43 protein-coding genes and 1 pseudogene (1 of these 44 cut by a window edge) are annotated in these 45,273 nt (G+C 61.1%); 20 read left to right on the top strand and 24 right to left on the bottom strand.

The window, feature by feature from the left end; all coding sequences use genetic code 11:
* From AWB64_RS32395 to AWB64_RS25205, 5 genes and pseudogenes are all read left to right on the top strand, one after another.
* Nucleotides 1-159, top strand: a pseudogene (locus AWB64_RS32395) (sugar ABC transporter substrate-binding protein); the annotation flags it as partial.
* A 116-nt stretch (nt 160-275) separates the two neighbouring features.
* Nucleotides 276-1,901: a sugar ABC transporter ATP-binding protein gene (locus tag AWB64_RS25220; protein ID WP_060858176.1), complete on the top strand. Its 1,626-nt coding sequence runs from the start codon at nt 276-278 to the stop codon at nt 1,899-1,901.
* A 1-nt stretch (nt 1,902) separates the two neighbouring features.
* Nucleotides 1,903-2,904, top strand: coding sequence for an ABC transporter permease (locus tag AWB64_RS25215; RefSeq protein ID WP_060858163.1), 1,002 nt, complete (start codon nt 1,903-1,905; stop codon nt 2,902-2,904).
* 21 nt (nt 2,905-2,925) lie between these two features.
* Entirely contained in the window at nt 2,926-3,858 is a 933-nt protein-coding gene (gene rbsK / locus AWB64_RS25210; protein ID WP_060858162.1) for a ribokinase, read from the top strand.
* A 169-nt stretch (nt 3,859-4,027) separates the two neighbouring features.
* Nucleotides 4,028-5,134, top strand: coding sequence for a nucleoside hydrolase (locus AWB64_RS25205; RefSeq protein WP_208603315.1), 1,107 nt, complete (start codon nt 4,028-4,030; stop codon nt 5,132-5,134).
* A gap of 40 nt (nt 5,135-5,174) precedes the next feature.
* On the opposite strand, the gene AWB64_RS25200 is transcribed toward AWB64_RS25205, so the two are convergent.
* Both AWB64_RS25200 and AWB64_RS25195 read right to left on the bottom strand, forming a co-directional pair.
* Nucleotides 5,175-6,311 carry an acyltransferase family protein gene (locus AWB64_RS25200; protein ID WP_060858160.1) on the bottom strand — a complete coding sequence of 379 codons (1,137 nt, stop codon included), beginning with the start codon at nt 6,309-6,311 and terminating at the stop codon, nt 5,175-5,177.
* 125 nt (nt 6,312-6,436) lie between these two features.
* Nucleotides 6,437-6,862 carry a VOC family protein gene (locus tag AWB64_RS25195; protein ID WP_060858159.1) on the bottom strand — a complete coding sequence of 142 codons (426 nt, stop codon included), beginning with the start codon at nt 6,860-6,862 and terminating at the stop codon, nt 6,437-6,439.
* A gap of 124 nt (nt 6,863-6,986) precedes the next feature.
* Here AWB64_RS25195 and AWB64_RS25190 point away from each other — a divergent pair, with 124 nt between their 5' ends.
* Nucleotides 6,987-7,967: a LysR family transcriptional regulator gene (locus AWB64_RS25190; RefSeq protein WP_063493283.1), complete on the top strand. Its 981-nt coding sequence runs from the start codon at nt 6,987-6,989 to the stop codon at nt 7,965-7,967.
* A 57-nt stretch (nt 7,968-8,024) separates the two neighbouring features.
* On the top strand, nt 8,025-9,224 hold the full coding sequence (locus AWB64_RS25185) for a cytochrome P450 (RefSeq protein WP_060858158.1): 1,200 nt from the start codon (nt 8,025-8,027) through the stop codon (nt 9,222-9,224).
* A gap of 80 nt (nt 9,225-9,304) precedes the next feature.
* Here AWB64_RS25185 and AWB64_RS25180 read toward each other — a convergent pair whose 3' ends face one another.
* The 4 genes from AWB64_RS25180 to AWB64_RS25165 all read right to left on the bottom strand — a co-directional run bounded on the left by AWB64_RS25180 (nt 9,305) and on the right by AWB64_RS25165 (nt 13,872).
* A complete protein-coding gene (locus tag AWB64_RS25180; protein WP_082850627.1) occupies nt 9,305-9,772 on the bottom strand; it encodes a hypothetical protein in 468 nt (155 codons plus the stop codon).
* A gap of 198 nt (nt 9,773-9,970) precedes the next feature.
* Nucleotides 9,971-11,323: a class-II fumarase/aspartase family protein gene (locus AWB64_RS25175; protein WP_060858156.1), complete on the bottom strand. Its 1,353-nt coding sequence runs from the start codon at nt 11,321-11,323 to the stop codon at nt 9,971-9,973.
* Nucleotides 11,324-11,335: 12 nt separating this feature from the next.
* Nucleotides 11,336-12,511, bottom strand: coding sequence for an enolase C-terminal domain-like protein (locus AWB64_RS25170; protein ID WP_060858155.1), 1,176 nt, complete (start codon nt 12,509-12,511; stop codon nt 11,336-11,338).
* Between the two features lie 20 nt (nt 12,512-12,531).
* Nucleotides 12,532-13,872, bottom strand: a complete 1,341-nt coding sequence (locus tag AWB64_RS25165; RefSeq protein WP_244164203.1) for a cation:dicarboxylate symporter family transporter — start codon at nt 13,870-13,872, stop codon at nt 12,532-12,534.
* A gap of 256 nt (nt 13,873-14,128) precedes the next feature.
* On the opposite strand from AWB64_RS25165, the gene AWB64_RS25160 reads away from it, so the two are divergent.
* Nucleotides 14,129-14,854, top strand: a complete 726-nt coding sequence (locus tag AWB64_RS25160) for a GntR family transcriptional regulator (RefSeq protein ID WP_060858154.1) — start codon at nt 14,129-14,131, stop codon at nt 14,852-14,854.
* A gap of 42 nt (nt 14,855-14,896) precedes the next feature.
* Here the strand turns inward: AWB64_RS25160 and AWB64_RS25155 are convergent, their stop codons facing one another.
* Complete coding sequence (locus AWB64_RS25155; RefSeq protein ID WP_060858153.1) at nt 14,897-15,298, bottom strand: GFA family protein; 402 nt, start codon at nt 15,296-15,298, stop codon at nt 14,897-14,899.
* A gap of 173 nt (nt 15,299-15,471) precedes the next feature.
* On the opposite strand from AWB64_RS25155, the gene AWB64_RS25150 reads away from it, so the two are divergent.
* Both AWB64_RS25150 and glpK read left to right on the top strand, forming a co-directional pair.
* Nucleotides 15,472-15,948 (top strand): VOC family protein, encoded by a 477-nt coding sequence (locus AWB64_RS25150; protein ID WP_060858152.1) that lies wholly within the window; start codon nt 15,472-15,474, stop codon nt 15,946-15,948.
* A gap of 368 nt (nt 15,949-16,316) precedes the next feature.
* Nucleotides 16,317-17,816 (top strand): glycerol kinase GlpK, encoded by a 1,500-nt coding sequence (gene glpK / locus AWB64_RS25145; RefSeq protein ID WP_060858151.1) that lies wholly within the window; start codon nt 16,317-16,319, stop codon nt 17,814-17,816.
* Nucleotides 17,817-17,866: 50 nt separating this feature from the next.
* Here glpK and AWB64_RS25140 read toward each other — a convergent pair whose 3' ends face one another.
* The 8 genes from AWB64_RS25140 to AWB64_RS25105 form a co-directional block, all read right to left on the bottom strand.
* A complete protein-coding gene (locus AWB64_RS25140) occupies nt 17,867-18,157 on the bottom strand; it encodes a DUF4148 domain-containing protein (protein ID WP_060858150.1) in 291 nt (96 codons plus the stop codon).
* A gap of 463 nt (nt 18,158-18,620) precedes the next feature.
* A complete protein-coding gene (locus AWB64_RS25135; protein ID WP_082850626.1) occupies nt 18,621-20,072 on the bottom strand; it encodes an MFS transporter in 1,452 nt (483 codons plus the stop codon).
* 242 nt (nt 20,073-20,314) lie between these two features.
* Nucleotides 20,315-21,718 (bottom strand): citrate synthase, encoded by a 1,404-nt coding sequence (locus AWB64_RS25130; RefSeq protein WP_060858149.1) that lies wholly within the window; start codon nt 21,716-21,718, stop codon nt 20,315-20,317.
* An 82-nt stretch (nt 21,719-21,800) separates the two neighbouring features.
* Entirely contained in the window at nt 21,801-22,721 is a 921-nt protein-coding gene (locus AWB64_RS25125) for a hydroxymethylglutaryl-CoA lyase (RefSeq protein WP_060858148.1), read from the bottom strand.
* Between the two features lie 40 nt (nt 22,722-22,761).
* Nucleotides 22,762-23,931, bottom strand: coding sequence for a CaiB/BaiF CoA transferase family protein (locus AWB64_RS25120; protein WP_060858147.1), 1,170 nt, complete (start codon nt 23,929-23,931; stop codon nt 22,762-22,764).
* Nucleotides 23,931-25,223: a CaiB/BaiF CoA transferase family protein gene (locus AWB64_RS25115; RefSeq protein ID WP_075643347.1), complete on the bottom strand. Its 1,293-nt coding sequence runs from the start codon at nt 25,221-25,223 to the stop codon at nt 23,931-23,933. The genes AWB64_RS25120 and AWB64_RS25115 overlap by 1 nt, the downstream gene beginning before the upstream one ends.
* Nucleotides 25,220-25,708, bottom strand: a complete 489-nt coding sequence (locus AWB64_RS25110; protein ID WP_244164202.1) for a hotdog family protein — start codon at nt 25,706-25,708, stop codon at nt 25,220-25,222. Before AWB64_RS25110 ends, AWB64_RS25115 begins: the two co-directional genes overlap by 4 nt.
* A gap of 10 nt (nt 25,709-25,718) precedes the next feature.
* Entirely contained in the window at nt 25,719-26,243 is a 525-nt protein-coding gene (locus tag AWB64_RS25105) for an FAS1-like dehydratase domain-containing protein (protein WP_060858145.1), read from the bottom strand.
* A gap of 241 nt (nt 26,244-26,484) precedes the next feature.
* Between AWB64_RS25105 and AWB64_RS25100 the strand changes: the two genes are divergently transcribed.
* Nucleotides 26,485-27,546, top strand: coding sequence for an Ldh family oxidoreductase (locus AWB64_RS25100; RefSeq protein ID WP_060858144.1), 1,062 nt, complete (start codon nt 26,485-26,487; stop codon nt 27,544-27,546).
* A gap of 14 nt (nt 27,547-27,560) precedes the next feature.
* Here AWB64_RS25100 and AWB64_RS25095 read toward each other — a convergent pair whose 3' ends face one another.
* From AWB64_RS25095 to AWB64_RS25085, 3 genes are all read right to left on the bottom strand, one after another.
* Nucleotides 27,561-28,454: an SMP-30/gluconolactonase/LRE family protein gene (locus AWB64_RS25095; protein ID WP_060858143.1), complete on the bottom strand. Its 894-nt coding sequence runs from the start codon at nt 28,452-28,454 to the stop codon at nt 27,561-27,563.
* Nucleotides 28,451-29,845 (bottom strand): MFS transporter, encoded by a 1,395-nt coding sequence (locus AWB64_RS25090; protein WP_060858142.1) that lies wholly within the window; start codon nt 29,843-29,845, stop codon nt 28,451-28,453. The genes AWB64_RS25095 and AWB64_RS25090 overlap by 4 nt, the downstream gene beginning before the upstream one ends.
* Nucleotides 29,846-30,103: 258 nt before the next feature.
* Nucleotides 30,104-31,018, bottom strand: coding sequence for a GntR family transcriptional regulator (locus tag AWB64_RS25085; RefSeq protein ID WP_060858141.1), 915 nt, complete (start codon nt 31,016-31,018; stop codon nt 30,104-30,106).
* Between the two features lie 182 nt (nt 31,019-31,200).
* On the opposite strand from AWB64_RS25085, the gene AWB64_RS25080 reads away from it, so the two are divergent.
* The 7 genes from AWB64_RS25080 (at nt 31,201) to AWB64_RS25050 (ending at nt 38,721) form a co-directional block, all read left to right on the top strand.
* Nucleotides 31,201-31,923: an amino acid ABC transporter permease gene (locus tag AWB64_RS25080; protein WP_060858140.1), complete on the top strand. Its 723-nt coding sequence runs from the start codon at nt 31,201-31,203 to the stop codon at nt 31,921-31,923.
* A 9-nt stretch (nt 31,924-31,932) separates the two neighbouring features.
* Complete coding sequence (locus AWB64_RS25075; protein WP_060858139.1) at nt 31,933-32,691, top strand: amino acid ABC transporter ATP-binding protein; 759 nt, start codon at nt 31,933-31,935, stop codon at nt 32,689-32,691.
* A gap of 17 nt (nt 32,692-32,708) precedes the next feature.
* Nucleotides 32,709-33,872: a M20 family metallopeptidase gene (locus AWB64_RS25070; RefSeq protein WP_060858138.1), complete on the top strand. Its 1,164-nt coding sequence runs from the start codon at nt 32,709-32,711 to the stop codon at nt 33,870-33,872.
* Nucleotides 33,873-33,879: 7 nt separating this feature from the next.
* Nucleotides 33,880-34,968, top strand: coding sequence for a mandelate racemase/muconate lactonizing enzyme family protein (locus AWB64_RS25065; protein WP_060858137.1), 1,089 nt, complete (start codon nt 33,880-33,882; stop codon nt 34,966-34,968).
* 27 nt (nt 34,969-34,995) lie between these two features.
* On the top strand, nt 34,996-36,171 hold the full coding sequence (locus AWB64_RS25060; protein ID WP_060858136.1) for a M24 family metallopeptidase: 1,176 nt from the start codon (nt 34,996-34,998) through the stop codon (nt 36,169-36,171).
* A gap of 83 nt (nt 36,172-36,254) precedes the next feature.
* Nucleotides 36,255-37,487 carry a pyridoxal phosphate-dependent aminotransferase gene (locus AWB64_RS25055; RefSeq protein ID WP_060858135.1) on the top strand — a complete coding sequence of 411 codons (1,233 nt, stop codon included), beginning with the start codon at nt 36,255-36,257 and terminating at the stop codon, nt 37,485-37,487.
* Nucleotides 37,488-37,530: 43 nt separating this feature from the next.
* Entirely contained in the window at nt 37,531-38,721 is a 1,191-nt protein-coding gene (locus AWB64_RS25050; protein ID WP_060858134.1) for a glutamine amidotransferase-related protein, read from the top strand.
* Here AWB64_RS25050 and AWB64_RS25045 read toward each other — a convergent pair whose 3' ends face one another.
* From AWB64_RS25045 to AWB64_RS25030, 4 genes are all read right to left on the bottom strand, one after another.
* Nucleotides 38,722-39,717, bottom strand: a complete 996-nt coding sequence (locus AWB64_RS25045; RefSeq protein WP_060858133.1) for a threonine ammonia-lyase — start codon at nt 39,715-39,717, stop codon at nt 38,722-38,724.
* 33 nt (nt 39,718-39,750) lie between these two features.
* Nucleotides 39,751-40,905: a porin gene (locus AWB64_RS25040; protein WP_060858132.1), complete on the bottom strand. Its 1,155-nt coding sequence runs from the start codon at nt 40,903-40,905 to the stop codon at nt 39,751-39,753.
* Nucleotides 40,906-41,052: 147 nt separating this feature from the next.
* A complete protein-coding gene (locus tag AWB64_RS25035; protein WP_060858131.1) occupies nt 41,053-41,874 on the bottom strand; it encodes an ABC transporter substrate-binding protein in 822 nt (273 codons plus the stop codon).
* Between the two features lie 210 nt (nt 41,875-42,084).
* Entirely contained in the window at nt 42,085-42,954 is an 870-nt protein-coding gene (locus AWB64_RS25030) for a LysR family transcriptional regulator (protein ID WP_060858130.1), read from the bottom strand.
* Between the two features lie 99 nt (nt 42,955-43,053).
* Here AWB64_RS25030 and AWB64_RS25025 point away from each other — a divergent pair, with 99 nt between their 5' ends.
* Nucleotides 43,054-43,467, top strand: coding sequence for a VOC family protein (locus AWB64_RS25025; protein ID WP_060858129.1), 414 nt, complete (start codon nt 43,054-43,056; stop codon nt 43,465-43,467).
* Nucleotides 43,464-44,408 (top strand): 2-hydroxyacid dehydrogenase, encoded by a 945-nt coding sequence (locus tag AWB64_RS25020; RefSeq protein ID WP_060858128.1) that lies wholly within the window; start codon nt 43,464-43,466, stop codon nt 44,406-44,408. The genes AWB64_RS25025 and AWB64_RS25020 overlap by 4 nt, the downstream gene beginning before the upstream one ends.
* Nucleotides 44,409-44,425: 17 nt before the next feature.
* Here the strand turns inward: AWB64_RS25020 and AWB64_RS25015 are convergent, their stop codons facing one another.
* Nucleotides 44,426-44,899 carry an MEKHLA domain-containing protein gene (locus AWB64_RS25015; protein WP_060858127.1) on the bottom strand — a complete coding sequence of 158 codons (474 nt, stop codon included), beginning with the start codon at nt 44,897-44,899 and terminating at the stop codon, nt 44,426-44,428.
* A gap of 39 nt (nt 44,900-44,938) precedes the next feature.
* Nucleotides 44,939-45,273, bottom strand: the final stretch of a protein-coding gene (locus AWB64_RS25010) for a TlpA family protein disulfide reductase (protein ID WP_060858126.1). The gene runs 481 nt beyond the window's last position; 335 of the gene's 816 nt are visible here — the last part of the coding sequence; its start codon lies beyond the right edge, outside the window; it ends in the stop codon at nt 44,939-44,941.

Below are 45,273 nucleotides of genomic sequence, written 5' to 3'. Positions count from 1 at the left end.
GCCGACGGCCGCGTGCTCGCCACCGCCGACCAGTACGCTGCAAAGCAGGCGGTTTTCGGTATCGATACCGCGTTGAAGGCATTGTCGGCGCATCAGAAGCAGTCGGCGTTGTCGAGCGTTGTTGAGACGCCTGTGGATCTCGTGACGGGCAAGAAGTAAGCGCCACGCAAAAGTATCACCGCCAGCACGGCGGGCCGCAGGACGATCCGACGTCCTGCGGCATGACCGCACGCTTCAACGTTCACCCTCAAGCACCTTCCAGTCTTTCCAAAGCGATGCCAAGTTCAACCGCCCCTAATGCCAATGCTGCCAATGGCGCCGATGCATCTCCGGTGCTGACCATCCATGGCATAGGCAAGACTTATGTCGAACCGGTACTCATGGATGTGTCGCTGCATCTGCGTCCCGGCGAAGCGCTCGCGCTGACCGGCGAGAATGGCGCTGGCAAAAGCACCCTGTCGAAGATCATCAGCGGCCTTGTCACGCCCACTACCGGCTCCATGCAACTTGCAGGCGCCGCCTATGCACCCGCGACCCGCAGCGACGCCGAAGCGCTCGGCGTACGCATGGTGATGCAGGAGCTGAACCTCTTGCCCACGTTATCGGTGGCGGAAAACCTCTTTCTCAACCGCTTGCCTCAACGCGGTCTTGGCTGGATCGATCGCGCGAAGCTGCGTGAAGACGCGCGTCATGCCATGGCGCAAGTCGGCCTCGATGCAATCGACCCGGATACGCTCGTTGGCGAGCTTGGCATAGGTCATCAGCAGATGGTCGAAATCGCGCGCAACCTGATTGGCGATTGCCGCGTGCTGATCCTCGACGAACCCACGGCCATGCTGACCGCGCGCGAAGTCGATCTGCTGTTCGAGCAGGTCGAGCGTTTGAAGTCGCGTGGCGTCGCGCTGATTTATATCTCGCACAGGCTCGAAGAACTGGCGCGCATTGCCGAACGTGCAGCGGTGCTGCGCGACGGCCGCCTCGTGCATGTTGACGCAATGCACAATCTGACGAGCGATAAACTCGTCACACTGATGGTTGGGCGCGACATTGGCGAACGCATCGATCTGGGCGAGCGCCGGATTGGCGCGACGGCGTTCAAGGTCCGGGGCATGACGCGCGGTCACGTGGTGCGAGACGTATCGTTCGAAGTGAAGGCCGGGGAAATTTTCGGCATAAGCGGGTTGATCGGCGCCGGGCGCACCGAACTCATGCGGCTGATTTATGGCGCAGACCGCGCGGATAGCGGCGAGGTGTTCGTTGCGCGCCACGGCGGCGCGCTCGTGAAGGTCAATGTGAAATCGCCTTCGGATGCGGTCGGCCAGGGCATTGCGTTGATTACCGAAGACCGCAAGGGCGAAGGTTTGTTACTGCCGCAGCCTATTGCCGCGAACATTTCGCTTGGCAATGTCGGCGCGGTATCGAAGCATGGCGTGGTCGACGCGCGGCGCGAAAACGCACTGGCGCAAAAGCAGATCACGGCAATGCGCATACGCACGTCGAGCGCGGCGCAACCTGTGTCCGAACTGTCGGGCGGCAATCAACAGAAGGTTGTGATCGGGCGCTGGCTCGCGCGCGACTGCACTGTGCTGCTCTTCGACGAACCCACGCGCGGTATCGACGTTGGCGCGAAGTTCGACATCTATGCATTGATGGGCGCGCAGGCGCGCGAGGGCCGCGCACTGGTCGTGGTATCGAGCGATCTGCGCGAATTAATGCTCATTTGCGACCGCATAGGAGTAATGTCGGCGGGACGCATGACGGGCATCTTCGAGCGCGATGACTGGTCGCAGGATGCACTGCTCGCCGCGGCATTCGCGGGGTATGCAGGCCGCGATAAAATCCTCGCCGAACCTGCCGAGCCAGACACAAGAACGCCAGAAGCACATATTACGGAGCACTAGCATGACCACTCAGACCACCACACCGAAGACGCAAACGGAGCCGCCCAAAAGCGCAAAGCCGATCGGCACGCGCCTCGGGTTTTCGAATTACCTTGGCCTGCTCGGCGCCCTGATTGCGATGATCGCGCTCTTCTCGGTGCTGAGTTCGCACTTCCTCACTTACGACACCTTCAGCACTATCGCGAACCAGATTCCCGATCTGGTGGTGATGTCAGTGGGCATGACCTTCGTGCTGATCATTGCGGGCATCGACTTGTCAGTGGGCTCGGTGCTGGCGCTCGGCGCGGCCCTGACCAGCGTCGCCGCGCTGCAATGGCACTGGCCAGCGTTACCCGCAGCCTTGCTCGGCATGGCGGGCGCCACGCTGACCGGTTGCGTGACCGGCGCGGTCACCGTGGGCTGGCGCATTCCTTCGTTCATTGTTTCGCTCGGCGTGCTCGAGGCCGCACGCGGCCTTGCGTATCAAATGACGAATTCGCGCACCGCATACATTGGCGACGCCTTCGACTTCCTGTCAAACCCGATCGCCTTCGGCATTTCGCCTTCGTTCCTGATTGCCATAGTCGTGATGGTCGTGGCGCAACTGGTGCTGACGCGTACCGTGTTCGGCCGCTATCTGGTCGGCATTGGCACGAACGAAGAAGCGGTGCGGCTCGCGGGCGTCAATCCGCGCCCTTACAAGATCATCGTGTTCGCGCTCATGGGGCTACTCTCCGGCCTCGCGGCATTGTTCCAGATTTCCCGCCTCGAAGCCGCCGATCCCAACGCTGGCTCGGGTATCGAACTGCAGGTGATCGCGGCGGTCGTGATTGGCGGAACGAGCCTGATGGGTGGGCGCGGTTCGGTCATCAGCACCTTCTTTGGCGTCCTGATCATTTCCGTGCTTGCCGCGGGTCTTGCGCAGATCGGCGCAAACGAGCCGACCAAGCGGATCATCACGGGCGCGGTGATCGTCGTCGCCGTCGTGCTGGATACGTATCGCAGCAAACGCCGCGTCTTGTGACGCGGGCAGGAGAACAAGTCGATGTCGAAAGAAACAAAGCAAGGGCTGGTCCTTATTGTCGGCAGTATCAATACCGATCTCGTGGCGCGCTCCCCTCATCTGCCGCGACCGGGCGAAACCATTGGCGGCCATGAGTTCTCCGAACATTCCGGCGGCAAGGGCGGTAATCAGGCGGTCGCGGCCGCTCGCATTGGCGGGCGCGTGGCCATGGCGGGCTGTGTCGGCGCCGATGCAAACGGAAAGGTGCGGCTTGCGGGACTTGAAACGGAAGGCATCGACTGCGGCGCGATCGAGATCGATCCGTCGCTGCCCACCGGCGTTGCGATGGTGACCGTTGCGGACGATGGCCAGAACACCATTGTGGTGGTCGCGGGCAGCAACGGACAAGTCACGCCTGAAATGGTCAAGCGGCACGAAGCGGTCATCAAGTCAGCCGATGTCGTGGTGTGCCAGCTCGAGATCCCTTGGGATTCGGTGTATGCAACGCTGGTGAGCGCCAAGCGCTTCGGCAAGCTGACCGTGCTGAACCCGGCGCCCGCGACCGGCCCGCTGCCGGCCGAGTGGCTGCCGCTCGTCGACTATCTGGTTCCGAACGAAGTCGAGGCGGCGATCCTCGCGGGATTGCCAGTCGAATCGCAAAGCGGCGCACGGCGCGCGGCAAAGGAACTGCAACGCGCCGGCGCGCGCAACGTGATCGTCACGCTGGGTTCGCAGGGCGCGTATTTGTTGCCGGAAGGCGGCGAAGGCACGCATTTCCCCGCGCCCAAGGTCGACGCAGTGGACACGACCGCCGCAGGCGATACGTTCATCGGGGTATTCGCCGCACAACTGGCAGCGCGCCAGCCGGTGGAAGCCGCAATTGATCTGGCGCAGCGCGCCGCTGCTATTTCGGTGACGCGCGCGGGCGCTCAGCCGTCCATTCCCACTCGCCATGAAGTAGACAACGCATCCTGACGCAACCCGATTCTTGTCAGCAAGCGCTTTTGGTATAGATGTAGATGTAGATCAAACGCCGGACGTGTGCCGCCTGCCTGAGCAGGCGGCACACGTGAAATGCGAAGCTGCCGCATGGCGCCATGTTGCAGTCGTTGTTCGTTATCCACCAACTCGAATGGGAACAGCAATGCACTCAAAGTCTATAGCAATCCTCATGACATCCATGGCGCTCGCCGCATGCGGCGGCAACGACAGCAATTCGAATTCCTCACCTTTATCGAACGCGCCCAAGGTGATCATGGATTCGGATTTCAACACCATGGGCGACGATGGCCAGCTTTTCGCCATGACCACGCAATTGATGGCGCAAGGCAAGGTCAACTTGCTGGGGCTCACGGTCGTGACCGGAAATGACTGGTTGCTGCAGGAACAGGCGGATGCACTCAAGGCTGTCGAGCGCATGGGCGTGCAGAACACGGTGGGCGTTTACGCTGGTGCGAACTACCCGTTGCAATACGATGTTGCCAGTATCCGGGTGCAGCAAGCGGCGAATCCTAACGGTTATTTCGGCGCGTGGATGCGGCCAGAACCAACTCAGGCGTCGCAGTTGACCGCACCGCCGGATGGCTTCGCAACCAGCACGAAGCTGCAAGCGGAGAATGCGTCCGACTACATAATCGACACGGTCAAGAAGTATCCCAATCAGGTCACCATTCTCGAAGTGGGCCCGCCGACCAATCTCGCGCTCGCCTTGCAGAAAGCGCCGGAAATCGCGTCCTTGATCAAGCAGATCGTCTACATGGGCGGCGCGATGGCTGTACCGGGCAACGCCAACGCCGTAGGCGAGCTGAACTGGTGGTTCGATCCGCTTGCGGTGCGCACCGTGTTGCAGACGTCGATTCCCCAATCCGTGATTCCGCTCGATGTCACCGACACCGTGCCGCTCACTGAAAGCGTCTACGACCAGATCGCAAACAATCCGAACAAGCAGACCGCGGTCACCCGAGCATATGCAATAGCCAACGCAAACGCATTCAGTACCAACACCGATATCTTCGATACGCTGACGATCGCCTACTTTACCGATCCGACTTACGCAACGCAGACAAAGAGCGCATACCTCGACATCGATACCAGCAGCGGCGAAACCCAGGGTCAGGTGAAGGTTTATCAAAACCCTGTCGCGGGGGCGTCTCCGCAAAAGATCACTTACGTGACGCAGTTCGACAACAACCGCTTCTTCAATCTATATATCGACCTGCTGACGCGGCCCGTGCCAGTGACGCTGCCTTGAAGCGCAACTGAGTAAACGAGATGCCTAAGGCCGCCTGAGCTCAGTGCGCATGTTCAGGCTGGCCTCTCGCACTTGGCGAACGCGACGTCCTGTAGGCTTTGCGCAGGTAGGCGCAAAGCGGCTTTTCTATCGACAGGAAACAGATGATCGATATGGCGGTGAGCCCAATAAGAAATGCCGCGAATTGCAAAGGCGACGTGGCTACATCAGGGAACACCATCCTCGCGTATCTGAATAGCGGTACGTGCAATATGTAGAACGCGAAGCTCGCCTCGCCTAGTAACACCATCGGCTTGCTGCCCAGCAGAGCGCTAAGCGGCCCTTTGGCGCAAGCGAGGCAGTAGAGCAGCAGCATGAACGCGGGAAACAGCAACACCTTCGCATGCAGATGATTCGATACAACGATCACGGCTGCCGAAACCGCCAAAGCGCCAAGCGCACCCAGATCGAAAACCAACGTTTTCTCTTTAGCGTTTCTCAGGAACAATCGCGCCAGACAGATTCCGGCGATAAATTCTCCGATGCGAAGCGCCGGGATGAAATTGACGAGTTCCTTGGGCCAATGCTCGTTTTGCAACGCCGGCGGCAAGAATGAAAGCGTCAAGGTCGGAACGACGGAAATCACCCAGCACCCGGCGATCAAGCCGGAAAGCACGGCGACGCGCCGGTTCCTCAAATAAGTGAACAGGAATGGAAAGGCCGCATAAAACACGGCCTCCGCCGACAGCGACCATCCTGGCGTATTCCACGCATTGGCGGTGGTCGTGGTCCATGCTTGCAAAAGCGTCAGCGAAACCAGTCCATAAAACGCGAGCCGCGCGTAAGTGCCGGCGCCGTGTCCATGCAAGGCCATGAGATTGGAATAGATCAGCGGCGCAAACACAATCCAGCCAAGCAGATAAATGGGATAGATCTTGGCGAATCGGGAAAAATAAAACTGCCGGATTGCGGGGCATTGCGCGCCGTTCACTTCCGGATGGGTATAGGTCAGGATAAACCCAGAGAGAATGAAGAACAATTCCACGGGATCGCCGGCGTTTTCATAAAAATGCTTGGGCGAGATCGCAAGCGTCGCGGCAACGTTTTCCGACAGGTGATATAGCGCAACGCTCAAGGCCGCCAGAAAGCGAACGCCGGTCAATGCGGGGATCAGTGGCTTTCTTGCGGTTGTTGTCATTGTTCCATAGGATGCGCCGCGTGCCCTAGCCCGCTTGGCAACCCTATGGTGCCCGCTAAATAAATCGAAAATTAATGGAGAAACACGGGTTTTCGCTAAATAAAATGGGCTTGTCGTACCAGCGCTTATTTTGCAAAAACCTGGCCCATGTCTTCGAACGCCTTGAACTCGAGCGCATTTCCACCACAAGAATCGAGGAAAAACATGGTTGCCTGTTCGCCTGGCAATCCCTGGAAACGGATCTGCGGCTCAATGATGAACTTGACGTCCTGCGCACGAAGCCGCTCGGCCAGCACTTTCCATTCGGGCATGGGCAGGATCGCGCCAAAATGACGGACGGGCACGTCATGACCATCGACTTCGCTCGTCGATTTGTGACCGGTCTCTTCCGGCGAAAGATGGGCCACGATCTGGTGCCCGTAGAAATCGAAGTCTACCCAGCTCTCTGAACTCCGCCCTTCGGGACAGCCGAGGAGTTCGCCGTAGAACTGCCGTGCGCCGGCAATACTGTTGACGGGAAATGCCAGGTGAAACAACACGGGTGCAGTCATTTGGGAGCCTTGCAGGTAGGTGTATTGGGTCGTATGGAAATTCAGGCAATGACCATGATGCTAAGATAAAAAATAACGAATGAGAAACGCATATTTTTTAGCCTAGGCATCAATTAATTTCATTATGCTCCGCTACCTCGCCACTTTCCTCACCGCAGCTGAAACGGGCTCGTTTTCCAGCGCGGGAGAGCGGCTCGGCCTGACGCAGTCGGCGGTCAGCATGCAGATCAAGCGGCTGGAATCGGATCTCGGATGCATGTTGTTCGAGCGCAGCGGCAAAGCCGTGCAACTCAGCGAGCGTGGAAGGGCGCTGGTCAGTCATGCCCACGAGCTCGTCGCGCGCTACGACGACATGAAAGCCGGCGCGGTGCCACAGGCGTCGACCCTCACTCTCGGCGCGATTTCCACCGTTCAATCCGGCTTGTTGCCCAAGGCTCTACGCGGTTTCGCCGAAAGTTGCCCGGCCACGAATATCCAGGTCACGCCGGGCACCTCTATTCAATTGCTCGCGCAAGTCGATGCCGGTGAGCTCGATATTGCCGCCATGATCAAGCCGAATTTCGGTATTCCCGCCAATCTCGTCTGGATTCCGCTACTGGACGATGTGTACGTCGCGATTGCGCCGAAAGCGGCAACAGGTTCGCTAAGGGAATGGGCACTCGACTTGCCCTTCATTCGCTATGATCGGCGCTCTTATGGCGGTGGACTCGTCAATACGTTCTTGCGCCGGCAGAAACTGGTGGTGCGCGAAGGCATCGAACTCGACGAACCTGCCGTGATTGTGCAGATGGTCGCTGAGGAACTCGGTTGGTCGGTCGTACCGGGAGACCTTTTGATGCTGCAACACGTGCCATTGGTTCAACGCATGGCGCTGCCGGGTCAGCCGGTGAATCGCAAGCTCGGCCTGCTCGTCAGGAAGGCCGTACTTGATCGCGCGACCACGCGTGCGCTGGTCGAGAGCCTTCGGGAAGAGGCACGTATGCGCCGATCGGAAGCCGCAAAAATGGACGATACACCTGCTGTTTATCGTCAGGGCGTGGCTGCGCGCAGGCCCAGGATGAAACGGCCCCGACACGCGGCACCAAATGATCTTGGAACGGAATAAATCCGCGTTACGGGTGTTGTCAAGGCGTACGCCTTCCCCACACTCATCACATTCCACATGAAATTCAGCGACCTTTCTTCCCCCGCCTTCTTCGAAAACCCTTACCCGTTCTACGAACAACTTCGCGCCGAGGGCGCGCTGGTTCCGCTGGCGCCCAACGTTGTGTTAACGGGGCGCTACGCGATCATCGAAGCGTTGCTGCACGACCGGCGCATGGGCAAGACCTACATGCAGAGCGTGGTCGCCCGGTACGGCGAAAGCGGCCGCGAACAGCCTGTATTCCAGGCGCTAAGCCGTATGTTCCTGATGATGAACCCGCCCATGCACACGCGCTTGCGGGGTTTGTTGATGAAGGTGTTCAACGCACGGCAGATCGGTTTGCTCCGCGACATTGCGCAAGGCACCGCGAATACGCTGGTCGACTCGCTCAATCCCGGCGTGGAGTTCGATCTCGTCAGCGACTATCTGTTGCCTTTACCGGTGAACATCATCTGCCGCTTGCTCGACGTACCCGTGGAAGACGGTGTGAGGTTAGGCTCTGCGGCAAGCCTTCTAGGTAATGCACTTGACAGCGCACCCATGGACGCCGAACGTCTCGCGGCGGCAAACGAAGCCACGCTCACATTGCAGCACTATTTCGCGGGCGTGGTCGAGCAACGGCGCACGAAACCCGGCGATGATCTGGTCTCCGCTCTGGTTCGTGCAGAGGAAGCCGGCGAGTCGCTTTCCAACGATGAAATCATTTCGAACGTGCTGCTGCTGTTTGTGGCCGGCCACGAAACGACATCGAACATGCTCGGCAACGCGCTGATTGCATTGCATCGGCAACCAGAGCAACTTGCGCTGCTTCAACGTGATCCGTTGTTGGTGCCCAACGCTGTGAGCGAATGCCTGCGGTTCGACAGTTCCGTGCAGATGATCGTGCGCACGGCACTCGAAGACGTGGAGGCGGCAGGCGTGACGCTTGCGCGCGGCACGATTGTGTTCATGATGGTGGGTTCGGCCAATCGCGATCCCGGGCAGTTCAGCAAGCCGGATCAACTGGATATAGAACGTCCGGCGCAGGGCAAGCTATTGTCCTTTGCAGCGGGCATTCACCATTGCCTCGGCGCGCGGCTTGCAACACTCGAACTGGAAACCGGCCTTGGCACACTCGTTTCACGGCTGCCGGCATTGCGCATCACCAATCTGGATTCATTGCAGTGGCGTCAACGCAATACTTTGCGCGGGGTGGAATCGTTAATGGCTTTGTACTGAGGTTTGAGCGTTTGCGTGGATCATCGTGCGCTATTTTCTGGCCAAAGAAAAATAGCGCACGAAAACTGCGATACATTCGCTCAACGATGCCCCATTCCACCGTATCCATGCATATGGCCGCCGCCGTGAAAGCCACCATGAAAGCCGCCGGCATACGAACCGCCAACGTGATAGTGGCCCATTTGATTGAAATGGTTGTATCGATGGAAATGGTGAAAACGGTCGACAAAAATAAAGCTCACGCCCGCGCCAATAAAGAGTGGCGGACCCACGTACCAAGGGTCGATATACGGATATTGCGCAACCGGATAGGTCAGCACGCTGCCGTCGTCCGCTTGCACGATGTGCCAGTTGCCGTCGCTCTGGAGACACGCCCGGCCCACGATCTGCTGCATCGTGCCATCTATTTCCGCTTGTCCGGCGATTGCGCGGCAATTGGATTGCGCGTCGGACGATATTGAATCGTCGAAACTTTGTGCAAGTACCGGCGCCGACGCGGCTAAACTCGCGCACGCCAGCACCATTCCAAGGCAAAACGCTTTACGCATGATCGTTGTCTCCAGCAAGGAACCCGACGGGTAACGAACGGTTACAAGCGCCTCGATGGCGCTTCAGCATATGCCGCTCGTGCCGGGCTTACATGGATTAAACGGGCGAACGCGCTTTATTATTCCGCATTACCTCGCCGCATACGACTCGCCGCATATGCCTTGCAAGAAAGGTCCGGATCACAAAATCCCCGTGCCTTACACATTCGTGGCATTCGCAACCGAGCGCGCCATTATCGCGGCAGCACCCAGATAGTTTGCCGGATCGGTAAGCTCGCGCAGCCGCGCTTCGCCAAATGCATCGCGAATCTTCGCGTTCTCCATCAGCACGTCGAACAACGTACGGTTGTTCTCGATTGCGATGCGGCACGCGTCGTAGACCACATCGTGCGCGTGCTGCCGCCCGATGCTCGGAGCCAAGCCCATCATCACGGCTTCGGCCACGATCAGGCCGCCCGTGAGGTCCAGGTTCTTGCGCATCTTCGCGGCGTCGACCACGAGGCCGCGCAGCATGAAGTTCGCCTGATGCAACGCGCTGGCGCACAGCAAAAAGCTCTCGGGCACCGCGCTCCATTCAAGATGCCATGGACCCGTCGCGCGTTCGAAATCGTGCATCATGCCGTCAAGCATCAACGCCGCGCGCTCGCGCAGCATTTTCGCGGCGGCGAACATCAGTTCGCTCGAAATCGGATTGCGCTTTTGCGGCATGGTCGAACTTGCGCCGCGTCCCGGCACGAAGGGCTCGGCTACTTCGCCGAATTCCGATGCCGCCATCATCATCACGTCGAGCGCGATTTTCCCCAGCGAGCCGCCGATGCTCGCCAACAGCGCGACCAGTTCACTGAGCCCATCGCGCGCGACGTGCCAGGTGATTTCCGGATCGCGAAGACCCAGTTCTTCGGCGAACAGGCGACGCGTTTCGAGCGCACGCTCAGGGTCGTTGAGCGACGCAAGCGTTCCCGCCGCGCCGCCAAACTGCACCATCAGCGCCCGCGGTTTCGCCTGAGCCAGACGCTCGGCATGGCGGTTCAACGCAGAGAGCCAGACTGCTGCACGAAAGCCGAAAGTGACCGGCAACGCGTGTTGCAAATGCGTACGGCCGGCCGTCACCGTATCGGCGTGTTTGCTGGCGAGATCGCGTAGTGCGCCGCGTACTTCGTCGAGCTGACGTTCGATGATCGCCACGCCCTTCGCGCATTGCAGCACGGTCGCGGTATCCATGATGTCCTGCGTGGTCGCGCCCCAGTGCAGATAGCCGCCGGCATCACCGCACATGGCGCTGACCTGCTTGACCAGCGGCAAGATAGGATAACCAACGATCTCCGTTTCGTGACGCAGCGCCTCCAGATCGAGCCGCGAAGAATCGGCGCGGGCAGTAATCTCGCGCGCGGCTTCCGCGGGAATCAAACCCGCTTTGGCCTGCGCGCGCGCGAGCGCCGTTTCAGTATCGATACAGCGTGCAAGATACGCGGTGTCCGAAAACACCTCGCGCATTTCCGGCGTGCCGAACATGTCGCGAAAAAGAGCGGAGTCGAATACGGTGGTAGACATCAAGGGTTCCTTTTAATGATCCAGGCGCGCGAGCCACGGCCGCAACGCTTCTTTTTCTTCGAGTCCAAAGCCTGCTGCGTCGGTCGGGCGGACGAGGCCGCCGCCCACGCCGCAGCCGGCCGGATAACCGCCGAACGGCTGGAATACGCCCGGGTATGCTTCGCATCCGCCGAGTTCGAGGCCGACCGCTATGTGCAGATTGATCAGATGGCCGCCGTGAGGAAACGCTTGAGCGCGATCGAAGCCCTGGCTTTCCATTGCGTCGATCATCCGTGCGTATTCGGTCAGGCCGTAAGCGAGACCGGCGTCCATCTGGAAGATGTCCTTGCCCTTTCGCATGCCGCCAAAGCGGATCAGATTGTTTACATCCTGTACGGAGAACAGGTTTTCTCCGGTTGCGATACGTCCTTCATAGGCCTGCGCTACTTGCCGATTCAGGTCGTAGTCGAGCGGGTCGCCAATCTCTTCGTACCAGCGCAAATCGTATGGCGCGATAGCCTCGGCGTAAGCGAGTGCCGTGCTCAGGTCAAAACGTCCGTTGGCATCGACCGCGAGACGCTGACCCTCGCCCGCAACCTTCAACGCGGCCTCGATGCGCGCCGTGTCCTGCGCAAGTGTCGCACCGCCTATCTTCATCTTGAAGGCGTCAAAACCGAGTTCGCGATAAGCGCGGAATTCATCGGCCAGACGCTCCGTGCTTTCGTCCGGGTAGTAATAGCCTCCGGCCGCGTACACGTTTACGCCTTCATGCTTGCCTTGCCGCGCGAAGTGCCTCGAAATGGTGACATGCGCGGGTTCATCGGCGAGCTTGGCATTGAGGTCCCATACCGCGAGCTCGATCGCGCCTGCCGCTGCCGCGCGGTCGCCATGGCCGCCGGGCTTCTCGTTGCGCAGAATCGTTCGCAAGACTTTGGCGGCATCGAAGCGATCGCCCGACGCGTCGAGCAGCGACTCGGGCGCCGTGGCCGACTCAGCCTTGAGGCGCGGAATCATCCGCTCGCGCAGGATGCCGCCTTGCGCATACCGGCCGATGGAATCGAACGCATAGCCGGTAACAGGCCGGCCATTCCTGATCACATCCGTTTCGAGCGCGACAAGCGACACATCGTGCTCGGCGAAGCTGACCAGCGCGTTCGCTACGTTTCCTTCCAGCGGAACGGAGATTTCCCTGATGGCGGTAATACGCATGACTATTCCTTAGGATGACTTTAGATGACCTTGCCGTCGCTCGATCCAAACACGCGCCGATACTCGCTGCGTGCGGCGCTCTCATCGAACTCGCCGGTCGACCTTGCGATAACAAGCGTCGCCACGCTGTTGCCCATGGAGTTGCAGATCGACACCGCCTGCGAAGTGAAGCGGTTGATGCCGAACAGGATCGGCAACCCTTCTATGGGCAAGAGGCCCGACGCCGTGACCGTCGCGGCAAACACAATGAACGTGCCGCCAGAAACGGTCGCCGCGCCCTTCGATGTCAACAGCATCAGCAACAGCAAGCCAAACTGCTGGTGCAAGTCGAGCGGCACACCATAGGCGTTTGCGAGAAACATCACGCACAGCGACATGTACACGGCGGTGCCGTCGAGATTGAACGCATAGCCTGTAGGCAGGATCAATCCGACTGACTGACGCGAGCAGCCAAGCCGTTCGAGTTTCTCGAAGAGTCGCGGCAATGCGCTTTCCGACGACGCCGTGGCGAACAACAGGAAGATTTCTTCCTTGAAATAACGCAGGAAGCGGAACACGTTGAAGCCATAAAGACGCAGCACGAGGCCAAGCACCACGACCACGAAGAACGCCAGCGACAGATACATCACGATCAGCAGATAGCCCAAAGAAATCACCGCGCTCATGCCGCTGCTGCCAATTGCAAACGCGATCGAACCGAATGCGCCGAGCGGGGCGAACTTCATGATCACGTCGACGAACTTGAAGAAGCAGTCGGACATTCGCGACAGCGCATGTTCCACGCTCGCGCGCTGCTCCGTGTTGAGCATGAGCACGGCGGCGCCAAAACCGATCGAGATCACAAGCACCTGCAAGAGCGACCCGTTGGCAAACGCGCCAATGAAGTTGTCGGGGAACAGCGTGAGCAGGAAGTGTTCGAACGATACCGACGCAGCCTTGCCATACGTCTCGTGCGCCGCCGCCGCAGCTTCCGGGCTCTGCACCAGATGCATGCCCGCGCCGACGCCCGAGAGGTTGGCGATCACCATGCTGATAATGAGCGCGATAGTCGAGACAATCTCGAAGTAGATCAGCGCGCGCAGGCCGATGCGCCCGACATTCTTCAGGTCGCCGGCCGCGGCGATGCCCAGCACGACGTTCAGGAACACGAGCGGCGCGACGATCATCTTGATGAGCCGCAGGAAGATATCGCCGAGAATCTTCATTTGCACCGCGAGATGCGGCGCAATGAACCCCAGCGCGAGACCAAGCACGATCCCCACGACAATCTGGAAACCCAGCCGCGCATAGAACGGCTGACGGGGCCTGGCCTCCGACGTTCCGTCGTCTGCGGGATGCGACATATTCGTTTGAACCGCCATTTCGGTCTCCGTTTTGTACGGATCGGACGCATTTCAACACGCGCGTTCAATCCGCCTATTAAGTCCGTACATTTTCAATATGTACGGACTATATTAAAGGTAACGCAAACGCGTCAACTTCGGGTTTACGCGATGCTTCCGTCGCGTTTCCGGCGTTCCGGCCGAGATGCCTTGGCAACCCGGCACGAGCCAAGATACGATGTCGCGCTCAGCTTCGCAGCCATACGTCGAACAATAGGAAAAACAGGAAAGGTTTATGAAACCGCGGTACGTGGAACTGGCAGATCAATTGATCGAAGCGATTGGCAACGGGACGTTTGCCATCGGCGCCGCCCTGCCGAGCGAAATGGATCTCTCCACACAATACGGCGTCAGTCGCGCGACCGTGCGCTCAGCGTTGCAGAAGGTGCAGGACTTGGGGCTGATCTCCCGGCGCAAACGCGCGGGCATTCGCGTGGAGGCGTCGAAGCCGCGCCTCGCTTTCGAGCAGTCCATGTCGAATGTCGAGGACCTGATGCAGTTCGCCGTGCTCACCGAGCGGCACGTCCAGTCCATCGGCGAGATTTCGGCGAGTCCCGCGCTTGCGGCGCGAATTGGCGTGGAAACCGGCTCGCGATGGTTGCGCATTGAAATGCTGCGGGTCGATCCCGCCAAGGCCGACCGGCCGATCTGCTGGACCGACGTGTATCTGGATCCGGTTGCCGGCGCAGCCATCCGGCGCGAACTGCGCAAGAACACTGGTCTGATCTGCGAGATGGTGGAAGAGCGTTGTGGGCGAGCGGTCCAGGAAGTCCGCCAGGAAATTCGCGCGGTTGGCGTACCGGAACGTGTTGCCGGGACGCTTGCCGCCGCACCCGATTCTCACGCGCTCGAGATCGTGCGTCATTACGTCGATCAGCGCGGCCTCGTGTTCGAGGCGACCATCAGCGTATTTCCCGCCGAGCGGTTCACGTATGCGCTGCGGTTGGCGCGCCAGGACTGAACACCGCCGGGTTCGTCGCGCGTGGAAAGAGCGATTCGACCGTCAGCGCTGCCGTGATTCCGGCAGCGCTTCTATATTGCGCGCCCATGCAAGCGCCGAGCTGCACCAGCCCTGCCTGAGCGCGGGGATCTCGGCGCGCTGCGCGATCGCGCCGAGGCGAAGATTGAACTGAGCCGGGTTGTCGGCGGCTGCGGCGTAGATTGGCGTGCCGCAATCGGCGCAGAATGCCTGAGCGCGTCGAGCGCCGGATTCCGCTGTCTTGATGTACACCTTCGGATGGCCGCGCAGAATGCGGAAGTCGTCCGCCAAGGCCGGAACGCTTGCGCGAAAAGGCGCACCGGAGAGTGTCTGGCAATCGGTGCAATGGCACAAGGCCGCCTTTTGCGGATCGACGGTGGCTTCATATGCGATTGCACCGCAGTGACAATGGCCTTCGATTTTCATCTTTCCACCTGTAAGCTGAGAGGTCGTGATGTGATGCGGGTCGATCACCCACTTCGAGACAAAACGAATCCTTTTCTTTCGGGCGTGTCGATTTCGATGGCTGTCCTTCGTCGTCCCCATAGTGCGACGCGGTTCGCTCCCCGCATTGTTCGAACATTGACAGGAGATTCGCCATGACAATCCAGAAGATCACGCCCTTTCTCTGGTATTCCACGCAAGCCGAAGAAGCCGCCGCGTTTTATACCGATATTTTTCCCGACTCGCGCATCACGCGGGTCACCGCGGTGCTAAGCGACGGTTCCACCACCATTGTCGAATTCGTTCTCTTTGGGCAGTCGTTCATTGCCATGAGTTCCGGAAAGCCCGAGCCGTTCAACCCCGCGGTGTCCCTCATGGTGAGCTGTGGTGATCAGGAAGAACTCGACCGCTATTGGAACGCGCTTCTCGCGGGCGGCGGTTCGCCGGTGGCGTGCGGCTGGCTTAAAGACCGCTTCGGCGTCTCATGGCAAATCGTTCCAGACGATCTCATCAACATGATGACGGCCCCCGACAAGGCAAAAGCAAACCGCGTTGCTGACGCCATGATAAAGATGGTTAAGTTCGACATCGCCGCATTGCGGGCCGCCTATTCAGACGCGGCTTCCGGGTAATCAGCTTTGGCCTGTTCTTCAATTGGTCATCCATCATGCATCAGGTAAAACAATAGATGAATTGACGCCCGGTTGCTGAACCGGTTCACCCTCTTCCTGGCTAACGTCGGCCCGCATGCCCAGCATGCGGCCGGCGTTTTTGCTTCGTCGCCGGGTTCACTCAAGGGTAATTGGAAGCGGCTTTACATTTTCGAATATGTTCATTAGCATTCGAATGCGAACATTATTGGCTTTACAAGTTTTCTTTTGCCGACACGCGCCGTGGAATTCAGCGCCTCGACAGGCAGGAGCGAATCGATAGGCAAAACAACAAGGCGTTAAGATCGCGGCACAAGACCCGGCGATGGTCCAAGACAGTGGAGAAGACAATGCAGGAGCAATACATCCTCGCGCTCGATCAAGGTACGACCAGTTCGCGCGCCATGGTGTTCGACCGGCAGGGCAACGTGGTATCGGTGGCGCAGAAGGAATTCGCGCAGATCTATCCGCAGCCGGGCTGGGTCGAACACGACCCGCAGGAAATCTGGTCCACACAGGCTGGCGTCGCAGCGGAAGCCGTGACGCGCGCCGGGTTGAACGGCGCATCGATTGCATCCATTGGCATAACTAACCAGCGTGAGACAACGATCGTCTGGGATCGCGAGACCGGTCATCCGATTTATAACGCGATCGTCTGGCAAGATCGCCGCACCGCCGACTTCTGCGATCAGCTCAAGGCGCAAGGGCTTGAAGAGAAGGTGCGCGCCAAGACCGGGTTGCCTGTTGACTCGTACTTCTCGGCGACCAAGATTCGCTGGATCCTCGACAACGTGGAAGGCGCACGCGAAAAAGCCAAAAATGGGCGGCTTGCGTTCGGCACGGTGGATAGCTGGCTCGTCTGGAATTTCACGAAACACAGCATGCATATCACCGATGTGACCAACGCATCGCGAACCATGCTGTTCAATATCCATACGCTCGAGTGGGACGGCGAACTGCTCGATGCCCTCGACATTCCGCGCAGCATGCTGCCGGAAGTGCGGCCGTCGTCGGAAGTCTATGGGCCGACCAAGACCACGGTGTTTGCATCGAAGATACCGCTTGGCGGCATTGCCGGCGACCAGCACGCAGCCCTGTTCGGACAGATGTGCACGCAGTCCGGCATGGTGAAGAACACCTACGGAACCGGTTGTTTCCTCGTGATGAACACAGGCGAGAAGCCGATTGAATCAAGCAATAATCTCGTCACGACCATCGCCTGGCAGATCGGCGACACGGTCAACTATGCGCTGGAAGGCAGCATTTTCATTGGCGGCGCCGTGGTGCAATGGCTGCGCGACGGACTCGGCATCATCAAGACTGCAAACGAAATCGAGACGCTCGCTCGCAGCGTTCCACATAGCGACGGCGTGTATCTCGTGCCCGCGTTTGCCGGCCTCGGCGCGCCGCACTGGAATGCCCGCGCTCGCGGCACATTGTTCGGCGTGACGCGTGGCACGACCTCCGCGCACCTGGCGCGCGCGGCGCTGGAAAGCATCGCGTATCAATCCATCGACGTGTTGAAGGCAATGGAAGCCGATTCCGGCATGCGCATTGGCGAGTTGCGCGTGGATGGCGGCGCGGTGGCCAACGATCTGCTGATGCAGTTCCAGGCCGATATGCTGGGCGTCGACGTGGTGCGCCCGCAAGTCAGCGAGACAACCGCGCTCGGTGCGGCGTATCTGGCTGGACTCGCCGTGGGTTACTGGAAAGACGTGAATGAACTGCAAACCCAATGGAAACTGGACCGGCGTTTCTCGGCGGCGCTCTCCGCCGAAGACGTCGAGCGCCATATGCATGGCTGGCATCGCGCGGTGAACGCCGCAAAGGTTTGGGCCGACGCGTCCTGATCCCGTCGTACAGGTAAGCGATTCGCCGCAGGCTTCGCGCGGGTCGGTGGCTATTGATTGCCGGGAGGGCTGGCAACGGGCGCCGCGGACATGGATGTTCCTGTATCCGTCACGCCGCCATATGCACTGGTACCGCCATGGCCAGCATGCACGCGCGCTTCAGCGGCTTGGATGTCTGAAGGATAGAAAGCGTCCTCGGAAATCGGGCGATACCCCGCATTTTCCAGTTGAACCAGATCCGCCTGCACTTCAGCGCGCGTCACCGGCTCTGCCGTTTGTGCAAACGACACGGCGGGCGCCGCCCAGGCGACGGCCAGCGTGGCGAAGATCAGTGCTTTCATGATGGTCCGCCTTTATGCGAAAAATGAAGCCCACAGTTGTTATTGGCTTGCAACGCACGATAACCCTGCGCTCATTTTGACGGACGCGTGCTGACCTCAAGCTGACGCGAAAATGACAAGCTCGTCATGTTTTAGCGAATGAGGCGTTGAACAAGGGCTTTGTAATCGCGGCGTACTGCTGCCGCTGAATGACCGGGCAGCATCAACGTCCTAGCGGCGGCGTTGATTTTCCGCCGCTTCGTGGCGGGAATGCTTCCGGGTATCGAGTACACCCCAGATCGCTATCGCCAGGCCTATTCCGAACCCGCAAGCCAACAACACGTAAGTGCTCATACGCAACCTTGAATAATGTGAGGTGGCGCTTTAAGCGAGGCCCGCGCCTGCAAGTCACGTCGCACAAAGAGCGCTGGCCCGTGCGCGATGACTTGCTGAAGCGGATAGTACCGATCCATTCTTTCAATATCTAACGCGCGATGTCGTCGAGTGCCAGACCCGTGGTGCGCGGGCCAAACAATGCAACGGCAACGACCACGATCGCCATCGCACCGCCAATGAACATGAACACGCCCTCCACGCCGAATTCCCGCAAGAAGAACGCGATGAAGAAACCAACAAAGATGGACGACAGCCGGCTCCACGAATAGACGAAGCCCACCGCGCCCGACCGGATACGCGTCGGGAACAACTCGGCCTGATAGGTGTGCACGATGGTCGACAGCCAGTTGACGACAAGCGTCTGCACGATACCGACCGCGACCAGCCATCCCGGCAGCTTCAACATCGAAAATACGACGCCAATGACCGCGACGGAGATCGCGCTCCAGACCAGTTGCCACTTGCGCTCAAAACGGTCGGCAACAAGCATCACGATGAACGGCGCAATGGGATAAAGCAACACGATCAGAAACGTATATTCCAGGCTGCGCGTAATCATGATGCCCTTGGCTATCAGCAAGGTGGGAATCCAGCTAACAAAGCCGTAGTACCCGATGGTCTGGAAAAAATTGACCACCATCAGCATGATCGTGCGGCTGCGATAAACCGGACCGAACAACTCGCGCAGCGTGCCCGAGCCCTCGTTGGCCGCGGCGCTCTCCTCAGGCGGCGGCAGAGCCTGGCCATACTCGCGGGCAACGCGCGTCTCCAGATCGTGCATGACGCGCTCGGCTTCCTCCAGACGGCCTTTCTGCACGAGCCAGCGCGGCGACTCTGGCAAGCGCAATTGCAGAAACCACACGAAGAGCGCGCCGCTCGACCCGATCAGGATCACCCAGCGCCAGCCGTCGAAGCCAAGCGGCGACATCGGCACGAGCACCCAGGCAAGAAACGCGATCAACGGCGCGCAGATCTGGGCGATGCCATACACGAGACCGAACGCCATCCCGCGCGCGCGCCTGGGAGTGAGTTCGGACACGTATGAGTCAATCGTCACGTACTGCACGCCAACGCCGATCCCGCAGACAAGCCGCCAGATGTTCAGGCCAAGCGCCGTGTCCTGAAACGCGATCACGACCGTTGCGACGCAGTACCACAGCATCGACGCGGCGAACACCCGCCTTCTGCCGAAGCGGTCGGCGAGACCGCCGAACACGATTGTCCCAATGAAGAGCCCGATGAACAACGACGCGAGGAAGCCCGCGAGGCCGTTCATGGCGAAGAAACTTTTGGTGGTGGGCGTGAGGATGCCGGAATGAAACAATCCGGGCGCAATATAGCCGGCGAAATAAACATCGTACAGTTCGAAGAAGCCTCCCAGTGCGACGAGCGTCAGCAGCTTCCAGAGCGTCGCCGTCATGGGCAACCGGTCAAATCGCGCCGTGACGAGCCCGGCGGTGATAGGCGGCGCCATGTGATGCGCCTCGTCGGCCCCAAGTTCTGTCAGGTCCCCGGCAATCGTCCTGCCAAAATAGCTCATCGTTGTCTTCCTCCTGGTCGTCCCCATGCGCGCCGGCACCATTTCTGAAAACGCGGTCCGTGGGACTTTATAAATATAGGGATGCTTATGATCGGCTTTGCAGGGTTTGCCTGATCGCATTGCGCGCGCATTGCCCATTGACCTTGAAATCAGTCTAGCGACGGGCAGAACGGCCCACAATAGTTGATCGTTGAATCAACTTGACCGGTGGATGCATGGCGGATGATGCGAGCCGGTGCGGGTCAGCGATTACCCGTAATGAAGCGCGACAAGGTGATGCGTCTCACGCTGACAGCCGGCTTGCTGGCCGTGATCGGCGGCAGGGGCAAGAGCTGAGAGCCGGGCCGTGGTTCCGGCTGTGCGCCCGGCGAATAGTCGGCACGCGGACGAATCAACGCACCCGACTCGCGCTGCTCGATAATGTGCGCTATCCACCCTGCGCATCGCGCAATGATGAAAAGCGCGTAGGCGCTGCGGCGGGGCAAGCCCATGACGATTGCAAGCATTGTCAGCCCGATTTCGAGGCTCGGCAGGCAGCCGTGTTGCGCCGCCATGGCGAGGGCCGCATGCAGGGGCGCCACGACGGACTGCCTGCCGCCAAGACCTCGAACCATATCGATGAGATAACGGGCGCGCGGATCGCCGTCCGGATAAAGCGGGTGATTGAAACCCGGCAGGTTGCGATGCGCGGCGTATTCGGCGTCGAAAAGCCGCTGCGTCTGCGCCGGGGTACGGCAGGCGCGCAGCAGATCCTCGGCGCTTTGATACGAGCGCGCGGATGTCAGTCCCGTTTGCGTCAGAACCGCTGCGGCAATGCATTCGCCAATGTCCGCCCCCGCCGATGCGGCGATCCGCGCGACAAAAGTCGCCTGGGCCAGCTCATGGTCCGCACAGAGCACGAGCGCCGCGTCGAGCGCGGCCACATGCTGCGCGCTTGGGTCGCCACCGAGCGCGACGAGCAGCCGCTCGGCAATGCCACAGCCACGCTGGCTCTGCGCGGAAGTGGAAGTGGAGGCCGGCTGACGCTTGAGGTGCGCGAGGCATTGCGCCATGGTCGCGATCATCCGGCTCGACTCGGCCAGTTGCGCTCCCGGATCGACTGCGTTGCGCAGATGTTCGTCGCCGAAACGCAGGACGATGTCCGCGAGATAGCGCAACAACTCCCGGCGCGGATCGACAAGACCGTTGCGCGCGTAGGCTTCGGCGAAGCGCGTCGTGCGCTGGCAAGGCTGCCAGTTGAGCGCGACCGACGCGCCGGTTTTCCACAGCAGCCCTGCAACCTCCTCGAACGTGATGCCCGAGCGCGCCAGGTCGACGGCCAGGACGCCTCGATACATCGGCCCGTCGGGCGAGATCCGCGTAATCGTGCTCTGGATGATGGGTTCGCCCCAGCGCATTGCCGCAGCGGCGACTGGCGCATGTCCGCTGCGCGCATCCGCGCGCGACTTCATCTTCTCGACGTCCTGCCGCGCATAGAGCCGTCGTCCATTGGAGCCTTGCGGCACGCTGCGGATCAGGCCACGGCTGACATAAGCGTAAAGAGTCTGCAGCTTCACCTGTAGAAGCTCCAGCGTCTCCTCGCGGGTCAGATAATCGCCTGCGTGCGCGGGTGGGCACTCCGCGCTGTCCTGCATTTTCTTGTGCACCCGTGTCTCCTCGCCGGCGCCCTTGCGCCGTGGAACGGTATCAGGCACACCCTACCCAAAGCCGCGCCGCCGAACAATCCGGTTATGCCTGTACGCGGTATGTTTTAGGAATGCCTGCCCGCGAGACCTGTCCGAACATCGGCTCGTTCGGCACGCCCTCATGCAGCAATTCGCGCGATGCGATCAGCCGGTCCAGATCGATGCCGGTATCGAACCCCATGCTTTCCAGCATGAACACCAGGTCATCGGTCACAATGTTGCCCGACGCACCCGGCGCAAATGGACAACCGCCCAGACCCGCAAGCGCGGAATCGAACGAGCGGATGCCCTCTTCCAGGCCGGCGAGCGCGTTGGCGAGACCGAGGCCCATTGTGTCGTGCAAGTGCAGTTTCGTGAGCTTGCCGCCAATCTCGGAGCGCACCGCGCGAACAAGCGCGCGTACCTGCGCCGGGTTCCCATAGCCAACTGTGTCGGCAAGCGCCACTGCATCGACGCCCGCTTCCGCGAGCGCGACAGCGGTACGCACCACCTTGTCGAGCGCAATCTCGCCGTCGATCGCACATCCGAACGCGGTCGCACAACCCGGTTCGATCGCCATGGGGCGCTCCTGGGCCCGAACCCACTCGACGATCCGCGCCACTTCCTCCACCTGCTCCGCCGTTCCCTTTCGCGTGTTGGAACGGCTATGTCCCTCGCTCACCGAAACAGGCACGCCAACGCCATGCGCCCCCGCTGCATAAGCCGCCTGCGCGCCGCGCAGATTGGGCACGAGCGCCATGACACGCAGCCCCGGCTGTTCGAGCGCGCTGCGCACGATTGCGTCGGTATCGGCCATTTGCGGCACGAGCTTCGCCGGCACGAAACTGCCGACCTCGATTTCGGTGACGCCCGCTTGCGCCATGGCGGCGATCCAACGGGATTTGAGTTCCGTCGGCATGATGTCGTGCGCCATTTGCAGACCGTCGCGCGGCCCCACCTCGCATACTTTCACCTTCTCTTTCATCTTCCACTCCCTGGCGGTTCATTCGATTCGGTTGGCTCTTTCAACGCAGCACGCCCGCTTCCGACAACGTATTGATCTCATCGGAAGAAAGGCCGAGCAGCGTGCGAAATACATAGTCGTTATGCTCTCCAAGCCGTGGCGGCGGGCTGAGTTTTCCACGCCAGCCCGCTGCATCCTGCCAAGGCAGCGCGATACTGCGCGAGCCGTCGGAGAGCGTGGGGAAAAGCCCCCGTTCAACAAAATGCGGGTCCTCGATCACCTCGCCGATGTGCCTCGAACGCGCCGCCGGGATACCCCGGGACTGCAGCATTTCGAGTGCTTGCGAGACGTCCTGTTCGCGCGCCCACGCCGCCACAGTCGCATCTGTCTCAGCACGGTGCGCTGCACGATTCACATGCTCGGAAAATCGCGCGTCCGCCGCAAGGCCGGGTTGCTCCATCGCGTCGCACAGCGCGCGCCATTCCGTGTCGTTGCGCACGGAGAGCGCGAGCCACGCGTCGGCGCCCTTGCAGCGGAAACAGCCGGACGGCGCGGCGCTCGACTCGCACGCGCCGTTCGACGCGGGCTCGTCACTGTGCAGCGCTTCTCGAAAGAGCAGTTCCGGCAGAAGCGCAACCGTGCTTTCCAGCATCGAGAGATCGATATGCGCGCCTTCGCCCGTGCGCCGCCGGTGCCGCACAGCCGCGAGCACCGCGGCGCTTTCCCAAAGGGCCGTGATCGGATCGGTCCAGGCGGGCAAGATACCCATTGCCTCGACGCGCGTGTTCGGTGTGCCGACAACACTCGCCCGGCCGCTGTAGGCCTGCAGCAGCGAGCCATAGGCAAGCGCGTTGCGCTGCGGTCCCTCGCGCCCGGTGCCGGACGCGGAGACGAAGACAAGGTCCTCGCGAATCGCGCGCAGCGTGTCGTAGTCGAGGCCGAATTTCGCCAGCACGCCGTTCGAGAAATTTTCGACGACCATGTCGCTCGATGCCACCAGCCGCCTGACCAGCGCCGTGCCCTCGGGCCTGCTGAGATTGATCGTACAACTTAGCTTTCCCGCATTCACGACTGCCCACCACGGCGGCCGATGCACATGCTCAGGCCGCGTGGCGGACTCGATCTTGATGACCTCGGCGCCCATTGCGGCGAGCATCTTGGTTGTCATCGGGCCCGCCAGGACCCAGCTGAAATCGATCACGCGGATGCCGGACAATGCTTCTCGTCGCATTAAATGACTCCATCCTGCCGAAGGGTTTCGACTTCACCGCGAGTGAGCCCGAGGCGCTCCTCGAATACATGACGGTTGGCTTGTCCTAGCGTGGGGGCATTGACTCGCCGCGCCCGAGGCAGCTCAGCGCCGCCTGACGTGCGCAGCGCGAACGGCAGCCCCGGCATGCAAAGCGCCTCGGGCGATCCGTCGCTCCATCGGTCGAAAAATGCGCGCGCATGCAATTGCGCGTTGTCCAGCAGGTCTCGCGCGCCGCTCACCGGAAAGCACGCAACCCGCGCCGCCTGCGCGCGTTCGAACACGTCGGCCCGGCTGTGCCGGCGCGTCCACGCGGACATCTCCTCCTGCAGGATCAGCCAGTTCAGGTTGCGCGCTTCACGCCCGCCGCACAGCGACACGTCACGCGACCACGCCGGGTTGCCAAGCAGTTCGACCCAGCGTTCCCATTGATGCTGTTCACGCGGCGACACCATCACGAAGCCGTCATTGCACGGCAACAGCCAGATCAGCCCGCCGGCTACTTCGGTCCCCTGCAGTTCCTCGCGCACGCGGCTGAACGTGCGCTCTCCCCGTCCATAATCGGCGACCGGCTCGATCAGCAGATGCGCGATCACATCGGCTTGCGCACAGTCGATCATGCGTCCCGTCCCGTTCATCTGCGCGTCGAGCAAACCCCACAACGCGCCGTTTGCCGCAGCGACGCCGGTCGCGAGCGCCACTTCCCGGTCGGCGCACGCAACGGGCGCCTGCTCGCCGGGCGCATGCACGGGACGCGCCTGATGAAACGCGTAGCCAGCGTGATGGGTCAACGTGAAATCAGTCGTACTGGGCGCATTGTCCTGCGCCGCGCTCACGGCGCCGAACGGCGTCACCGACACCACCACGAGCGCCGGATTGATCCGCTGCAACGTGTCGATGTCTAGGCCAAGCGCGCGCAACCGTGGCTCGGACTGCGAAACGACGAAAAGATCCGTCGACTCCATGAGACGCCGCAACAGTTTCAATCCTGCTGGGCGGGCCGGATCAAGCGTCACGCTTTCCTTGCCATGATTCAGGTAGGCGAACAGCGCGCCGTCATCGCCATAGCGTGCGTCCGGCGCGAACGGACCGGATGCACGCAAGGGATCTCCTGCTCCCGGCTGTTCGAGTTTCAAAACCTCCGCGCCGAGATCGGCAAGCACGCGCACGCAAAACGCCGCCGACATTGAACGGGTCCATTCGAGCACGCGAACGCCAGCTAGAAGGTTCGCCTTTGCCTGGCCTCCGGCACGGTCGTCAATCGCGGGCTTCATGCGGGCTGCTCGAGCACGGCGGGATCGAACGGATACGGCACGGCCGGTCCACCGCGCAGCGGCAGCACCACTGAAGCCGCGCCCGGCGTGCTTTCAACACCGTCCTGATTGCGCAAGCCGATCTCGAGATGCACGACGCCGTACTGTCCGCGTTTTTCGCGGCCGGTCACGCGTCCCCAGGCCGTCAGGGTATCGCCGGGCACGTTCATGCCGCGGAACTGGAACGACAGCCGCCAGGGCCAGCCGCTTTCTCCAACCCAGTCAGTGAGCAACTGGAGCATCACATGCTGCTTCCACGAGCCGTTGACCATCACATCGGGCAACTTGTCGTGGCCGGTCGCATAGCGCCAGTCGTAATGGATACGATGCCAGTTCTCCATTGATGCGGACCAGCGCACGATGTGCGCGGTGCTCATCGGCCCTTTCACGACATGCGGGATTTCCGCGCCCGCCTCTACATCCTCGAAGTGCAACGCCGCCATCATGTTCCCCTGTTCAACGCATGATCTGCGTATTCGTGACCTTCAGGAGCTTCTCGCCCGCCTCGTTCACATACATTTCCTCGATGACCACGAACACCATTGGCCCGCTGCGTCCGTCACGCTGCACGATGTCCTTGTAGCGAGCCTGGCGCAGCACCTTTTCGCCTACTCGCGCGTAGCGGTAAAGCTCGTATTCGTAGCCGCCATTCAGGTCGCGTGGCAAGGGCACTTCCACGGCGGGCAAGCCGCTGAAACTGCGGCTCAGTCCGTCGAAATCAGGCTTGTTCATTTCGTCCAGCGGATCGGGCGTATGCGCCGCCCGCCGGAATGCGTGCACCGGAAATCCAGGCGGTGCGACAAGTCCCTGATAGCGGCTGGTTGCGGCCCACTGCTCGTCCCAGTAGCGCGGGGCGTCGTCCATCGTTGCTTGATGGAAACGCCGCACTTCGCTCGCCTCCACCGGATGCGTCGACTCAACCCATTCGGTCTGTGCGCCGATGATGTTCCTGACCTTTTCGGTGATGTATTCGTCGCTCACTCGTTCGTCTCCTCGATAAACCCAGCCGTGCTCCCGGTATGCACAGTGCCGCTTGACCCTGCCATTGAAGCACCAGCGAAGCCAGTCTAGTAAGCGCATGTGCCGCGCACAATACTTGATCGTTGAATCAACGTCTTCTCATGCGGATCGCGTTGATCTATCGTTCCTGCATGCCATGTTTGCAAGCCTGCACGCGATACTGAAATCAGCACTCCAACCCATTTTCCAGGGAGCTTCCTCAATGTCGAAAGCCGGATACAGCGCGTCCGCGCTCGCCGCCTATGCGGGGCAACTGCTTCGCGCCGCAGGACTCGAAGAGCGCCACGCAACCGTGGTGGCAGGCGTGCTCGTAGAGGGCGACCTGATGGGTCACGATACACACGGGCTTGCCCTGTTGCCGGGTTACATGGCGGCGCTCGAAGCCGGCACGATGGAAAAGACCGGTGCACCGCACGTCGTCTCCGATCGTCCGGCAGCGCTGCTGTGGGATGGCCGGCGGCTGCCAGGGCCGTCGCTCGTCATGCAGGGTATCGAAACGCTTGCGCCACGCGCGCGCGATTACGGCAATGCAACGCTCGTGATTCGCCGCAGCCACCACATAGCATGTCTCGCTGCATATCTGAGGCACGCCACCGATGCGGGCCTCGTCATCCTGTTGACGAGTTCCGACCCGAGCGTAAGAAGCGTCGCGCCGTTCGGCGGCACGCGCGCGCTTTTCACGCCGAACCCGATCGCACTCGGCATACCGACATCGTCCTCGCCGATCATGATCGATATCTCCGCGTCCGTGACAACCAACGCAATGACAAAACGGCTGCACGACCAGGGCGAACGTTTCGATGAACCGTGGATGCTGGACGCGGCAGGACATGCAACGAATGAACCCGGCGTATTGTTCACGGACCCTCCCGGCACGATCATGCCGCTCGGCGGCCTCGGCGCGGGCCACAAGGGATTCGGCCTGTCCGTTATGGTCGAGGCGCTGACGGGAGGACTGGCCGGGTTTGGGCGTGCCGATCCGGGCGAAGGCTGGGGCGCGACCGTATCCATCACGCTTTACGACCCGGAGGCGTTTGGCGGCATGGCGGCGTTTCAACGGCAGATGGACTGGCTCGCCGACGCCTGCCGTGCAAACCCGCCACGCGTGCCGGGTCAGCCGGTGAGGATGCCCGGCGACCGGGCCATCGCGCGGCGTCTTGCGCAACTCGCCGACGGCGTGCATTTGCAGGATGCGATCCACGCCCCGTTGGAAGCGTGCGGATCACGTTATGGAATCCCCTTTCCCGAGGTATGCCACGCGTAGCGGGTTCACTGACATCAACCGTCGAACGGTGAATCGGGATAACCCTCGATGTCGGTGTGAAGCGAAAGCAGCGCACCTGCCAAGGGTTGCCGTTCGAGTGCTTCGGCTGAGAGACGCCGGGTCGCCGTGGTAACGAAGAGCGTGCGCATGTCCGGTCCGCCAAAGCAGCAACAGGCCGGTTGCGTCACCGGTACAGGAAGGACGCGCTCAACGCTGCCGTCCGGCGCATAGCGCGTGACGACACTGCCGCCGTATTGTGCGCTCCACAGAAATCCATGCTTGTCTACCGTCGCTCCGTCGGGAATACCGGCGCCATCAGGCAGACGTGCAAAGAGTCGCCGATCACCCGGCTCGCCGGTGGCCTTGTCGAAGGGGAACGACCAGATGACGGGCTCGTTGCCGTCGGCAAAATACAGGGTCCCGCCATCCGGCGACCAGCACAGACTGTTCGGCACGGCTACGCCTTCGATCACGCGGGTAAGGCGTGCGCCATCGAAACGGTATAGCGCACCGACCGGGCCTCGCCCGACGTCGTCCATCGATCCGACCCAGAAGCGGCCCTGCCGGTCGCAACGGCCGTCGTTAAAGCGCATTTCGGGCTCGGCTGCGTGCGGCGCATCGATACGCTCGAGCGTGCCGGTCGCCGGGTCGAAGAAGGCAATGGCCGAACGCAGCGCGACGATAAGGCCGGGCTTGCGCGAACGCGGCGCAATGCAGCCAACCAGTTCGGGCATCGTCCAGCTCTGCACGTTGCCGTCTCGCCACCCGCGCCGCCGGATAAAATGGCCGCGAATATCGACCCAATAAAGCGCCTGCTCCGCCACCGACCAAAACGCGGACTCACCCAGGATGTCGCGAGTATCGCCGACACGCTCCCACGTGCCGCTCGTTTCTCCGTGGGCCGTCATCGTGCGATCTCCTCCAGCGCCCGCCCCGTGGTACGCGGACCGAAGCGGGCGACGGTCACCGCAATGATGCACATGGCGCCCCCAATGAACGCGAATACGCCGGGCTGGCCGAACTCGCGAAGAAAGAATGCGATGAAGAAGCCGACGAAGATCGAACTCAGGCGGCTCCATGAAAACACGAAGCCGACCGCACGGGCGCGCATCCATGTCGGGAACAGTTCGGACTGGTAAGCATGGACAATCGTCGACATCCAGTTGACGAGAAGCGTTTGCAGGCAACCCACGACAACGAGCCACGCCGGCACGCGAAGCATCGCAAACAGGCTGCCGACAATTGCGACCAGGATCACGCTGTGCACCAGTTGCCACTTCCGCTCGTACCTGTCGACGATCAGCATGACCAAAAGCGGCGCGATCGGATAGGTCAGCACAATAAGGAACGTGTATTCCAGGCTGCGCGTGACGAGAATTCCCTTGGCGATCAACAAGGTTGGAATCCAGCTTACGAACCCGTAATAGCCGATGGTCTGACAGAAGTTCACGACCATCAGCATGATTGTCCGGGCCCTGTAGACTGGGCCGAACATCTCGCCGATGCGCCCAGGTGCGTGCAACGTGAGCACCGACTCGAGAGGCGGCGGCAGCGGCTTGCCGTATTCCGTCTGCACCTTCTTTTCTATTGCACTGAGGATGCGGTCGGCCTCGACAAGCCGGCCCCGCTGCGCGAGCCATCTCGGCGATTCAGGCAAGCGACGCCGCAGAAACAGCACAAGCACAGCGCCTACCGATCCGAACAGGATGACCCAACGCCATCCCGCAAAGCCGAAGGGCGCGGTCGGCACGAGCATCCAGGCCATGAATGCAACCAGCGGAGCACTGACCTGCGCGAGGCCGTAGAACAACGCGAATGCCTTACCGCGGGCACCGCGAGGTGCAAGTTCCGAGAGATAGGTGTCGATGGTAATGAGTTCAACCCCTATCCCGATCCCGCCTATCAGCCGCCAGATTTCCAGCCCGGTCACCGTCCCCTGGAACGCCAGGATGAAGGTCGTGAGGCTGTACCAGATCATTGAACCGAGGAAGACGGCGCGCCGGCCAAAGCGGTCAGCAATGAAGCTGAACAGGATCGTGCCAATGAACAATCCAATAAACAGCGATGCGAGGAAGGCCGCGAGGCCTGACAAGTCGAAGAACGATGCGGTGGTGGAGGTGATGAGTTTGCTCTGGACGAGTCCCGGAGCGATGTAGCCAGTGAAGTAGATATCGTATTGTTCGAAGAGTCCGCCCAGTGCGATCAGGCAGAGCAGCGTCCACATGTGCCGCGTCATCGGCAATCTGTCGAGACGCGAGTTGATCGTGCTGGATATGACGTCCGAATCCGCGGATTCCATTGTCTCCTCCGTTTTTCAATCGTTGGTTATGTTTGTTTTTTTTATAGCCGCCGCGTGCGAGTCCCGGTCACGACCGGTCCGCCGCTGGAGGTTGCGGCTTACTCTAATGCGAGCTTCTTCGAGCCCACAATACTTGATCGTCGAATCAACATCCCGGCGTCAACTCCGGAGGCGGCCGATCGAGGCGTGTAAGGGGGCTTGGCCAGCGCAAGGATGCGCGCCATGGAACCAGAAGAGAAAGCGTGAATGACTAGGGCTTTACGCGGCCTTGCCGCTTCGCGCGGCCGCGGTAGCCGCGCCCGTTGTATGGTAGGCGTGCGACAGGTGCTGGCGCATGCGCTCGGCGGCGGCCGGCATGTCGTTGGCAAGGACAGCATCGATGATCTCGAGGTGCTCGCCGCACCACTCCTTGATCCGCTTGCGGTTCACGTAGCCCTGGAACTCCAGCAGCCGGCGCAGCCGGTTCTGCTGCTGCATTGACTGATGCATGAATACGTTGCCGCTGTATTCGGCCAGCATTTCGTGGAAGTTCGCATCGGTTTCAAAAACCTGCGTGGGCGTCACGCCGTTCAGGCCCAGTTGCGACGTCAGGAAGATATGTTCCCGCCTGCATCGTTCGAGCGCTGAACGATCCGGCGAAAACGTAGGCAACAGCAAGCCCGCCGGCTCGAGCGTCAGGCGGAAGTCGTAGCTGCTTTTCAAGGTCAGCGACGAATCCAGCGACGGCTGGAAACTCCAGCCGTGCCCCTTGTTGCGCACGATCAGGCCATCTTCCGACAGCCTGGACAGCGCCCGCGTCATGGTCACGCGATCCACCTCGTAACGCTGGGCAATGTCCGTCTGCGTAAGCGACGCGGGAATGACGCCCGCCAGCCTGTCAGTGACAAGCCGATCGTAAAGATCTTCGTCGCCGGACGTGGGCTGCGCGAGTTCGACCCGATGCAAACCGTCAGCGGGACGCGCCAAAAAAAATCCCTGGTTCTTCCGCGCTTCGATCACGCCCAGCGATTCGAGCAGCGTCATGGCTGCGCGAACCGGCGTGCGCGACACGCCAAGCAGATCCGCAAGCTGCTGCTCGCGTAAATGGTGACCCACGTCGAAGCGCGCTTCCTGAATCAATTCAAGAATCTGCTTCGCCAGCACATGGGCCCCTTTGCCCGCCCGTTTTGCCATCTTGCCGTTTCCTCCGATTGCACTGTAGAAGAATATCAAAAAATACAACTTTCCCCCACTCATCCGTATGAAATACCGGTCGGTGAACACACCGTACTCTCCGATCCTGGCATTTTTGCCCTTGACCAGATGATTTTGACTTTGTATAAATTGACACAACCCAGACAAACGGAGTTGCACAGATGTCATTTCACCTCCTCCTTGAGTACCTGAGCTCAAGCGCTTTTCTCCGCGGAGCGGGGCTGACCCTCGTGTTGACCGTAGTCTCGCTTGGCTTCGGCATGTTGATTGGCCTGCTGCTGGCGCTGCTCAACGGCGTGCCGAGCCGTATCGTCAAGACGTTCGTGTTCTTTTATTTGTGGCTGTTTCGCGGCACCCCCGTGCTGTTCCAGATCATCTTCATCTACAACGTGCTGCCCTCGTTCGGCATCCGTTTCAGCGCCTTTGTTTGCGCCGTGCTGGCGCTCTCGCTCAACGAAGGCGCGTTCATGTCGGAGATTTTCCGCTCCGGCCTGGACGCGGTGAAACGCGGTCAGCGCACCGCTGGCTTCGCGCTCGGCATGACCCGGGCAAAAGTGTTTCGCCATATCGTGCTGCCGCAGGCGCTGCGAGTGGTCCTGCCGCCCATCGGCAACCAGATGATCGGCATGCTCAAGCTCAGTGCGCTTGTCTCTGTCATTGCCGTTCAGGAACTGCTGCTCGTCGCGGATCAGGCCGCCAGCGCGAACTTCCGGTATCTCGAGGCGCTCACCGCCGCGGGCATCTATTACCTCGCGCTCACCACCTTGTTCATGGTGCTGCAAGGCTGGATGGAACGCGCGCTCGACAAAAGGCGCAATTCCGCCGCTCGCCGCATTTCGTTGACCGAGCGCCTTCTCGGCACCTCACAACCTCTCGTTCGCTAAAGGCCGCGGATGTCGTCCAAACCGCCCGGAGCTTCTCTGCCGCTGCTGAAGCTCAGCCGTATTGACAAGAGCTACGGCAACACACAAGTCCTCAAGCACTGTTCCATCGACGTTGCATCGAAGGAAACGATCGTGATCATCGGTCCATCCGGATCGGGCAAGTCCACATTGCTGCGCTGTATCAACCTGCTCGAAACGGTGGATGCCGGCAACATCTTCTTCGAAGGCCGCGATCTCACTCGCGAACGCAAGAGCGAGCATCTCGTGCGCCAGCAGATCGGCATGGTGTTCCAGAACTTCGAGCTGTTCTCGCATCTTTCCGCGATAGAAAACATCATGCTCGCGCCCATGACTGTGTCGGGCCTTTCGCGCAACGACGCTTATGTCCTCGCACTCGGCTTGTTGCGCAAGGTCCGCCTCGGCGAGCGCGCCGATCACTTTCCGGACCAGTTGTCGGGCGGCCAGCAGCAGCGCGTCGCCATTGCCCGCGCGCTTGCGATGAAGCCAAAGGTCATGCTCTACGACGAACCTACGTCCGCGCTCGATCCTGAAATGGTCAGCGAAGTGCTGGACGTGATGGCCGAACTGAGCGCGGAAGGCATGACAAGCGTCGTGGTCACGCACGAGATGGGCTTTGCCCGCCGCGCCGCCGACAAGATCGTTTTCATGGACGCCGGCGAAGTCATTCTCACCGAAACCAGCGAACAATTCTTCGGCGGCACCACGCATGAACGTGCGCGCCGCTTCCTCGACCAGATCGTGCATTGACCCGGAGCCTTTACCGCATGCTTTCGCAACCCGACCTGTCCCGCATGAAGCGGGATCTCGCCGCCCTTGTCGGCATCAATACTGAAAATCCGCCTGGCCGTGAACTCGAAGCCGCGCAACTCGTGCACAGGATGCTCGCGAGCGAGGGCTTTGATTTATCGCTGAGCGAATACAAGCCTGGCCGCGCGAACGTAATGGCGCGCCTCGCAAACGGTCCCGGCCCGACCTTCGCGTTCAACACGCACCTGGACGTGGTGCCCGCTGGCGACGGCTGGGTGTCCGATCCCTTCGTGCTGCGCGAAGCCGATAACCGCCTGTATGCACGCGGCTCATGCGACGCAAAAGGCCCGCTTGCCGCAATGATCGAAGCCATGCGCATGCTGGCGGCGAACCGCTCAAGCTGGTCCGGCACGTTGCTCGGCGTATTTACCGCCGATGAGGAAATCGCCAGCGAAGGCGCCAAGTTCTATGCGGCCAGCCGGCCGGAAGTGGATTTCGTCGTGGTCGGCGAACCGACATCGAACGCGACGTTTTCAGCGCACAAGGGCAGCTTGCGTCCGTTGGTCCGCGTGCATGGCGTGACCGCGCATTCGGGCACGCCGCATCTCGGCGACAACGCGATCTACCGCGCGGCGCAACTGCTCAAGCTGATCGAAGGGCATCACGAAAACGAAGTGCGCTGCCGCTGCCATCCATTGGTCGGCGCCGCGAGCCTGACGGTCACGCGCGCACTTGGCGGCCACGCGGATAACGTCGTGCCGGGCGCGTGCGACTTGCTGCTCGATCGCCGCATGGTGCCGGGCGAACTTGAGTCGGACGTGAAGCGCGAGATCGACCAGTTGCTGGAACTGGCGCGCGAACAGTTCGGCGTGCGCGCGGAAGTCATCGAATACCGCGCGACCACGGGCGGCGCTACCGAGACCGCGCTCGACTCGAAAATCGTGCAGGCAAGCCTCGCGGCATGCCGCGCACATGGCACGCTTGAGCCGGGTCCGTTCGGCTTCCAAGGCGGTTGTGATCTCGTGCATTTCCGTAGCGTAGGCGCGGCTGGCGTGGTGATCGGCCCGGGTACGCTGGAAGTGGCGCACAAGCCGGACGAGTTCGTGCCTATCGACGAATTTCTTGCTTCCAGCCTGATTTATCGCGATGTCGCGATTCAAATGATGCAAACGGGCGGCTGAGCGAAACGTGAAAGCCACCCTTCACCGCGCATCGCTTCATTATGGCGATGGACTCGTGCTGCATACGGCCTCATCGGGCAGCGTCGGTTATCTGGATGCGCTTTATCTGCGCCTGGTCAATGATGACAAGACCGGCGTGGGCGAAACGCGGATCAATATTGCGTACCTCAATGGCCTTGAAGCCGCGAACGTTCTGGACGATGCACGCTCGGCGCTGGCGCGTATCGACTGGACGCTCGGCGCGCAGGCGTTGCTCGAAGACGCCAGAGACTGGCGCATCAATCACTGCGCGCCGGTGCGCATGATGATCGACAGCGCGTTGTGCGATCTGCGCGCGCAGCAACTCGGCGTGAGCGTGGCGGCGTTGTTCAACGCGCACGCCGCCGGACCGCAGACATGGCGCTCGAACCAGACACTCTTCTGGTCATCGGACGAAACCATGCTTGCACGCGCCACCGGATATCTGGCGCGCGGGTTCAGTGAACTCAAACTGCGTGTGGGCATTGGCGCGTTCGAAGACGACCTGCGCCGCATCGACTTGTTACGCGAGCGTTTTGGACAGCGCGTGACGCTTTCCATCGATGCGAACGGTCAGTGGCAGAGCGCCGATTGTCCCGCGCGCTTCGACGCATTGGCCGAGCGCGGGATCGAGTACGTGGAGCAGCCTATTGCAGCAGGCGACTGGACCACGCTGCGCGCGCTCGCGCAATCCAGCCCGCTCACGCTGATGCTCGACGAAAGCCTGCAATCTCCAGCCGATATCGATGCATTGATCGCACTGTCCGGGTTGCCGGTGGCGGCGCATCTGAAACTCGTCAAGCTCGGCGGCATGACGGCCACAATCGACGCCGCGCGCAAGCTCACGGCGGCTGGCATTCCGCTGATGATCGGCCAGATGAACGAGGGCGCGGCGGCCACCGCAGCGGCGCTGCACGTCTCGATTGCGACCGCGCCACGTTGGGCCGAACTGTACGGCGCGGACGGCCTGCTCGACGACCCCGTGAGCGGACTCTCATATCAGGAAGGCAATGTTGGCGTTACGGGCCGTACCGGCCTCGGCGTCGCCTTCAACGCAAATCTTGCTCAACTTATCTAGGCATCACTTCCCAAAAAGGAACTCATCATGCAGGCAAGTCAAGGTCCCGCGCAGGGTTGCGAATCAGCGTTCCCGGCCGCCGAATATGCAGAGCGCGTCGCGCGCGCCCGCAAAGCGCTCGCGCGGTCGAACATCGATGCAATGATCGTCACGGGTCCAGAGAACATCTTCTATCTGACGGGACAGCAGACGCCCGGTTATTACACGTTTCAGGCGCTGATCCTGCCGGTCGCGGGCGAACCGGTGTTCGTCATCCGTCAGCTCGAATACTTCAACTTCATCGCCAATACGTATATTCCCGACGCCCAGATTTATAGCGATGGCGAGAATCCTATCGACGTGCTCGTGCGCGTGATCCAGCAGAAAGGGCTTGCGGGCAAGCGCATTGCCATCGACAAGCGCGGCTGGTTCCTGCCGATCACGGTATACGAAACGCTCACCGAAAAGCTCGGCAGCATTGCCGATGCAGCGGGCGTGGTCGAGCAACTGCGCGCGGTGAAGTCGGCGGCGGAGATCGGGAAGATTGCGATTGCAGCAGGCTACGTGGATGCAGGCATGCGCGCGGGACTCGCTGCCGTCAAGCCGGGCGCAACGGAAAACACGCTGGTCGCGGCCATGATGTCATCGGCCATCGCGGCAGGATCGGAATACGTGGGCATGGAACCGCTCGTCTCGGCGGGACCGCGCACCGGCGTGCCGCATGGCACGTGGCGGCGTCGCGCGCTCGAGAACAATGCGCCCGCGTTCCTCGAGATGGCGGCCTGCCATGACCGCTATCACGCCGCGCTCATGCGCTCGGCGTGGATTGGCGAAGTGCGCCAGGAAGCGCTCGACATGGAAAAGGTCTGCCAGGAAGCGTTGCAGGCTTCGCTCGATGCCATCAAGCCGGGTGCGCCGTGCGAGGCACCGCATCTGGCCTGCCAACGGGTCATCGACCGTGCGGGTTACACCGATAACTTCAAGAAGCGCACCGGCTATTCGGTTGGCATCTCGTTCGCGCCAGACTGGGGCGAAGGCGCGATCCTGAGCCTCTACACCGGCGTCATGACGCCGCTGCAGCCAGGCATGACGTTCCATATTCCGCCGGCATTGCGCATCTATGGCGAGTTTACGGTCGGCGTCAGCGAGACGGTCGTGGTCACGGAAAACGGATATCGCGTGCTGGGCACGGTCGAGCGTCCGTTGCTGCGGGTCGCAGCGTAAAGCGCGGGGTCCAGCGCAAAACAGCCACGGACACGAAGTCAACAAGCACGACCACAAACACGACACCACAGCACGAGGTCATCATGTCTTTCAAACAGCTCGCACCGCGCATGCAGCGCGTGCAGCCCTCGCCCACCGCCGTCATCTCGGACAAGGTCCGCCTCCTGCTCGCGAAGGGCAAGCCGGTCATCAACCTGGGCGAAGGCGAACTCCACTTCGATACACCCGCGCATATCAAGCAGGCAGGCATTGCCGCGATCGAGCGCGGTGACACCAAGTACACGGCAGTCTCCGGAACAGCGGAACTGCTTGCGGCCATCGCCGATAAATTCGCGCACGAGAACAGCATCCGGTATTCATCGCAGGAAGTGATCGCCGGGACCGGGGCGAAGCAGCTTATCTTCAACGCGCTGCTCGCGACCATTGCGCCGGAAGACGAGGTCCTGATCTGCGCGCCGTACTGGGTCTCTTATCCCGACATGGTCGCGATTGCCGATGGCCGCGTGCGCGTGTTGCCGACCACCGCCGCCGATGGCTGGAAGCTGCGCGCCAGCACACTGCGTGCAGCCATTACACCCAAGACCCGCTGGCTGATTCTGAACTCGCCGAACAATCCATCGGGCGCGGTGTATTCGCACGACGAACTCAAGGCGCTCACCGACGTGCTTCTGGACTTCGAGCACGTATTGCTGATGGCCGACGACATCTACGAGCACGTGCGCTACGGCGGCCGTTTCTACACGCCGGTACAAGTCGAGCCGCGCCTGCGCGAACGCACGCTGACGGTCAACGGTGTATCGAAGGGCTATTCGATGACCGGCTGGCGCATCGGATACGCGGGCGGCCCGTCGTGGCTGATTCGCGCCATGCAGACGCTGCAATCGCAGAGCACCTCCAATCCGAGCACGATCTCACAGGCCGCGGCGGTTGCGGCGCTGCGCGGCGGTACGGATTTCATGGCGGACTGGCTGAGCGCGCTCGCATTGAATCGCAGCGTGGTGCTGGAAATGATCGAGCGCTGTCCCGGCTTGCATTGCGCCGCGTCCGAAGGTGCGTTCTATGCGTTTGTGGACTGCTCGGGATTGATGGGTGCAACAACGCCCGATGGCGTGCGCATTGGCAGCGACCTGGATTTTGCCAATTACCTGCTGGATGCCGCGCATGTTGGCGTGGTGCATGGCGGCGCGTTTGGCGTTGAGAACCACGTTCGCATTGCCTACGCGGTGCCGGAATCGACGTTGCGCGATGCTTGCGAGCGAATCGAAAAGGCGTGTGCGGCGCTGGTTTTATCGACGGTGGAAACAAGCGGGCTTTGAGCGTTCGCGGACAGGATCGCGATGAAGATTCGGGGAGACCGCAATGCTGCATCTCATTGAAGACGAAGCCGGAACGCCCGCCCACTATGGCGCGCAAGCGGCGATCTTCGCCGCCGAAACGGGCGCGGTGTTCACGCATTTGCCTGTTCAGTTCGATGAAACCCGTTACGCCGATGCCCGCCAGCATGTCACCGTGGACGGGACGCTCGTCACAAGCGGTCTGCTCTGGAGCGAACGGCTCGGCGGCCAGCCGGTCCATGCGCCGGACAGCGTTGAAAACGTACTGATGTCCGCTGCTGCCGGCAATGTGGTCGTGCCCGTTGATCCGCGCATGGCGAACACGCTCACGGCACTTGCTGAAAGCAATAACGTTCCAGTGCGCCGCTACCGCGTGATCCGTGAGCGTGGGGTATCGAGTCTCGTGTCCGCCGATGGAACAACCATCACGCGCGCCCGGCAAGACGCGTTCGGCCGATGGAGCGCATTGACGCGCGTTTCGCAAGTCAGCGCCCACGGCGAAATCCGGATTGCGTTGATCGGCGACGAAAGCGACCAGCGCGACGTCTACCCGGCCACGCTCGCCGCACTCGCCGACGCAGCCGACGCGCACGCGCTGACATTGAACGTGCGCTTTGTCTCCACGCTTGGCCTTGACGACTCGACCGTCCCCGAAGCGCTTTCGGCTATCGATGGAATCGTCTTGCCCGGTGGCGCCGACATGCGGCGCGTGCCGGGGCAAATTGCGGCGGCGAAATATGCGTGGTTATCGGCGGTTCCGGCGGTCGGCCTATGCCTCGGCATGCAGTCCATGACGACTGCCCTTGCGCGGCTCGCCCTTGGCACCGACGATATCGACCTCGCGGAAACGGCATCGGGCGCAAGCCTGCCGAGCTTCGTGCCCATAGGTACAAATGAGGATAACGTACTGTTTCACCGGCTGGGACTTCAGCCTATAGCCCCGGCAGGCGTAAGCCGACTTAGCAAGATTCTCGGCGACGATCCGCGGATTCGCTGCAATCACCGCTACAAGCTGAACCCGGCGCTGATCGCCCCGCTTTCGCGGGTGGGCATTGAGGTTGCCGCGTGCGATGCAAGCGGCGAGATCGCAGACGCCATTGAAGCACGTGCCCATCCGTTTTTTATCGGCATGCAGGGGCATCCGGAACTGTCGTCGGCAAGCGGTGCGCCGCATCCGCTGTTGAGCGCGTTCGTGCGTGCGGCGCAGCGCGGCTGATCAATTCACAGAACCGCCTGTAATCGCCGATGCAAACAGCGCGGCGTCCACATTGCCGCCCGAAGCAATCACCAGCACGCGCTTGCCGCGCAGGGCGCTCGCGGCGGGGTCCGCCATCATCGCGGCCAGTGCAACCGCGCCGCCCGGTTCGACCACTACACGGAACGCCTCGAAACAGAAAGCCATCGCGCGCGCGACTGCCTGATCGTCCGCCACGAGCACGCCCGCCAGCCGCTGGCTGTTGATGGAAAACGGCAGCTCGGCCGGGATGGGTGCGAGCAGCGCGTCGCACATCGACACAGCGCCGGAGGGATTGCTTTCACGCATGCCCGACGCGAGCGAACGGCGGGTATCGTCGAAGGCCGCTGGTTCGGCGGCCCAGACCTGCGCGTCCGACTCCGCCGCTTCCACGGCAAGGCACGTCCCCGCCGATAACCCGCCGCCGCCGCACGGCACGACAATGGCGTCGAGTGCGTCGTGGCCGAGCCGCGCCAATGCTTCGAGCGCGACCGTCGCCTGCCCCGCGATCACATGATGATGGTCTCCGGGCGGCACCACGGCGAAGCGGCCTTGCGTCGCCAGTTCCGCCGCGACCTCTTCGCGGCTTTGGCGCTCGCGGTCGTATCGGACAATGCGGGCGCCCGCGAGCCGTGCCTTCTCGACCTTGTTCTCAGGCGCATTCGACGGCATGACGACCGTCGTTGGAATGCCCAGCATCCGGCCGACGGTCGCAATCGCCTGGCCGTGGTTGCCGGTCGAATAAGCCACCACGCCGTCCGGGCAAGCGGCGCGATCGAGCCGGGAGAGGCAGTTGTATGCGCCGCGAAACTTGAATGCTCCGGTATGCTGAAGACTTTCGAGCTTGACAAAAACCTGCGCACCCGTGATTTCATCGAGCAGATCGGAGCGCACGATCGGCGTCTCTATGGCGACGTCGCGCAGACGCGCGGCGGCGTCGAACACATCCTGCGTGACAGGAGTTTGATAGGACAACATGCTGATTACCTCGTTATATCGATTCAGGCCGATTCAAAACCGGTGCCGCAGGCCAACGGTGACGATTTCCTGCGTGCCGGTGCCGTCGATGCCATACGACGAAATGGTTGCCAGCGCCCGTTGCGTTCCGCCAGACGTGGTGCGCTGGGTGCCGGACGCGTGCTGGAACGCGCCGGTCAGATAGACGTCCGTGCGCTTGGACAACTGGTAGAAGCTGCCCGCGCTCACCACGTTGTAGCGCGCGGACGTGTCGCCGCTGGCCGCCGTCAGGATATAGCCGAGACCGAAACGCAAGCTTGGCGTGGCCCGATAAAATCCATACACGCGGCCGGTGTTGAAGCGTTCCGTGGTGCCGAAAGTGGACTCTCCGTCGCTGGTGTAGCGTGCATTGCTGTAGCCCGCGCCGAGCGTGAACGCGCCGAGTTGATATTGCGCAGCGGCCTGAGCAATGCCGAGCACATGCGCGCTCTGGTAAGCGGCGTTGATGGAGCCGCCTTCGAACAGCGCGTCGGTGGAACCGCTGGTCCATGCGGTCCGCTTGCCGGTGGCCGCGTTGGCATTGGTAGCTTGCATATAACCCGCGGCGAGTTTCAACGGCCCGTTGCTATAGGAAACCGCGCCGCTATAGGTATATCCCTGTCCCGTCGATCCAGCAACGCCGCCGAATGCATACAATGCTTCGAATTGCAGTCCTGAATAGATTGGACTCAAATATTTCACTGCATTCGATACGCGCGCGCTGAAGTCATTGTTGTCCACGTCGCCCGGCGTGGCGAACGGCACGCTGCCGAGCGTGCCGTCGGCTGTCAGCGGCTGCACGAGATCCACGACGGGATCGTACATGCGCCCCAGTTCGACCGTTCCCCAGCGGTCACTCGCGAGCCCGACGAAAGCTTGCCGGCCAAATTCACGGCCACCTTGCGCCAGTTTCCCTGTACCGATTGCAAAGCCTGACTCAAGCTGGAAAATCGCGCGAAGCCCGCCGCCGAGATCCTCGCTGCCTTTCAATCCCCAGCGGTTTCCCGATAGTCCGCCGCTCAACAGGCTGTACCGGTTTCCTGTGCTGGTCTTTATATAACTGAGGCCGGCGTCCACGATGCCGTACAACGTCACACTGCTTTGCGCCTGCGCGCTGGCCGAGAGGCTGACCAGTGCAGCCGCCATGCTGATTGATGCAGCTCGTTTCATCGTTTGCCTTTTATGGATTTTTAATCTGCGTGTGGTACGGCTTGATAATCAGGATGCCTTACGATGACGCGGCAGGCGTGCGCTCACCCGCACGCCGCCTGTCAGGCGCGGCGCGCCCTGTTCACATGGGCCGTTTGAAGTGATGCGCTAGTTGTTGAAAATCGAGACCGACTGCGGCAGCTTCCACTTATCGATCAGTTGCTTGTAGGTTCCGTCGGCGACGACCTTTGCCAACGCATCCTTGAGCGCGGCGGCCATGCCGGCGCTGCCCTTTGGCACGGCAAACCCAATTGTGGTTGTCTGCTCGAATTCGGGCCCGACTGCCAGATACGTGTTCGGCACCTCGGCAAGCAGCTTCACCGTACCCGGTGTGGAGTTGTAGATGGCGTCCGCGCGCCCCTGGTTCAGGCTCAACACCGAGTTCTGCGCGGTGGGCAGCGTCATGACGTTGGGTGCGGGCTTGCCGGCGGCGACACAGCGTTGAACGTCGGCGCGCGCATAGGTTTCCTCGATACCGCCGAGCGTCACGGCAATGTTCTTTCCGCAGATCGAGTCGTCGCGGCCGGTGATCTTCGCCGGGTTCGACGCCTGCACGATGATCCGGTCGCCAAGCCGCATATACGGCACGAAATCCACCTGTCCACTGCGCGCGGGCGTGATGTACATCGCGGAATTGATGATGTCGATACGGCCGCCCTGCAGCGCCGGGATCAGGCCGCTGAACTGCATGTTCTGCGGTGCGGGCGCGAGTTGCATCTGCTTGGCGACGGCGTTGATCAGGTCAATGTCGAAGCCCGTCAGCGTGCCGTTCTCGGTGAACTCGAACGGTGCGAACGTCGCCGCGACACCGTAGGTGAGATGTCCACTTTCAATGGTTTTCACGGGCGCCGCCGCGCGCGCCGGCGAGACAAGGGCAAACGAGACAGCCGCCGTGGCGAACAGCGCGCGTAGTGCAGTGCTTGATTTCATGGCAGTTCCAGATGAGAAGGGAAAATAACGTTTTGCTCTATTTGTACAAATTTATACAAAAGCAAAAAGTACGCGTCAAGCGCCAACTTCGCATTCGTTCGTAGAACAACATGATTCAGGCGTTTTTTATTATCCGCCTGCCTACACCGATTGTATTTTTATAGCATCAGGTACATGACCGGACCGTGCCGATGAAGACAATCGCTCGTGCTATCGCTTCAAGGGGGGCTGAAGCGCCTCCGCGAGAATCGACAGCAGGTTTGGCCGGTCGGGTTCCGCGCTAGCCAGCAATACGATCTCGCGCTCGTACGCGCCGCCCGGAATCTGCGTCACCCTGCAATCGCCGGCAAAACGCTCGATGCCCGCCCAGCGCGGCACGAGGCTCACGCCCACGCCGTCCGACACAAGCAGCGCGATTGCTTCGAGCGCGTCCAGATCGCACATGACCGTGGGTTCAAGGGCGCTATCCGCGAGATATTTTGCGGCGTAGCGGCCGCCCCATGCGTCGGGATCGTAGCGAATATATGGGCGGCGCTGCAGCAGCGAAGCCACGCTTGTGCGGGCTTTTGCATCGGCGATGAACACCAGCGGCTCGCGCCGCAGAAGGACGCATTGAATCGTTTTGGGGAGCGCGAATGGCGGCATGACAACAATGGCCGCATCCAGATCGCCCGCCTGCAACGCCTGAAACAAGGCACGCGAGGTGCCCGGCACGATCACGGGCCGGGCTTGCGGCGCGCGCTGGGTCAACGCGCGCAACGGGCCGGGAAGCATGCCTGTCAGCGCCGTCGAGATGGCGCCCACGCGCAGGAGCCCGCTCAGGCCGTCGAGGTCGGCGTCGCCGGGAAGCAGCGTGGCTTCCCGCACCAGGCGGCGCGCGCGCGGCATCAGCGCAACGCATGCCTGCGTGGGCCGCGCCGTGTAGCCATCGCGCGACAGCAACGCGATTCCAAGCTCCCGTTCGAGTGCCTGGATTCGCTGCCCGATTGCCGCGGCCGTCAGGTGCTCGGTGCGTGCCGCGTCGGCTATAGAGCCACAGTCGACGACCGCAATCAAGCTCTTCAGATATCGCGTCTCCAAAAGAAATCCTTTGGTTGATGAAAATAATCCATGCTATCTCTTTCGAAATAGCGATGCTAGGCTTTCCATCGTTCTCGTTCCGTCATGTAAACAGCGCCCATGCAAACCGCTTTCCATCTCGCCTATCACGTAACGAATCTCGATGAAGCGCGCGCGTTCTATGGCGCCCTCCTCGGCTGCGAAGAAGGACGCAGCACCGGCACCTGGGTAGATTTCGACTTTTTCGGCCATCAGATTTCGCTGCATCTTGGCGAGCCTTTCCCGGTGACCAACACGGGCAAGGTCGGAGAACACTGGGTGCCCATGCCTCATCTCGGCCTGGTAATGGACATGGTCGACTGGCGCTCGCTGGCGGGTCGTCTTGTCGACGCAAATATCGACTTCGTGATTCCACCGAGTTTGCGTTTTGCAGGCGAACCGGGCGAACAAGCCACCATGTTTTTTCGCGATCCAAGCGGCAACCCCATCGAAATAAAAGGCTTCGCGCAACTCGACAAGGTCTACGCGAAGTGAACGCACCCATTCCTTTTGTCGTCAATCCGGATTACCGGTTTGCCCGCGAGTGGCTCGCCGCGTTGCAACGCGAAATGCCGGGAGAACGGATTGTCCCGCTGAATGAACTCGACACGGCGGCAAAAGCCGAAAGCACCTTTGCGATTGTCATCAACCCGCTGCCCGAGGACATCCGGCAACTGCCGCGTCTTGCGTGGGTGCACAGCGTATGGGCCGGTGTCGAGCGGCTGGTGACCGATCTCGCGGATACGGACCTGAAGATCGTCAGGCTGGTCGATCCGCAGCTTGCCGACACCATGGCGGAAGCCGTGCTCGCGTGGACCATGTTCCTGCACCGCGACATGCCGCTCTATGCCGCGCAGCAGCGCGAGCATATATGGATGCCGCTGGAATACACGCGAGCGCAAGCAAAGACAATTGCCTTGCTTGGCTTGGGCGCGCTTGGCGAGGCCGCGGCGCGTCGACTGCTTGATGCGGGTTTCAATGTCTGCGGCTGGAGCAGGACGCGCAAAACGCTTGCGGGCGTGGAATGTTTTGCAGGTGAATCAGAATTGCCCGCAATGCTCGCGAAAGCCGACATTCTGATCTGCCTGCTGCCGCTCACTGCGGGCACGAACGATCTATTGAATGCAGAAACGCTCGGTCATGTTCCATCTGGCGCGTCGCTGATCAACTTCGCGCGCGGACCTATCATTTCCGATCACGCCCTTCGCGCATGCCTTGACAATGGCCATATCAAGCATGCGGTCCTCGACGTCTTCAGCGTGGAACCGTTGCCGCCCGATGCCTGGCAATGGGCGCATCCAGACGTCACTGTATTGCCGCATATCTCCGCGCCGACAGATTGCAGAACAGCATCGGCAATCATTGCGCAAAACATCAACCGATACCGCGAAACGGGCCAGATCCCCGAATCGGTCGATCGTGCACGGGGTTATTGACCTGACCTGACCTGAACTCAAACATCCTTCCACTGGCGATACGTCGCTGCCTGCCCACGATACACACCGTCATCGTCGATCAGGTTCCAGACCGTCACGTTCTCTATCCAGAAACGCCTTCCCGATTTCGCTATACGAAGTCCGCGATAGCCGCTCGCATATCCCCTGGTTCGCACCGATTCCAGCAGTGCGTCGCGCTCGTCGCGATTTGGATGCTCAGCCGACAGACGCGAACGCAACGCCGTCATTTCGCTCCATGAATATTCAAAGCATTCTTGCGCCGCGCGGTTTGCGTAGACAAAGCGCGGGTCCGCGTCGGTGTTGTGCGCAACCACGCAAAATGGCGCGTTTTCATAAAGCCATCGGGCGGCATCTTGCTGCAATTCGTCCGGATCGATCAACGGCTTGCCGACAACGCGTAGATGGCTATTTACAAGCAGCTTGCAGAAGTCGGGGTCAAGCGCTAAGGAAAGGTCTGGCGATGTCGTCATAAGTCAAAGTCCGGTTAAAGATCGTTTTTCACGCCGGCATTATTGCGCAACGCTCGCTGCAATGTCCGGATAGAACTGTTCCATGGCCTGCATGAACGTGGCGCGTGAAAACTGGCCCAGATGCGCCGATAACAAATGGCCTTGCGCATCGTAGAACAGCGTCGTTGGATATGCCCTCGCGGCGACGGCTTTCGCCACCGTAAGTTGCGGATCAAGGAACGCGTTCTTAATCCCGATGCCACGCGAGTGTAGATAAGCATCGACCACCTCCCGCGTTTCGCCTTGATTCACGAAAACGATTTCGATACCCCGAATATTCCTCTGCGCCTCTTCCAGAACCGGCATTTCCGCCTGGCACGGCGGGCACCATGTCG

The organism is Caballeronia sordidicola (assembly GCF_001544455.2).
In the GTDB taxonomy this organism is placed as follows: domain Bacteria; phylum Pseudomonadota; class Gammaproteobacteria; order Burkholderiales; family Burkholderiaceae; genus Caballeronia; species Caballeronia sordidicola.
The sequence above is the reverse complement of the archived record's forward strand: the minus strand, read 5'-3'. Positions and strand labels throughout refer to the sequence as shown.

Coding starts and splice junctions, on each gene's coding strand:
- AWB64_RS25135 (WP_082850626.1), bottom strand. CDS start 20,072: ATGAGCTATTTTGGCAGGACGATTGCCGGGGACCTGACAGAACTTGGG.
- AWB64_RS25185 (WP_060858158.1), top strand. CDS start 8,025: ATGAAATTCAGCGACCTTTCTTCCCCCGCCTTCTTCGAAAACCCTTAC.
- AWB64_RS25085 (WP_060858141.1), bottom strand. CDS start 31,018: ATGGCAAAACGGGCGGGCAAAGGGGCCCATGTGCTGGCGAAGCAGATT.
- AWB64_RS25120 (WP_060858147.1), bottom strand. CDS start 23,931: ATGCGACGAGAAGCATTGTCCGGCATCCGCGTGATCGATTTCAGCTGG.
- AWB64_RS25025 (WP_060858129.1), top strand. CDS start 43,054: ATGCAAACCGCTTTCCATCTCGCCTATCACGTAACGAATCTCGATGAA.
- AWB64_RS25140 (WP_060858150.1), bottom strand. CDS start 18,157: ATGAAAGCACTGATCTTCGCCACGCTGGCCGTCGCCTGGGCGGCGCCC.
- AWB64_RS25160 (WP_060858154.1), top strand. CDS start 14,129: ATGAAACCGCGGTACGTGGAACTGGCAGATCAATTGATCGAAGCGATT.
- AWB64_RS25220 (WP_060858176.1), top strand. CDS start 276: ATGCCAAGTTCAACCGCCCCTAATGCCAATGCTGCCAATGGCGCCGAT.
- AWB64_RS25060 (WP_060858136.1), top strand. CDS start 34,996: ATGCAGGCAAGTCAAGGTCCCGCGCAGGGTTGCGAATCAGCGTTCCCG.
- AWB64_RS25165 (WP_244164203.1), bottom strand. CDS start 13,872: ATGGCGGTTCAAACGAATATGTCGCATCCCGCAGACGACGGAACGTCG.
- AWB64_RS25075 (WP_060858139.1), top strand. CDS start 31,933: ATGTCGTCCAAACCGCCCGGAGCTTCTCTGCCGCTGCTGAAGCTCAGC.
- AWB64_RS25050 (WP_060858134.1), top strand. CDS start 37,531: ATGCTGCATCTCATTGAAGACGAAGCCGGAACGCCCGCCCACTATGGC.
- AWB64_RS25195 (WP_060858159.1), bottom strand. CDS start 6,862: ATGACTGCACCCGTGTTGTTTCACCTGGCATTTCCCGTCAACAGTATT.
- AWB64_RS25170 (WP_060858155.1), bottom strand. CDS start 12,511: ATGCGTATTACCGCCATCAGGGAAATCTCCGTTCCGCTGGAAGGAAAC.
- AWB64_RS25115 (WP_075643347.1), bottom strand. CDS start 25,223: ATGAAGCCCGCGATTGACGACCGTGCCGGAGGCCAGGCAAAGGCGAAC.
- AWB64_RS25180 (WP_082850627.1), bottom strand. CDS start 9,772: ATGCGTAAAGCGTTTTGCCTTGGAATGGTGCTGGCGTGCGCGAGTTTA.
- AWB64_RS25090 (WP_060858142.1), bottom strand. CDS start 29,845: ATGGAATCCGCGGATTCGGACGTCATATCCAGCACGATCAACTCGCGT.
- AWB64_RS25045 (WP_060858133.1), bottom strand. CDS start 39,717: ATGTTGTCCTATCAAACTCCTGTCACGCAGGATGTGTTCGACGCCGCC.
- AWB64_RS25205 (WP_208603315.1), top strand. CDS start 4,028: ATGCACTCAAAGTCTATAGCAATCCTCATGACATCCATGGCGCTCGCC.
- AWB64_RS25110 (WP_244164202.1), bottom strand. CDS start 25,708: ATGATGGCGGCGTTGCACTTCGAGGATGTAGAGGCGGGCGCGGAAATC.
- AWB64_RS25125 (WP_060858148.1), bottom strand. CDS start 22,721: ATGAAAGAGAAGGTGAAAGTATGCGAGGTGGGGCCGCGCGACGGTCTG.
- AWB64_RS25150 (WP_060858152.1), top strand. CDS start 15,472: ATGACAATCCAGAAGATCACGCCCTTTCTCTGGTATTCCACGCAAGCC.
- AWB64_RS25100 (WP_060858144.1), top strand. CDS start 26,485: ATGTCGAAAGCCGGATACAGCGCGTCCGCGCTCGCCGCCTATGCGGGG.
- AWB64_RS25015 (WP_060858127.1), bottom strand. CDS start 44,899: ATGACGACATCGCCAGACCTTTCCTTAGCGCTTGACCCCGACTTCTGC.
- AWB64_RS25080 (WP_060858140.1), top strand. CDS start 31,201: ATGTCATTTCACCTCCTCCTTGAGTACCTGAGCTCAAGCGCTTTTCTC.
- AWB64_RS25070 (WP_060858138.1), top strand. CDS start 32,709: ATGCTTTCGCAACCCGACCTGTCCCGCATGAAGCGGGATCTCGCCGCC.
- AWB64_RS25035 (WP_060858131.1), bottom strand. CDS start 41,874: ATGAAATCAAGCACTGCACTACGCGCGCTGTTCGCCACGGCGGCTGTC.
- AWB64_RS25040 (WP_060858132.1), bottom strand. CDS start 40,905: ATGAAACGAGCTGCATCAATCAGCATGGCGGCTGCACTGGTCAGCCTC.
- AWB64_RS25215 (WP_060858163.1), top strand. CDS start 1,903: ATGACCACTCAGACCACCACACCGAAGACGCAAACGGAGCCGCCCAAA.
- AWB64_RS25155 (WP_060858153.1), bottom strand. CDS start 15,298: ATGAAAATCGAAGGCCATTGTCACTGCGGTGCAATCGCATATGAAGCC.
- AWB64_RS25175 (WP_060858156.1), bottom strand. CDS start 11,323: ATGTCTACCACCGTATTCGACTCCGCTCTTTTTCGCGACATGTTCGGC.
- AWB64_RS25200 (WP_060858160.1), bottom strand. CDS start 6,311: ATGACAACAACCGCAAGAAAGCCACTGATCCCCGCATTGACCGGCGTT.
- AWB64_RS25055 (WP_060858135.1), top strand. CDS start 36,255: ATGTCTTTCAAACAGCTCGCACCGCGCATGCAGCGCGTGCAGCCCTCG.
- glpK (WP_060858151.1), top strand. CDS start 16,317: ATGCAGGAGCAATACATCCTCGCGCTCGATCAAGGTACGACCAGTTCG.
- rbsK (WP_060858162.1), top strand. CDS start 2,926: ATGTCGAAAGAAACAAAGCAAGGGCTGGTCCTTATTGTCGGCAGTATC.
- AWB64_RS25190 (WP_063493283.1), top strand. CDS start 6,987: ATGCTCCGCTACCTCGCCACTTTCCTCACCGCAGCTGAAACGGGCTCG.
- AWB64_RS25095 (WP_060858143.1), bottom strand. CDS start 28,454: ATGACGGCCCACGGAGAAACGAGCGGCACGTGGGAGCGTGTCGGCGAT.